Annotated in this window: 51 protein-coding genes and 1 pseudogene (1 of these 52 running past the window's edge); 30 read left to right on the top strand and 22 right to left on the bottom strand. The window is 73.7% G+C overall.

Annotated elements, in window-relative coordinates; genetic code table 11:
- From C6N75_RS03815 to C6N75_RS03825, 3 genes are all read right to left on the bottom strand, one after another.
- A partial coding sequence (locus tag C6N75_RS03815; RefSeq protein WP_105867402.1) for a carboxymuconolactone decarboxylase family protein occupies positions 1-836 on the bottom strand: 836 nt, incomplete at its 3' end.
- A gap of 122 nt (positions 837-958) precedes the next feature.
- Positions 959-2,623, bottom strand: a complete 1,665-nt coding sequence (locus C6N75_RS03820) for an FAD-dependent oxidoreductase (protein WP_105867403.1) — start codon at positions 2,621-2,623, stop codon at positions 959-961.
- Positions 2,620-3,198 (bottom strand): DUF5987 family protein, encoded by a 579-nt coding sequence (locus tag C6N75_RS03825; RefSeq protein WP_105867454.1) that lies wholly within the window; start codon positions 3,196-3,198, stop codon positions 2,620-2,622. The genes C6N75_RS03820 and C6N75_RS03825 overlap by 4 nt, the downstream gene beginning before the upstream one ends.
- A 348-nt stretch (positions 3,199-3,546) precedes the next feature.
- On the opposite strand from C6N75_RS03825, the gene C6N75_RS03830 reads away from it, so the two are divergent.
- Both C6N75_RS03830 and C6N75_RS03835 read left to right on the top strand, forming a co-directional pair.
- A complete protein-coding gene (locus C6N75_RS03830; protein WP_105867404.1) occupies positions 3,547-4,707 on the top strand; it encodes a ParB/RepB/Spo0J family partition protein in 1,161 nt (386 codons plus the stop codon).
- 20 nt (positions 4,708-4,727) lie between these two features.
- The gene (locus C6N75_RS03835) at positions 4,728-5,543 is read left to right on the top strand and encodes a helix-turn-helix domain-containing protein (RefSeq protein ID WP_105867405.1); all 816 of its coding nucleotides are present in this window, start codon (positions 4,728-4,730) and stop codon (positions 5,541-5,543) included.
- 112 nt (positions 5,544-5,655) lie between these two features.
- On the opposite strand, the gene C6N75_RS03840 is transcribed toward C6N75_RS03835, so the two are convergent.
- The 10 genes from C6N75_RS03840 to C6N75_RS03885 all read right to left on the bottom strand — a co-directional run bounded on the left by C6N75_RS03840 (position 5,656) and on the right by C6N75_RS03885 (position 20,195).
- Positions 5,656-7,053 (bottom strand): cytochrome P450, encoded by a 1,398-nt coding sequence (locus C6N75_RS03840; protein WP_105867406.1) that lies wholly within the window; start codon positions 7,051-7,053, stop codon positions 5,656-5,658.
- Positions 7,050-7,601 (bottom strand): flavin reductase family protein, encoded by a 552-nt coding sequence (locus C6N75_RS03845; RefSeq protein WP_105867407.1) that lies wholly within the window; start codon positions 7,599-7,601, stop codon positions 7,050-7,052. The genes C6N75_RS03840 and C6N75_RS03845 overlap by 4 nt, the downstream gene beginning before the upstream one ends.
- On the bottom strand, positions 7,598-8,056 hold the full coding sequence (locus C6N75_RS03850; protein ID WP_105867408.1) for an acyl-CoA thioesterase: 459 nt from the start codon (positions 8,054-8,056) through the stop codon (positions 7,598-7,600). Before C6N75_RS03850 ends, C6N75_RS03845 begins: the two co-directional genes overlap by 4 nt.
- A gap of 4 nt (positions 8,057-8,060) precedes the next feature.
- A complete protein-coding gene (locus tag C6N75_RS03855; RefSeq protein ID WP_105867409.1) occupies positions 8,061-13,916 on the bottom strand; it encodes a type I polyketide synthase in 5,856 nt (1,951 codons plus the stop codon).
- Entirely contained in the window at positions 13,913-15,010 is a 1,098-nt protein-coding gene (locus tag C6N75_RS03860; protein WP_105867410.1) for an enediyne biosynthesis protein, read from the bottom strand. The genes C6N75_RS03855 and C6N75_RS03860 overlap by 4 nt, the downstream gene beginning before the upstream one ends.
- 2 nt (positions 15,011-15,012) lie before the next feature.
- Positions 15,013-16,866, bottom strand: a complete 1,854-nt coding sequence (locus tag C6N75_RS03865; RefSeq protein WP_105867411.1) for a CRTAC1 family protein — start codon at positions 16,864-16,866, stop codon at positions 15,013-15,015.
- A 56-nt stretch (positions 16,867-16,922) separates the two neighbouring features.
- On the bottom strand, positions 16,923-17,918 hold the full coding sequence (locus tag C6N75_RS03870; RefSeq protein ID WP_105867412.1) for a DUF1702 family protein: 996 nt from the start codon (positions 17,916-17,918) through the stop codon (positions 16,923-16,925).
- Positions 17,919-18,009: 91 nt separating this feature from the next.
- Positions 18,010-18,987 (bottom strand): DUF1702 family protein, encoded by a 978-nt coding sequence (locus C6N75_RS03875; protein WP_105867413.1) that lies wholly within the window; start codon positions 18,985-18,987, stop codon positions 18,010-18,012.
- A gap of 175 nt (positions 18,988-19,162) precedes the next feature.
- On the bottom strand, positions 19,163-19,606 hold the full coding sequence (locus C6N75_RS03880) for a winged helix-turn-helix transcriptional regulator (RefSeq protein WP_105867414.1): 444 nt from the start codon (positions 19,604-19,606) through the stop codon (positions 19,163-19,165).
- A 97-nt stretch (positions 19,607-19,703) separates the two neighbouring features.
- Entirely contained in the window at positions 19,704-20,195 is a 492-nt protein-coding gene (locus C6N75_RS03885) for a hemerythrin domain-containing protein (RefSeq protein WP_258177215.1), read from the bottom strand.
- A gap of 185 nt (positions 20,196-20,380) precedes the next feature.
- Here C6N75_RS03885 and C6N75_RS03890 point away from each other — a divergent pair, with 185 nt between their 5' ends.
- The 3 genes from C6N75_RS03890 to C6N75_RS03900 all read left to right on the top strand — a co-directional run bounded on the left by C6N75_RS03890 (position 20,381) and on the right by C6N75_RS03900 (position 23,710).
- Complete coding sequence (locus tag C6N75_RS03890) at positions 20,381-21,373, top strand: NHL repeat-containing protein (RefSeq protein WP_105867416.1); 993 nt, start codon at positions 20,381-20,383, stop codon at positions 21,371-21,373.
- A gap of 166 nt (positions 21,374-21,539) precedes the next feature.
- The gene (locus C6N75_RS03895; RefSeq protein WP_105867417.1) at positions 21,540-22,700 is read left to right on the top strand and encodes an acyl-CoA dehydrogenase family protein; all 1,161 of its coding nucleotides are present in this window, start codon (positions 21,540-21,542) and stop codon (positions 22,698-22,700) included.
- Between the two features lie 20 nt (positions 22,701-22,720).
- Positions 22,721-23,710, top strand: coding sequence for an MBL fold metallo-hydrolase (locus tag C6N75_RS03900; RefSeq protein ID WP_105867455.1), 990 nt, complete (start codon positions 22,721-22,723; stop codon positions 23,708-23,710).
- A 138-nt stretch (positions 23,711-23,848) separates the two neighbouring features.
- Here C6N75_RS03900 and C6N75_RS32180 read toward each other — a convergent pair.
- Positions 23,849-24,673: pseudogene (locus C6N75_RS32180) on the bottom strand (aromatase/cyclase); the annotation flags it as partial.
- A 109-nt stretch (positions 24,674-24,782) separates the two neighbouring features.
- On the opposite strand from C6N75_RS32180, the gene C6N75_RS03910 reads away from it, so the two are divergent.
- Positions 24,783-25,232, top strand: a complete 450-nt coding sequence (locus C6N75_RS03910) for a nuclear transport factor 2 family protein (RefSeq protein ID WP_256104196.1) — start codon at positions 24,783-24,785, stop codon at positions 25,230-25,232.
- Between the two features lie 37 nt (positions 25,233-25,269).
- Here C6N75_RS03910 and C6N75_RS03915 read toward each other — a convergent pair whose 3' ends face one another.
- The 3 genes from C6N75_RS03915 to C6N75_RS03925 all read right to left on the bottom strand — a co-directional run bounded on the left by C6N75_RS03915 (position 25,270) and on the right by C6N75_RS03925 (position 28,139).
- The gene (locus tag C6N75_RS03915) at positions 25,270-26,313 is read right to left on the bottom strand and encodes an LLM class flavin-dependent oxidoreductase (protein ID WP_105867418.1); all 1,044 of its coding nucleotides are present in this window, start codon (positions 26,311-26,313) and stop codon (positions 25,270-25,272) included.
- A 66-nt stretch (positions 26,314-26,379) separates the two neighbouring features.
- Positions 26,380-27,117 (bottom strand): SDR family NAD(P)-dependent oxidoreductase, encoded by a 738-nt coding sequence (locus C6N75_RS03920; protein WP_105867419.1) that lies wholly within the window; start codon positions 27,115-27,117, stop codon positions 26,380-26,382.
- A complete protein-coding gene (locus C6N75_RS03925) occupies positions 27,114-28,139 on the bottom strand; it encodes an acyltransferase domain-containing protein (protein ID WP_105867420.1) in 1,026 nt (341 codons plus the stop codon). Before C6N75_RS03925 ends, C6N75_RS03920 begins: the two co-directional genes overlap by 4 nt.
- 107 nt (positions 28,140-28,246) lie before the next feature.
- Between C6N75_RS03925 and C6N75_RS03930 the strand changes: the two genes are divergently transcribed.
- The 11 genes from C6N75_RS03930 to C6N75_RS03980 all read left to right on the top strand — a co-directional run bounded on the left by C6N75_RS03930 (position 28,247) and on the right by C6N75_RS03980 (position 38,234).
- Positions 28,247-29,272 carry a ketoacyl-ACP synthase III family protein gene (locus C6N75_RS03930; RefSeq protein ID WP_105867421.1) on the top strand — a complete coding sequence of 342 codons (1,026 nt, stop codon included), beginning with the start codon at positions 28,247-28,249 and terminating at the stop codon, positions 29,270-29,272.
- 159 nt (positions 29,273-29,431) lie between these two features.
- Positions 29,432-29,692, top strand: coding sequence for an acyl carrier protein (locus C6N75_RS03935; protein ID WP_181160328.1), 261 nt, complete (start codon positions 29,432-29,434; stop codon positions 29,690-29,692).
- Positions 29,693-29,750: 58 nt separating this feature from the next.
- A complete protein-coding gene (locus C6N75_RS03940) occupies positions 29,751-31,019 on the top strand; it encodes a beta-ketoacyl-[acyl-carrier-protein] synthase family protein (protein WP_105867423.1) in 1,269 nt (422 codons plus the stop codon).
- On the top strand, positions 31,016-32,224 hold the full coding sequence (locus C6N75_RS03945; RefSeq protein ID WP_105867424.1) for a ketosynthase chain-length factor: 1,209 nt from the start codon (positions 31,016-31,018) through the stop codon (positions 32,222-32,224). Before C6N75_RS03940 ends, C6N75_RS03945 begins: the two co-directional genes overlap by 4 nt.
- A gap of 91 nt (positions 32,225-32,315) precedes the next feature.
- Positions 32,316-32,564 (top strand): acyl carrier protein, encoded by a 249-nt coding sequence (locus C6N75_RS03950; RefSeq protein WP_256104201.1) that lies wholly within the window; start codon positions 32,316-32,318, stop codon positions 32,562-32,564.
- Entirely contained in the window at positions 32,561-33,508 is a 948-nt protein-coding gene (locus C6N75_RS03955; protein WP_105867426.1) for an LnmK family bifunctional acyltransferase/decarboxylase, read from the top strand. Before C6N75_RS03950 ends, C6N75_RS03955 begins: the two co-directional genes overlap by 4 nt.
- Positions 33,505-33,750 carry an acyl carrier protein gene (locus C6N75_RS03960; protein WP_105867427.1) on the top strand — a complete coding sequence of 82 codons (246 nt, stop codon included), beginning with the start codon at positions 33,505-33,507 and terminating at the stop codon, positions 33,748-33,750. Before C6N75_RS03955 ends, C6N75_RS03960 begins: the two co-directional genes overlap by 4 nt.
- A complete protein-coding gene (locus C6N75_RS03965; protein WP_105867428.1) occupies positions 33,750-34,979 on the top strand; it encodes a hydroxymethylglutaryl-CoA synthase family protein in 1,230 nt (409 codons plus the stop codon). Before C6N75_RS03960 ends, C6N75_RS03965 begins: the two co-directional genes overlap by 1 nt.
- Entirely contained in the window at positions 34,970-35,710 is a 741-nt protein-coding gene (locus C6N75_RS03970) for an enoyl-CoA hydratase/isomerase family protein (protein ID WP_105867429.1), read from the top strand. Before C6N75_RS03965 ends, C6N75_RS03970 begins: the two co-directional genes overlap by 10 nt.
- On the top strand, positions 35,707-36,519 hold the full coding sequence (locus tag C6N75_RS03975) for a polyketide synthase (protein ID WP_105867430.1): 813 nt from the start codon (positions 35,707-35,709) through the stop codon (positions 36,517-36,519). The genes C6N75_RS03970 and C6N75_RS03975 overlap by 4 nt, the downstream gene beginning before the upstream one ends.
- Positions 36,516-38,234, top strand: coding sequence for a polyketide synthase (locus C6N75_RS03980; RefSeq protein ID WP_105867431.1), 1,719 nt, complete (start codon positions 36,516-36,518; stop codon positions 38,232-38,234). The genes C6N75_RS03975 and C6N75_RS03980 overlap by 4 nt, the downstream gene beginning before the upstream one ends.
- Positions 38,235-38,332: 98 nt before the next feature.
- Here C6N75_RS03980 and C6N75_RS03985 read toward each other — a convergent pair whose 3' ends face one another.
- On the bottom strand, positions 38,333-39,568 hold the full coding sequence (locus C6N75_RS03985; RefSeq protein ID WP_181160329.1) for a nucleotide disphospho-sugar-binding domain-containing protein: 1,236 nt from the start codon (positions 39,566-39,568) through the stop codon (positions 38,333-38,335).
- Positions 39,569-39,606: 38 nt separating this feature from the next.
- Positions 39,607-40,785, bottom strand: a complete 1,179-nt coding sequence (locus C6N75_RS03990) for a serine hydrolase domain-containing protein (protein ID WP_105867432.1) — start codon at positions 40,783-40,785, stop codon at positions 39,607-39,609.
- Positions 40,786-41,038: 253 nt separating this feature from the next.
- Here C6N75_RS03990 and C6N75_RS03995 point away from each other — a divergent pair, with 253 nt between their 5' ends.
- Genes C6N75_RS03995 through C6N75_RS04020 form a run of 6 tightly spaced genes read left to right on the top strand, consistent with a single transcriptional unit; the run spans position 41,039 to position 46,823 of the window.
- Positions 41,039-42,400: an NDP-hexose 2,3-dehydratase family protein gene (locus tag C6N75_RS03995; RefSeq protein ID WP_105867433.1), complete on the top strand. Its 1,362-nt coding sequence runs from the start codon at positions 41,039-41,041 to the stop codon at positions 42,398-42,400.
- Positions 42,397-43,521, top strand: a complete 1,125-nt coding sequence (locus C6N75_RS04000; protein WP_105867434.1) for a DegT/DnrJ/EryC1/StrS family aminotransferase — start codon at positions 42,397-42,399, stop codon at positions 43,519-43,521. The genes C6N75_RS03995 and C6N75_RS04000 overlap by 4 nt, the downstream gene beginning before the upstream one ends.
- Positions 43,522-43,543: 22 nt before the next feature.
- Positions 43,544-44,287, top strand: a complete 744-nt coding sequence (locus C6N75_RS04005) for a class I SAM-dependent DNA methyltransferase (protein WP_105867435.1) — start codon at positions 43,544-43,546, stop codon at positions 44,285-44,287.
- On the top strand, positions 44,284-44,889 hold the full coding sequence (locus C6N75_RS04010) for a dTDP-4-dehydrorhamnose 3,5-epimerase family protein (protein ID WP_105867436.1): 606 nt from the start codon (positions 44,284-44,286) through the stop codon (positions 44,887-44,889). The genes C6N75_RS04005 and C6N75_RS04010 overlap by 4 nt, the downstream gene beginning before the upstream one ends.
- Positions 44,876-45,850, top strand: a complete 975-nt coding sequence (locus C6N75_RS04015) for an NAD-dependent epimerase/dehydratase family protein (protein WP_105867437.1) — start codon at positions 44,876-44,878, stop codon at positions 45,848-45,850. Before C6N75_RS04010 ends, C6N75_RS04015 begins: the two co-directional genes overlap by 14 nt.
- 4 nt (positions 45,851-45,854) lie before the next feature.
- A complete protein-coding gene (locus C6N75_RS04020) occupies positions 45,855-46,823 on the top strand; it encodes a Gfo/Idh/MocA family protein (RefSeq protein WP_181160330.1) in 969 nt (322 codons plus the stop codon).
- A gap of 25 nt (positions 46,824-46,848) precedes the next feature.
- On the opposite strand, the gene C6N75_RS04025 is transcribed toward C6N75_RS04020, so the two are convergent.
- Both C6N75_RS04025 and C6N75_RS04030 read right to left on the bottom strand, forming a co-directional pair.
- A complete protein-coding gene (locus C6N75_RS04025; protein ID WP_105867439.1) occupies positions 46,849-48,045 on the bottom strand; it encodes a class I SAM-dependent methyltransferase in 1,197 nt (398 codons plus the stop codon).
- Between the two features lie 70 nt (positions 48,046-48,115).
- Positions 48,116-48,901 (bottom strand): FkbM family methyltransferase, encoded by a 786-nt coding sequence (locus C6N75_RS04030; RefSeq protein ID WP_105867440.1) that lies wholly within the window; start codon positions 48,899-48,901, stop codon positions 48,116-48,118.
- A 180-nt stretch (positions 48,902-49,081) separates the two neighbouring features.
- Between C6N75_RS04030 and fabG the strand changes: the two genes are divergently transcribed.
- From fabG to C6N75_RS04065, 7 genes are read left to right on the top strand one after another with little or no spacing between them, the layout of a single operon-like run.
- Positions 49,082-49,867 carry a 3-oxoacyl-ACP reductase FabG gene (gene fabG / locus C6N75_RS04035; protein WP_105867441.1) on the top strand — a complete coding sequence of 262 codons (786 nt, stop codon included), beginning with the start codon at positions 49,082-49,084 and terminating at the stop codon, positions 49,865-49,867.
- 21 nt (positions 49,868-49,888) lie between these two features.
- A complete protein-coding gene (locus C6N75_RS04040; RefSeq protein ID WP_105867442.1) occupies positions 49,889-51,052 on the top strand; it encodes a macrolide family glycosyltransferase in 1,164 nt (387 codons plus the stop codon).
- Positions 51,049-52,185, top strand: coding sequence for a nucleotide disphospho-sugar-binding domain-containing protein (locus C6N75_RS04045; RefSeq protein ID WP_105867443.1), 1,137 nt, complete (start codon positions 51,049-51,051; stop codon positions 52,183-52,185). The genes C6N75_RS04040 and C6N75_RS04045 overlap by 4 nt, the downstream gene beginning before the upstream one ends.
- Before the next feature lie 60 nt (positions 52,186-52,245).
- The gene (locus C6N75_RS04050; RefSeq protein ID WP_105867444.1) at positions 52,246-53,313 is read left to right on the top strand and encodes a glucose-1-phosphate thymidylyltransferase; all 1,068 of its coding nucleotides are present in this window, start codon (positions 52,246-52,248) and stop codon (positions 53,311-53,313) included.
- On the top strand, positions 53,310-54,296 hold the full coding sequence (gene rfbB, locus C6N75_RS04055; protein WP_105867445.1) for a dTDP-glucose 4,6-dehydratase: 987 nt from the start codon (positions 53,310-53,312) through the stop codon (positions 54,294-54,296). The genes C6N75_RS04050 and rfbB overlap by 4 nt, the downstream gene beginning before the upstream one ends.
- Positions 54,293-55,231: a dTDP-4-dehydrorhamnose reductase gene (gene rfbD / locus C6N75_RS04060; RefSeq protein ID WP_219852844.1), complete on the top strand. Its 939-nt coding sequence runs from the start codon at positions 54,293-54,295 to the stop codon at positions 55,229-55,231. Before rfbB ends, rfbD begins: the two co-directional genes overlap by 4 nt.
- Before the next feature lie 31 nt (positions 55,232-55,262).
- Positions 55,263-55,859 carry a dTDP-4-dehydrorhamnose 3,5-epimerase family protein gene (locus tag C6N75_RS04065; RefSeq protein ID WP_105867446.1) on the top strand — a complete coding sequence of 199 codons (597 nt, stop codon included), beginning with the start codon at positions 55,263-55,265 and terminating at the stop codon, positions 55,857-55,859.
- A gap of 89 nt (positions 55,860-55,948) precedes the next feature.
- Here the strand turns inward: C6N75_RS04065 and C6N75_RS04070 are convergent, their stop codons facing one another.
- Positions 55,949-56,525 carry the 3' portion of a nitroreductase/quinone reductase family protein gene (locus tag C6N75_RS04070; RefSeq protein ID WP_105867447.1) on the bottom strand. The gene runs 365 nt beyond the window's last position, so the window shows 577 of its 942 coding nt (coding positions 366-942); the start codon falls outside the window, past its right edge; the stop codon is at positions 55,949-55,951.

A 56,525-nucleotide genomic window follows, 5' to 3' on the forward strand; every position in this document is an offset into this window, starting at 1 on the left:
GGGTTGGTGGCCTGGTCGAGCCAGGCGCGGCTCGGGCCGGGCGGGGTGCCGTCGTGGACGGCGAGCCGGGCGTGCAGCAGGTCGCGGACCGGCTGCGGGATCCAGCGTTCGGCGGCGGCGTCGACGGAGGCGACGGCCCGGGCGAGGGCGTCGGCGACGGCCGGGGCGGGCGCGGCCCACTGGAGTGCGGCCGGCAGCGGGGCGGCGGGCAGCAGGCCGGCGGCGGCGCCGGGGGTGAGCGTGGCGCCGGTGTCGGGGCGCATGGCCCGGGCGACCATCCGCATCACCGGGGCGCGGCCGGCGGCCGGGGCGGCGCCGGGGACGGGCGAGTCGGGCAGGAAGAGCCGGACCATGCGGTTGAGGTAGTGGAAGGTGACGGCGGTGCCGAGGAGTTCGGGGGCGTCGGCGTCGTCGAAGGGCCGGGGCTGCCCGGTGGCGGCCGCGGTGCCGCTGCGGGCGGCCCACTCGGTGAGCGGCCCGTGCCCGCTGTCGCCGTGCTCCCCCTCGTCCGCAAGCGTGGCGAGCTTGGCCTCGTGGACCTCGACGCAGTAGGGGCAGTCGTTGGCCCGGGACACCGCGGTGGCCACGGCCTCCTTCGCGGCCCGGCTCACCCGCCCCTCGGCCAGCAGGGTCTCGCGGAGCAGCAGCCAGGAGGCGGCGAGCGCCTCGGGGGCCGGCGAGTGCAGTGCCAGCGGCGGGGCGACGACGCCGAACTCCCGCCGGGCCCGGTCGTAGACCTCGGCCACCAGGCCGGTCGCCTCGGTGTGCGGTACGGCGGTGATGTGCCGGATCTGCTTGAGGGAGCCCCTCAGCACGATTCTGACGAGCGGTCGCATCGCCGCCTCCTGTTCCGGTGTCGGTCTCGTGAAGCAACTGACGGGGATCGGTTTTGTGAAGCAACCGACCGGGGTTGGTTTCGTGAAGCAACTGACTGGTCGTGCGAAGGGCGCGGGGCGGCTCAGACGGTGGCGAGGCGCTTCCTCAGCAGGGGCAGCACGGCCTTGCGTCCGTTCTTGTAGCCGGTGGGCGCGGGCGCTCCGTAGCTGACCTGGACGCCTCGGGCCTGGGCGGCGGCCACGATGTGCGGCACGGCCCTCTCGGCGAGGGCGGCGATGGTCATCGCCGGGTTGACGGTCAGCGCGCCGGGGACGGCGGAGCCGTCGGTGACGAAGATGCCGGAGTGGCCGCGCAGTTCGTTGGTGTCGTCGAGCGCGGAGGTCGCCGGGTCGTCGCCCATCCGGCAGGAGGCCAGCGGGTGGACGGTGTAGGCGCCGACGAGGTCGTTGGTCCAGGGCATCACCTTGGCGAGGCCGTCCTTCTCCAGGATCTCCTTGACGTCGGCGTCGGCCTGGTTCCAGCCGTGCCAGGTGTTCTTGGTGGGGTGGTAGGAGAGGTTGCCGCGGCCGAGCATCTGCTGGGATATGCGGTGGGAGTTGCCGGTGGCCGGCGGGGGCCCGAAGACGCCTTCGTTGTCGTCCTCGGTCATGCAGAAGATGGTCAGCCAGGACTTCCAGTTCCTCAGGATCTCCTTCTTCTCCCGGCCGAACCAGGTCGGGCCGGTGGCGTCGGGCGCCTGGGCCAGGATGGTGCCGAGACCGGGCGGGAAGTAGAGCTGCTCCAGCGAGTAGCGGGAGTACTCGGGCAGCGAGCCGTCCAGCTTGTCCCAGCTCGCGACGGTGGGGCCCTTGCCGATGGCGTTGGCGCCGTAGGGGAGGTTGCCGTCGCCCCGGGTCAGGCCGAGGATCTCGGCGACCTTGTCCTCGTCGAGGATGGCGGTGTTGAGGCGTTCGCCGTTGCCGGAGAAGTAGCGGCCCACGGCGTGCGGCATGGTGCCGAGGTGGGACTCGCTGCGCTGGAGGATGACGGGGGTGGCGCCGGCGCCGGCCGCCATCACCACCAGCTTGGCCTCGATGACGCCGGAGCCGTTCTGCAACCGGTAGTCCTCGTCGTGGACGATGTTGTAGTGGACGCGGTAGTTCCCCTCGGGGGTGCGGGTCAGGTGCTGCACCTCGTGCAGCGGGCGGATCTCGGCTCCGTGGGCGAGGGCGGCGGGCAGGTAGTTGACGGTGAGGGACTGCTTCGCCTCGAAGCGGCAGCCGGCCATCATGAAGTTGCAGTTGGTGCAGCGGGAGTTGTCGATGGCGGCGGCCAGCGGGTTGGCGGTGCGCCCGGCGTGGTGGCAGGCCGCGCCCCACAGCCCGCCGGAGTAGGAGGCGTCGCTCCAGTCCTGCCGGCTGACCGAGAGGGACTCCTCGATCCGGTCGTACCAGGGGTCGAGGGTGTCGCGGCTGACCGAGCCCGGCCACATCCGGCGGCCGATGGAGCCGTGCCGGTCGAAGACGAACTTCGGGGCGCGGGGCATGGCGGCGAAGTAGACGACGCTGCCGCCGCCGACGCAGTTGCCGCCCAGCACGCTCATGCCGTCGCCGACGGTGAAGTCGAAGATGCGGGTGTAGGAGGAGCCGAGCTTGTAGTCGTGCTCGAACTCGTCGTTCTTGAGCCAGGGTCCGCGCTCCAGGACGGTGACCTTGGCGCCGCCGGCGGCCAGGTGGTACGCGGCGATCGCGCCGCCGAAGCCGCTGCCGATGACCAGGACGTCGGTCTGCTCGATGGTCTCGCTCATGCCGGGCTCCCGGTGGCGGTGGTGTCGGGGTGTGGTTTGGCGAGCTGGCGGCCGTAGCCGAAGTCCTGGAAGCGCCAGAGCCCGTCGGCGTCCGGGGCGGTGATGCCCATGGCGGTCAGGCCCGGGTGGCCGTCGGCCAGGGCGTCCGCGGTGTGCAGGTGGGCGGCGGAGTCGAAGGCCATGTTGCAGAAGAGGGAGAGCAGGACCCAGAAGTCCTTCTCCGGGTGGCCGGGCGTGGTCAGCTCGGTGATCAGCTTGACCCGGTCGTCGTAGTCGAGCGAGACGAACGGCGGGACGGCGGGGTCGAGCGCGATGCCGGCCTGCTCGGCGTAGGCCCGGGTGTGCTCGTTGACCAGGCGGGCCAGGTCCTCCAGGCCGTCGTGGATGCCCGTGGCGTCCCAGCGCAGCAGCTCCAGGGCGCCTGCGGCGACCGCGCCGCCGCCGGTGCTGACGCCGGCGACCGCCCGGTCACCGGGCCAGCGCTTCTCGCCGGGGACGATGGTGTCGGCCCAGGCCTCCAGGGTGAGCGTCTCCTGCTCCCCGATGTCGACTTTCCGTTCGGGGATTCTTCGCACGGCGGGCAACGGGGCCTCCGGTCGTATCGGTCGCGGGCTGCGAATGGGCTTCGGGCTTTCTCGGTCTCGGTGGTGGCTCTGTGCGGTGTGCAAGAAAGCTAGAAGCGGTGGGTCTTTTCAAACAACCGAGCTGGTGGGCGTTCACGCGAACACGGGTTCAGCGGGGCAACCAGGCGAAGTCGCGCCGTCTGCCTTTCCGGGCTCCAGAAAAAAAGAGGTCGTTCACTATGCTTCCACCGGACGCGTGTTCTCCGAGGTGACCGGGGCTCAAGGGGCCGGTCTTCCGAGCACGCGGGCACGTCCCGGTCTCGCCAGCACGTCTCGATCTCGCCAGGGGGAAGGGGAGAGGTGGACAGCGACGACAGATCCCTGACGCTCCCGGCCCACTTCACCCACCGGGTGCGGATCGAGGCGCTGCTGCCGGCCGACTCGCCCCGGCTGAACGGGGTCGACGACGCCCATGTGCAGCGGCTCGCCGACATCTATCCGGCGCTGCCGCCGGTGCTCGTGCACCGCTCCACCATGCGCGTCATCGACGGCATGCACCGCGTCGCCGCCGCCGCCGCCAACGGGCTCACCTCGGTCGAGGTGCACTTCTTCGACGGCGCGGACGAGGAGGCGTTCATCCGGGCGGTGGCGGCCAACACCGCGCACGGCCTGCCGCTGTCGGTCACCGACCGGAAGGCGGCCGCCGAGCGGATCCTGCGCTCCCGGCCGGAGCTGTCCGACCGGGCCGTGGCCACCTGCACCGGACTCGACCCGAAGACGGTCGCCGCGCTCCGGCCGCGTTCGACCGGGGAATCTCCCCAGTCGAACATCCGGCGCGGTACGGACGGCCGGGCGCATCCGCTGGACCGCACCGCCGAGCGGCTGCGGGCCGCGGAGCTGATGATCCGGCGCCCCGACCTGCCGCTGCGGGCCATCGTCAAGGAGACCGGCCTGTCCCTGGGCACGGCCCACGACGTACGCCAGCGGCTGCTGCGCGGGGAGGCGCCGGCGCCGCAGGGGCGGCGCGAGGCGGCCGCCCGGCGGGCCGCGGCGGCCGCCGCCGCGCGCCTGACCGGGGAGGACGCCCCGGCCGGCACCGAGGACGCCCCCCCGGGGGACCGTCCGGCGCCACCGGCGGCGGTCGGTCCGCGAGGCTCCGGCCCCGCGCCCGCCGGCACCCGGCCCGCGCCCCTGGCCGGCACGGGTCCCGGCGCCGGGGTGAGCCGGACGCGCGGCTCGCTGGAGACCCTGCGGCGGCTGGCCGCCGATCCCTCGCTGCGGCACTCCGACTCCGGCCGGCACTTCCTGCGCTGGCTGCACACCCACTTCGTGGTCGACGAGGCCTGGCGGCAGCAGGCCGACGCCGTACCGCCGCACTGCACCGACACCGTCGCGGAACTGGCCCTCCACTGCTCCAACGCCTGGAAGAGGTTCGCCGACGACCTCGCCCGGCGGCGGCTGACCGATACGGCACCCGCCCCGCCGCGCGGCCCGGCCCCCGAATCCCGGCACGGAGCATGATTCAACGACAGGGAGAAACGGTGACCACCACCGCCATCGAAGCCGCTGTTCTTCGAGTGATCGACGAAATGCATGCGAATCTCGGCCAGGAACTGACCATCGACGACATGGCCCGTACCGCCATGTTCAGCAAGTTCCATTTCACCCGGGTGTTCCGGGACGTCACGGGGGCCTCCCCCGGGCGTTTCCTGTCCGCGCTCAGACTCCAGGAGGCCAAGCGCCTCCTGCTGGAGACGGAATTCAGCGTCGCCGACATCAGCAGCCAGGTCGGATACAGCAGCGTCGGCACCTTCAGCTCGCGCTTCAAGTCCTGTGTCGGCGTCTCGCCGAGCATGTTCCGCGAACTGGACGGATTCGTGCCGGAGATCGCCGAGGGCACGGACCCGGCCGCGCCGGCCCCGCAGGAGGACGCCGCGCACGGCGCGCTGCGCGGCCGGGTGCACCTGCCCGAGGACCGGGCGGCCGGCCACTGCTTCGTCGGGCTGTTCGCCACGCCCGTCCCGCAGGGCCGGCCGGTGCGCTGCGCGGTGCTGGACGGGCCGGGCGCCTTCGAGCTGCGGGACGTGCCGGACGGCACCTGGCACGTGCTGGTGCACTCCGTCCCCTACGGCTACGAGCACCTGCCCTCCGGCACCGGCCGGCAGGACGTGGTCTCGGTCGGCAGCTACGGGCCGGTGACCGTGCACCAGGACACCCTGCTGATGCCCGCCGAGATCACCCTGCGCCCGCTGGACGTGCTGGACCCGCCGATCCTGATGGCCCTGCTGGACCTGCGGACCGGCGCGATGGAGCGCCAGTCCGGCGGCGGCCACCACTCCCGCCCGATCCCGGCGTAGGGCCGGGGGCCCGTCCGACGGCACGCCGAAGGGGCCGGCCACGGTGTGAACCGTGGCCGGCCCCTTCGGCGTGCGTCCCAGGCGGCGCCCAGACGGCACCGTCAGTCAGGGTCTAGGCGGCGCCCGCTCCGGCGGCGGCCGCGCGGGGGGCGGGGAGGCGGTCCGCCGGGCGGACGGTCATCGGGAGGCCGCCGCGCATGCGCAGGGACATCATGGGTTCGGCGATGCCCTGGTGGCCGGGCCGGACGGTGAGGTCCAGGTCGCGGGTGACCAGGGCGGTGACGAAGACGGCCTCCATCATGCCGAGGTTGCTGCCGACGCAGAAGCGGGGGCCCGCGCCGAAGGGGATGTAGGCGTAGCGGGGGCGGTTGGCCACGCGGGAGGGGTCGAAGCGGCCGGGGTCGAAGCGCTCGGGGTCGTCCCACAGGTCGGGGTGGCGGTGCAGGGTGTAGGGGCAGACGAGGACGTCGGCGCCGGCCTTCACCTCGTAGCCGCCGACCTCGTCGGGGCCCTGGGCGACGCGCGGGAGGATCCACACCGGCGGGTAGAGGCGCATGGCCTCCTGGACGACCTGGGTGGTGTACGTGAGGCGGTGCAGGTCCTCGGCCTCGGGCAGGCGGCCTTCGGTGAGGACGGAGCGGGCCTCCTCGCGGACGGTGTCGCGGACGTGCGGATGGCGGGCGAGGAGGAGGAGGGTCCAGCCGAGGGTGGAGGCGGTGGTCTCGTGGCCGGCGAGGAGGAGGGTGACCAGTTCCTCCTGGAGGAGGCGGCGGCCGGTGGCGGGGTCGGGGTGGGCGCGGGCGGCGATGATCATCCGGGCGAAGGCGTCGGTCGCGCCGTCGCCGGCGGTCATGCGGGCGGCCCGGTCGGAGACCAGCGCGTCGACGGTGTCGGTCAGCTCGCGGCGGGCGCGGCGGAAGCGCCGCTGGGTGGCGAGCGGCAGCCAGCTCGGCACCAGGCCCTGGCTGACCATGTCGAACATGGCCTGGTCCTGGACGGCCTCGAAGGCGTGGGCTATGCCGTCGTGGCCGGACAGGGACGTGTCCATGAGGGTGCGGCCGAGGACGCCGAGGGTGAGGCCGGTGACCTCCTGGAGGAGGTCGACCGGGCCCCGGCCGGCACCGCGGCGGAGGTGTTCGACCAGTCGGCCGGCCTCCTCGGCGACGGCGCCGGCCTGGGCGGCGATCCGGCCCGGCTTGAACGCGGGCTGGACGTTGCGGCGCTGGGCGCGCCACAGTTCGCCCTCGCTGGTGAGCAGGCCGTCGCCGAGGACCTTGCGGGACTCCACCAGGCCGATGCCCTTGTGGTAGTTGGCCGCGTTGTCGGCGAGGACGTGCTTGGCGTAGTCGGGCCGGTTGAAGACGTACAGCTTCTTGGGGCCCATGGAGACCAGGACCGCGTCGGAGAGGTCGGCGGCGTCCCGCATCATGGCGAGCCGGTCGACGGCCAGTTTGCGGAGCAGGCCGGGCAGCGCCCTCACGGGCGGGCCGGGCGGGCGGCGCGGGCTCATCGGCGTTCTCCCGACGGGAGGGGGGACAGGCCCTGGAAGGCGCCGCCGTGGAAGACCAGCGGCTCGCGGCCGGGCAGCTCCTCCAGGGCGAGCACCCGGCCGAGGTGGACGGTGTGGTCGCCGCCGTCGTACGCCCGCCAGCGGGCGCACTCGAAGTGGGCGGCGGCGCCGGCGATCAGCGGGGCGCCGGCGACCGGTCCGGGCAGCCAGTCGACGGCGTCGAACTGGGCGGCGCCGGGCGGGCGGGAGCGGGAGGCGAAGTGCCGGGCCACGTCCTCCTGCCCGGCCCCGAGGACGGAGACCGCGAAGGTCTCCGCCTCGGCGAGGACGCCGTTCATCACGGCGTCGTTGCCCACGCAGAACAGGATCAGCGCGGGGTCCAGGGAGACCGAGGTGAAGGAGTTGGCGGTCATGCCGCGGGGTGCGGCCCCGCCGACCGTCACCACGGTCACCCCGGTGGCGAAGGCGCCGAACGCCCGCCGCAGCCGCGCCGGGTCGCCGGTGACGGCGTCCCGGAGCGGTGCGGCGGCCAGCGTGCCGGTGCTCATGCCGCCCGCCCGGTCAGGACCCGGCCCTGGACGGCGTACGGCTCCAGGGCCCGGGCCAGCGCCTCGGGGATGCGGGAGGGCACGGTGTCGGTGTTGGGGCCGCGCATGCAGGCGATGCGCTGCCGGCCGCGCGCGACCAGGACTTCGACGCCGCCGGTCACCTTGACGTAGTCGAAGGTGAACTCCAGTTGTGTCTGGCCCAGTTCGGACAGCCGCATCCGGATGGACAGCTCGTCGAACGCGGTGATCTCGGCGAAGAACTCGCAGTCGACCTTGAGGGTGAACAGCTTGAGGTCGTCCTGCACCTCGGCGAGGACCGCCGGAGCCTTCTGGTAGAGGAACAGCTCGCGGCAACGGCCCTGCCAGCGCAGGTAGTTGACGTAGTAGACGTTGCCGACGAGGTTGGTCTCCTCGAAGCCGACGGTGTGCCGGTACTCGAAGTAGTCTTCCGCCATGGCCTTATGACCGTCCTTCCGCGAGGGGCGTGTCGTGCGTGAGGAACGCGAAGACGGCGGGCTCCAGGGCGTCGCGCAGCGCGGTGACGAAGGTCGCGATGCGCAGGTCCCCGGCGGCGAGCACCACCCAGGCGTCCTTGCGGCGCGGCAGCACCGTGAGCGGCGCGCCCGCCATGATGCCGGCCTTGCGCAGGCACTCCACCGCGCTCCACACCCGGGTGGCGGCGGTGTCGGGGGCCTCGCCGGTCTCCCGGGCGACCAGTTCCGCGACCGGCGCGTGGTCGCCGAGCAGCCCCTGCCACTCGTCGGCCGAGCGCATGCTGACGGCCTCGATGTCGCAGGCCACCTCGGTGGCGGAGACGGCGCTGAGGGTGACTCCCAGGCCGTGCGCCGCGGAGATCGACATGTGCCGGTCCGGGTCGAGTTCGGGCCGTCCGTCGGGGCGGTGCCGCACCGAGACCGGGGTGCCGAGCGCCCGGGCGGCCGCGTCGGCGGTGAAGCCGCGCCGCTGGGCGACGGAGCCGTCCGGGGCGTCGCCGTGCGGTTCGACGGCGACGGCGACCCGGGCGCCGGTGACGTCCTCCAGGGAGCGTTCCAGGTAGGGGCCGAGGAGGGGGGCGACCCAGGGGCCCGATCCGTCGGTCTTGCGTACGGCGTGCAGGGTGAGGCCGTCCCAGCGTTCGACGACGGTGCCGTCCTGGTCGCGCACGGCGATGTCGTAGACGTAGGTGTCGCCGTCCCTGCTGCGCTCCACCGCGGTGTAGCGCAGCAGGCCGGGCACGGTGTCGCCGGCGGCCAGCGGCCGGATGCGTTCGACGCCGGAGGGCAGCAGGGTGGCGTCGGGGACGCAGACCTGGTTGCCGTGCATCAGCGCGTCGCGCATGCCGGGGTCGGCCAGCAGGAGCCGGCCGGGCAGGTAGCCGGCGAACCAGCCCTCGGGGCGGCGCTCGACGGCGACCTCCGCGTCCACGTGGCGGGCGGCGGCCCGGTGGAAGCGGCGCAGCCGCTGGAAGCGGGCGCCCTGGAAGAGCACCCCGCCGTACAGGTCGGCGGCCGGGTCCAGCGGGACGACGGGGGTGTCCTCGGGCACCTGGAGCGGCGGGCCCTCGGGCACCGGCTCGTCGGTGAACAGCAGCCTGGCGCGGAAGTGCTCGGCGACGAAGCCGGTGTCCTCGGCGTGCACGGCGACGTCCACGGCGTCCGGGCCGGTGACGGTGGCGGCGATCCGGATGCGGGTGGAGCCGCCGGGCGGCACCACGATGGGCCGCAGGAACTTCGCCCCCTCGACGACCGGGGCGCCGCAGGTGCGTCCGGTGGCGGCGGCGGCGACCTGGGTCATGGCCTCCATGCCGATGACGGCGGGCAGCAGCAGGTTGCCGTCGAGCAGGTGGTCGGCCAGGTAGGGGTCGGTGCCGGCGTTCAGCTCGACCTCGGTGACCAGCTCCACGCCGTGGTAGCGCACCAGCGGGTTGCCGGTGAAGCGGAGCATGGGCAGGTCGGGCAGGTCGCGGCGGACGGTGTCGATGCCCTCGGTGCGGCCGCTGACGACGGTGACGACCGGGGCGTCCGGGTCCTCGATGAGGCGCAGCAGGATGTCCACGCCCTGGTCGGGGGAGACCGGGACGATGCCCTCGCGGGACAGCGTCTCGACCACCGACAGCTTCTCGCCCATGCCGACGCCGGACCACACCGACCACTCCACGCAGCGGGCGCGCAGGGCGGGGTGGGCGGCGGCGGTGGCCTCGGTGAGGTCGGCCAGCCACTCGTTGGCGGTGGCGTAGTGGGCCTCGCCGCGCAGTCCGGCCCGGCCGATGATGGAGCCGAAGGCGACCAGCAGCTTGAGGCTGCCGGGGCCGACGGCGTCCAGGACGGTGCGCAGTCCCTCCACCTTGGGGGCGAAGGTGCGGTCGAAGTCGTCCGGGGTGAGCGCGGTGAGCGCGCCCGGCTCGTTGCGGCCGGCGCCGTGCAGCAGGCCGGTGATCGGCCCGAGTTCGGCGGCCAGCTCGGCGACCGCGGCGGTGACCTGCTCGGGGGCGGTGACGTCGGCGCGGGCGTAGTGCAGCCGTACGCCGCCGGCCCGCATCCGCTCCAGGTTGTCGGCCAGTTCGCGGTCGGCGGCCGGGTCGGAGCGACCGAGGACGGCGAGCGCCGCGCCGGTGCGCTGGGCCACGGCCAGGGCGCATTCGGCGGAGATGCCCTTGCCGCCGCCGGTGACCAGCAGCACGTCGCCGTCGGTCAGCGGCGCCTCGGTGCGCGCCGGGGCGATGGGCAGGGCCCGCAGGGTGGGTACCCGGCGGGAGCCGTCGGCCGTGTAGTGGACCTCGGTGAACCGGGTGGTGGCGGCGACCTCGGCGACGACCCGTTCGACGACGTCGGCGGTGGCCGGGGTGTGCACGATGGTGGTCCTGAGGTGCGGGGCCTCCTGGTAGAGCGTCTTGGCGAGGCCGGCCGCGCCGCGCCCGTCCTGGACCAGGACGAAGCGGCGGGCCGGTCCGCCGGCCAGCGCGCTGTGCGCGGCGGCCAGCACCCGCTCGACCTCCTGCCGGGGGCAGTCCGGCGCGAGGACGGCGAGGACGCCGGACCCGGCGCCGGCGGCGGCCAGCGCGTCGCGCAGCCTCCCGGCGTACGGGTGGTCGCCGGCGGCGAACAGCTCCCAGTCGCCGTCGCCGTCCGCGGCGGCGGCCTGCGGCCGGGGAAGTTCGTCGAGGTCGACGGCGAACGGGCGGGCCCAGGGGGCGGCGCCGGCGACCACGGGGGCGGCCTGCGTCTCCTGCGCTCCCCCGGTGGTGACCAGGGTGTCCAGCGCCTCGGCCAGTTCGGCGAGGGTGGCGGTGGCGAAGTTGGTGGGCACCTTCGCCGCGGCGATCCCGAGGCGGGACGCCGCCTGGTTGACGATCTGGCCGACGGTGATGGAGCTCATGTGCAGGTCGTCCAGGAGACGGCTGCCGGGGTCCACCAGGTCGGCGGGCAACTCGGCGCGCACGGCCACCAGTTCGCGCAGTACGTCGAGCGCGCTGGCGTCCGTGCCGGCCTCGGCCGGGTCGGCGGCGGCCGGTGCGGGGGCGCTCTGCGCGGCGGGGGCCTCGGCGGACCGCCGGGCGGCGGCCTTGCGCGGCCGGTCGGCGGCCGGCGGGACGTCCCGGGGGGCCTGCTCGCAGGGGCTGGCGAAGAAGGAGAACTCCTGGCCGACCTCCAGCGGCCGGATCAGCCGGTCGCCGAAGAGCCGGTCCAGCGCGATGGGCGCGCCGGCGGTGAAGGCGGCGGCGGCGACCGTCAGCAGGCTGCGCAGCGACTCGTCGTCGGTGTCGAGCGAGACGACGGGGACGCCGGTGGTGGCGCCGGCGAGGGCGCCGAGCACCCGACCGGGGCCGACCTCGACGAACAGGTCGACGCCGCGGGCGGCCTCGGTGACGGCCTGGGTGAAGCGGACGGGGCCGGTGATCTGCTCGGCGAGCACGGCGGCCAGGTCGGCGTCGGGGCCGAGCGGCTGCCCGGTGACGGTGGAGACCACCGTGGCGGCCGGGGCGCCGAGGTCGGCGGTGGCCAGCCAGGCGCCGAAGTCGGCGGCGGAGGCGGCGACCAGCGGGGAGTGGAAGGCGTGCGAGACGCGCAGCCGGGTGCAGCGGATCTCGGCGCGCTCGGCCCTCCGGTGGACCTCCTCGATGTCGGCGACCGGTCCGGCGACGACGGTCTGCTCGGGGCTGTTGTAGCCGGAGACGACGGCGTCGAGTCCGGCGATCAGCTCCTCGGCCCGCTCGGGGGCGGCCCCCAGCGAGGCCATGGCGCCCGAGGCGCTGTGCTCGGCCATGGCGCGGCCGCGCACCCGGGCCGCCTGGAGGAGGGTGGCCTCGTCGAGGGCGCCGGCCCAGTGCAGGGCGGAGAGTTCGCCGAGGCTGTGGCCGACGGCGACGGACGCCTGGAGCCGCAGTGCGTCCAGGACCCGCAGGCCGGCGGCGGAGCCGGTGGCGATACGGGGCTGGGCGACGTCGGTGGCGACCATGTCGCCGGTGGTGGGCAGGCCGGACCGGGCGAAGACCTCGGCGGCCTCGGGGAAGCGGCGGGCGAGCGCGCCGCCGCCGGTGCCGTGGCCGGAGCCCTGACCGGGGAAGAGGAAGCCGATCCGGGCGCGGCCGGTGACCCGGCCGAGGAAGGCGCGGCCGTCGGCGGCGGTGTAGGCGCCGTCGCCGGCCGTCAGCCGGTCGGCGAGGTGGGTGAGCCGGCGTTCGGCGTCCTCGGGGGAGGTGGCGACGACGGCGGCGCGGTGCGGCAGGCCGCGCAGTTCGCGCTGGAGGGTGGCGGCGAGGTCGGCGACCTGGCCGTAGGAGACCTGCCCGGCGAACGCGGCGACCTCGGTGAGCCTGGTGCGCAGGGCTTCGGGGGTGGCGGCGTCGACGGTGAGCAGTTCGGCGTCCTGGAGGCCGCGGGCGAGGGCGGCGGAGCGCCCGCCCGCGGTGGTGCGGCGGCGCCCGGCGGGTTCGTCGAGGACGACGTGGGTGTTGATGCCGCCGAAGCCCATGGCGGTGATCCCGGCGCGGCGGGGCGCGTCGGTGGGCCAGGGTTCGGCGGTGCGCAGGGCGCGCAGGTTGGCCTGCTCGTCGGCGAGCAGCTCGTGGGGGTCGGTGGTGCCGATGGCCGGGGGCAGGGTGTGGTGGTCGACGGCCATGGCGGCCTTGATGAGTCCGGCGACGCCGGCGGCGGCCTTGGTGTGGCCGATCATGCCCTTGATGGAGGTGATGGCGGCGGCGGGGGCGTCGGGGTCGGCGTCGCGGCGGGCGCCCATCAGGGCGGTCAGCTCGGTGGCGTCGCCGACGGCGGTGCCGGTGCCGTGGCCCTCGAAGAGCCGGACGGTCTCGATGCCGAAGCCGGCCCGCTCGTAGGCGCGGCTGAGCGCGAGCTGGTAGCCGTCGACCTCGGGGCGGGTGATGCCGCCCTGGCCGTCGGAGGAGACGCCCCAGCCGGCGATGGTGGCGTAGACGCGGTGGCCGGCGGCGTGCGCGTCCTCCTCGCGCATCAGCACGATCATGCCGCAGCCCTCGCCGGGCCAGAAGCCGTTGGAGCCGCGGTCGTAGAGCTTCATCTCGCCCTTGGCGAGCGCGCCGGTCTTGGCGAAGCCGATGATCTCGAACGGGTCGATGGACAGGTCCACGCCGCCGGCCACGGCCACGTCGATGTCGCCGTTGGCCAGCGAGGTGCCGGCGGTGGTGACGGACAGCAGCGAGGAGGAGCAGGCGCCGTCGACGGTGTAGCCGCCGCCGCCGAGGTCGAAGTGGTTGCAGATGCGGCCGGCGATGGTGTTGGCGAGCCCGCCGGCCAGGGTGTCCTCGTCGATGGCGGGGAACGGCTCCTTGTAGGCCTCCTCCACCTCGTCGAGGAAGTCGGCCACCCGGGCGTCGTCCCAGTCCTGCTGGTTCTTCAGGGCGGCGGCCATCACCCGGCGCACGTAGGGCCAGCGCAGCCGCAGCACGTTGGCGCGGGAGAACTCGCCGGTGAGGGTGTTGCCGACGATGACGCCGGTACGCCGCCGGGGCAGGCCCTCGCCGGCCGGGAAGCCGGCGTCGGCGAGCGCGCGGCCCGCGGTGTCCAGGGCGAGCCAGTGGGTGAGGTCGGTGGAGCGGTAGGTGCTGCCGGCGATGCGGTGGGCGACGCGGTCGAAGCTGTAGCCCTCGATGACGGCGGCGTTGCGGGCGTAGAAGGTGTCGGGGACGGAGGGGTCGGCGTTCCAGTAGTCGTCCAGGTTCATCCGGACGTCGGGCAGGCGGCGGAACGCGCGCCGTCCGGCGACGGCGTTGTCCCACAGCTCGACTGGGCTGGCGGCGTCGGGGTAGCGGCAGGCCATCCCGACGATGGCGATCCTGGTCATGCGGCCACCGGGGTCTTTCGCGTGTCGGCCTCGGCAGACGCCGGGGCGGGGCAGGCGCAGGCGCCGGCCGGGCAGGTGCAGGCAGGGGTGTCGGCGGCGGGGGCGGAGCCCTCGGCCGGGGCGGCCTCGGCGGCCTTGGTCTCGGCGTCGGCGCGGGCGACGGCCTGGGTGACGGCGGCCAGCGCCAGGGCCTCCTCGGCGCGCTTCCTGGAGACGATGTCGGAGGTCCACAGGAAGGCGCCGCGGATGGCGCACACCAGGGCGGTGGCGAAGAACAGGCCGTAGGCGACGCTCATCGCGGTCAGTACGCCGTACAGCGCGGCGACTCCGCCGCCGAAGGCCATCTGGCCCCACTTGGAGGACGGCGTGGTGCCCGGGTCGGTGATCATGTAGTTGGTGAACAGCACGAACGCGACGCCGGTCATCATGGCCAGTCCGGCCGGGATGGAGGTGTCGAAGACCAGCCCGCGGACGACCGCCTGGAGGGCGAAGCCGCCGACCCAGGCGAGGATCAGCCACATGCGCTCGGTGAGCTTGGCGTTGAGCATGGTGCCGAGGCTGATGATGATCGCCGGGACCAGCCAGTCGAAGCCGCCGTCGAGGTACTCGGTGAACTGGTACGGCGGGGCGATGGACGCCCAGGGGAACAGCACCAGGATGACGGCGATGCCGAAGTTCGAGGGGTTCATGAAGTGCCGCATGCGGCCCTTGACCGGGGCGCGCAGCACCCACTTGGTGCCGACGGCGACGATGACGCCGAAGACCATGACCCACACCAGGTCGTTGACGTAGGACAGCATGTTCACCGCGAGGGCGGTGATGTGGGCCGGGAAGAGGAACTCCACCATGCCCTTGACGCCGCCGCCGGCGAAGCGCGGGGCGCGGCCCTCGCTGCGGGCGCCGAGGACCTCGAGCACGATCTCGGTGGCGTAGGCGGTGGCCAGCGCGATGAACGGCCAGGTCCAGGGCTGTTCGAAGCCGAGGACGGTGTAGCCGAAGATGTTGAGCACCGAGATGGAGATGGCGAACCGGCGCAGCGCGGTGGTGACCTTGGGATTGTGCCGCGGGCCGGCCGCGGTCGGGGTCGGGGACATGGTCACTTCTCCTTGGCCTCGGTGCCCAGCTCCAGGCTGTGCCAGCCGGGCTTGAGCTTGAGCTTCTGCTCGTGGACGTCGCCGGCGCGGTCGCGCCAGGTGATCATGGCGGGCAGTTCCTCGTCCCGGACGTCCTTGCCCAGGCCGATGTGGACGTCGGTGCTGCGCTTGCCGGAGTGGCCGCCTCCGCCGTCGAGGCGGGCGATCCGCTGGGTCCCGTCGGGCAGTTCGACGCAGACCTCGGCGCCGACGACCGGGGCGCCGTCCGGGTGGGTGAGCTTCAGGCCGACGTACGCGCCGGGGTTCTTCGCGGTGTTGTGGTAGAAGACCGGCTCGCCCCACTGGCGGGCGACGGCGAGGTCGAGGCGGCCGTCGCCGTCGACGTCGCCGGTGGCCAGGCCGCGGGTGGGGACGGGCTCGCCGAGGCCGAGCTTGACGGAGAGGTTGTGGTAGGCGCCGCTCTCGGGGTCCTTGGCGAAGAACCGCATGCGCTGGCTGCCGGCCAGGTCGTCGCCGTGCTTGACGTTGGGCCACCACAGCGGGTTGGCGGTCAGCGCGTCGTTGGCGGTGGCCAGCTCCTGGAGCTGCGGCCAGCGGTTGTTCTTGCCCTTGACGAAGCCGAGGGCCTGGGTGATCTCCAGGTCGCCGTTGTTGTCGAAGTCGCCCATCTTCACGTCCCAGCCCCAGCCGGACCAGGCCAGGCGCAGGTCGGAGGACTCGTCGCGGTAGGGCGCCACGCCCTGCTTGAAGCGGCCCTGCAACTCGGCCTTGGAGCCCGCCTCGTTGATGAAGGCGAAGTTGGACTCCTGGATGCCGAAGGAGGTGGTGATGTTGGAGACGAACATGTCGAACAGGCCGTCGTGGTTCAGGTCGCCGAAGTCGACGCCCATGCCCTTGAACGAGCTGCGGCCCAGCTCCTTGGACTTCGGGACGGTGCCGCTGTGCTCGGCCTTCACCTCGGAGAAACGTATCTTCCCGGGCTCGGAGACGTTGTGCAGCAGCGCGGAGGTGCCGAAGTCGTGCGCGAGGAACACCTCCGGCAGCCGGTCGCCGTCCAGGTCGGCGGCGGAGACGCCGAGCGACCAGCCGTTGTTCAGGCCCTGCGGGATGACGTCGTCGGTCTTCTCGTAGCCGTCCTTCGTCCAGCGGAAGAAGTGCCCGCCGCCGCCGTTCTGGGCGTGCGACAGGGAGTCGTTCATGGTGACGTCGCCGTCCTTGGACGGGTCGAGCACCGGGCTGTCCGGGAAGTAGTTGCCGATGTAGATGTCGTCGTGGCCGTCGCCGTCGAAGTCGGCGACCGCGGCCGTGTTGGAGTTCCACAGCGGGCCGGTGTAGCGCTTGCCGGACTTGCCGGGCAGCAGCTCGGTGGCGGTGAACGAGGCGCGGGTGAGCGGCGCGCCCTTCTCCCCCTTGTTGAGGAAGATCACCGGGGTGCGGCCCCAGTAGTAGACCAGGACGTCGGTCCTGCCGTCCTCGTCGTAGTCGCCCGGCATGCAGCCCATCGGCGCCATCGTCGTGCTGGCGCCGAGCGGCGCGGGGTCCAGGGCGAACGGCTTGTAGGCGTCTCCCCTGGTCGGCGCCGGGGTGATCACCGCCTGGTCGATCCGCGGGTCGTTGACGCACAGGTCGTTGGGCAGTCCGTCGCCGTCGAGGTCGTTGACGGCGATTCCGGCGCCCACCGAGGAGATCCACGCCTCGATGTGCTGGTACGCCTTGTTGACCTTGCGCACTTCCTTTTTCTCGTATCCGGCGGGCATCGCGATCGACATCGGCTCGAATGCGAAATCATCGGAGAGCCGGTTGATGTCGGCGGCGGACGACTCGGGAAGCCGGACGGCGTAGAAAGTGCCCACCATGAGGGCGAGGGCGACGATTCCCGGTGAATTCCTGCGGATGAAGTTCTTCGTGACCGTCACTGGTCGGCACCTTTCGAGGTGAGCGAGAGGGAGGCGAGTTGGGCCGCGACGTCCCGCCGCCAGGTCTCGTACGCCGGGGAGGCGCCCTGGCCGGCCAGCGCGGCCGGACCGGGCCGCAGCTCGCGGCAGACCTGGGAGGCCCGCCCGGCGGTGGTGCCGCACACGACCCGGGCGGCGAGGTGGGTGTGGTCGATGACGGTGTTCGCCCGGATGCGGGCCTCGACGGCGAACGCCGAGCCCTGCGCGAGGGCCCAGCGGTGCTCGCCGGCCGCCTCGACGAAGCCCGCCAGCTCCTCCTCGCCCACCCCGCCGGCGTAGGTGCAGGCCAGGCCCGCGCCCGCGTACAGGTCGGGGTGGCGGTCCGGCGCGTAGGAGCGGATCAGCCGGGTGACGACCTCGGGGTCGGTCCCGCCGACGAACCACAGCGCGCGGCCGATGCCCTGGTCGACGGCGCTGGCGGTGTAGTGGTTGTGCCCGCCCTTCCAGGAGAACGGGTGGCGGACCTCCGGGGTCCGCACATAGCTCGCGGTCTTGAAGTACGCCTGGTGGAAGCCGTAGCCGTCCAGCGCCAGCCAGCGCAGCAGCGGGTCGGTGGTGCGCAGGTCGGGCCAGAGGAGCTTGGGCAGCCGGGCCATCGCCCAGCCCACTCCGACGTAGATCATGTAGTCGTGCTGCCGGCCGCGCCCGGCCAGCAGCCCGTCCAGCCGGCCGCCGTGCCCCGGCAGCGAGTCGTGCACCGCGGCGCCCATGCCGGCGCCCTCGTAGGCGAAGCCCCGCATGTCCCTCGGGACGGTCTCCAGCATCTCCTCGGCCTCGGCCGGCGAGGAGGCTTCCACCGCGTAGGCGTATCCGCGGAGGAAGACCTCCCCGATGTGCTCCAGCCGCGCCTTTGCTTCCGCGTTCTTCACATGGAATCCGCGGACTTCCATGCTCGTCTCCGAAACAGGAGGCGTGAGCAGCCTCCGTCGAATTGCGCCAAACACACTGGACACGGCAGTTGACCGCCCCTCTCGAATCCCTGGAAATTCCCCAGCGAATCGAATCTAGCCAGCGGGCCCGCGGGGGCGTCTACTCCCGGGTTGCTCAAACGGCGACGGCGGCCAGTTGTTCGCGCACATTGCGCCGCCACACCTCGTACGCCGGTCCGGCGCCGATTTCCGCCCGGTCCGCCGCGGTGTCGTCCGCGAGCCTGGCCACCGCCGCGGTCTCCAGCCCGGTGAACGCGTGCACGGCCGCCGCGCTGTGCTCGGGCACGAAGCCGGCGTGGTGGCGGGCCTTGGCGGCGAAGACCGATCCCTGCGCCAGATGCCCCCGGTGCTCCCCGGCGTCCGCCGCGAGCGCGGCGAGGCCGGCGGGCGTGAAGCCGCCGGCGAAGGTGGCGGCCAGCCCGACCCCGCTCCACAGGTCCGCCTGCCGCCCCTCGGCGAACGCCCGTACGGCGGCGGTGACGTGGGCGGTGTGCCCGCCGTGGATGAACCACAGGGCGCGGCCCACGCCCTGGTCGAAGGCGCGGGCCCAGTACCCCGGGTCGCCGTCCCAGGCGTAGGGGGCGTCCCGGCGCTGCTCCCCCACCCACTTCGCGGTGTCGAAGTACGCCCGGTCGAAGCCGTAGCCGTCCACGCACAGCCAGCTCATCGCCGGGTAGAACTCCGGCTCGGTCAGGTCGGGGACGAGCTTCTTCCACAGCGGGCGGGGCAGCTTGGCCATGGCGAAGCCGATGCCGATGTAGTTCAGGAAGATGTGCGGCCGGCCGCCGCCGCGCAGCAGGTCGCGGGCGCGGTGGCCGCGCGGGCCCATGGTGTCGCGGATGGCGCAGGCCATGGTGGCGCCCTCGTAGGCGAAGCCGCGCTGCTCGGGGTCGACCAGCGCGAGCCGCGCCTCGGTGGTGGCCAGGTCCTTGTCCTCGATGCCCCACTCGAAGCCGGTGACCACGGCCCGGGGCACGGCCTCCAGCCTGCGGGCGCGCTCGCTCGGCTCCACGGCGAATCCCCGGCCGGCGAACGACACCTCGTGCAGCGACGGCGCCATGGCCAGTCTGCGCAGGGCTCCCAGTGCGGGCACGGCCTACCTCCTTGCGGTGCGGCCGCCCGGTCGGCGGCGGGCGGAGCCCATGGTGGGCGTCCGCGCCGGAAGCGGGCATCTTCGCCCGTGCGCAAGGGGTGCGAGGGGCGGGCCGGCCGCGCGGGCGCCGCCGTCCGTGCTCGACGCGGTCGGCGGGCCGGGCCGGCGGGGCGGCTCAGCGGATGCGGCGCACGTCGACTTCCTCGTCGTGCACGGTGCGGCCGCAGCTCGCGCAGCGCAGCTCGACGTGGACGGCGCCGTCGCAGCCGATGTGGTCGGCCCGCCGGGGCGGTCCCAGCTCCTGCGGCAGGTGGCGGTCGCCCCACTGCATCAGGGCGATGACGGCCCGGGTCAGGTCCCGCCCGGTGGGGGTGAGCCGGTACTCGTGGCGCACCGGCTTGTCCTGGTACGGCACCTTCTCCATGATGCCGTGCTCGACCAGCCGGCCCAGCCGGGCGGCCAGCACGTTGCGGGCGATGTCCAGGGTCTCCAGGAACCGGTCGAACCGGGTGGTGCCGAGCAGCGCGGAGCGGATGATCAGCAGCGTCCAGCGCTCGCCGATCACCTCCAGCGACCGGGCGAGGTTGCAGTCCTGGCCCTCGTAGGTGTGTCTCAGCATCCGCTCACTGTAGGGTCCCGCCGGTTGCGTGACGGCACCCGAGTTGGCGAAGCCGTGGCCGGTTTCCGGCCCCGCCCGCCCGGTCCGGCGGGAGCGGTCAGGCGGGCTCGTCGGTGAGCAGGAACGCCGGTGTGGTCCGGTCCCAGCTCGGCACCTTCAGCGCGTTGAGCGCGGAGACGATCCGCTTCTCCTCGTAGGTGAAGTGCGTCTCGATGAGCGCGCCGAGGCTGTCCAGCTCGCGCTGGAACTCGGTGGGGTCGGTGTCCCGGTCCAGTTCGCGCACGAGCGTCTCCAGGCGTTGCAGGGAGTCGTCCACGAGCTGGTGGTCGCGCCGCAGTTCGTCCAGCACCGGGCGCAGTTCCGGGAACTGCTCGGCGACCTTGCCGAACGCGAAGTCGTTCTCGCCGTTGTGGTGCCGGTCCAGTGCCGAGCAGAAGGTGAGGCAGTGGGTCCGCAGCTCGCGGACCTTGCTGCCTCCGGCGAGATAGGCGTCGACGTCCTCACGCAGCGCCGCGAGCTGCTCGCGGAGCCAGAGGTGCACCTCGATCAACTGGTTGCCGAACGCGGTCAGGCGTCCGTGGGAATTCACCAAGGCCGTTCCATGGTCCTGTCGGTCGTGCTGATGGTCTGCCAGTCGGGTCGTCCGGATTCTAGGCCGGTGGGCGGGGGCGGCGGTATCCGGCCGGTCTTTTCTCCGGGCCGTCTCGAGTCGTTCTCCGGCGCGTTCTGTGAGCCTCCGCAGCGATACCGACGACATCACGCACGGGGGCCGGCATGGAGCACAGGACACTCAGTCGCCGGGGGTTCCTCGGCCTCGGCGCGGCGCTCGGCGGCGCGGTGGCGCTCGACGCCGTCGGCGGCACGGCTCGGGCGGCGGCCGGGCCGCGGCGGGACCGGTGGCCCACCACCCTGCGCCTGCCGAACGGCTTCCACCCGGCCGGCATCGCCGTGGGCCGCGCGCCGTACGCCTACTTCGGGTCCCTGCTCGGCGGCGCCGTCCACCGCGTCAGCCTGGCCACCGGCGAGGGCACGGTCCTCCACCCGGGCCTCGGCGAGGGCCACAACGCGGTCGGACTCCAGGTGGACGCGCACGGGCGGCTCTTCGTCGCGGGCGGCTGGGGGCGGGTCGTCACCGTCCTGGACGGCGCGACGGGCGCGGTGCTGCGGACCTACCAGGTGGGCGCCGCCTCCACCGCGGTCAACCACGTGGTCGTCACCGCGCGGGCGGCGTGGTTCACCGACGCCTTCAACGGGCTGCTGTTCGGGGTGCCGTTCGGCCCTCGGGGCGAACTGCCGGCGCAGGACGCGGTCGTCACGCTGCCCCTGTCCGGCGACTGGGTCCAGGGGACGGCGGACCAGATCACGGCCACCGGCATCGCCGAGACCCCGGACCGGCGCGCCCTGCTCGTGGTGAACTCCTCCGCCGACGGGGGCACGCTCTACCGCGTCGACCCGGCCGACGGGACCGCGCGGCGGGTGGCACTGGGCGGGCTGAAGCTGCCGACCACGAACGGCATCGCCGTCCACGGGCGCACGCTGTACGCGCCGCGCCAGTACGACCTGGCGGTGGTGCGCCTGGACCGGGCCGGCGGGCGCGGCAGGCAGGTCGGCGAGGTGGCCGACCCCCGGTTCGACGTGCCGTGCGCGGTCGCGGTGTACCGCGACCGGCTGTATCTGCCGAATTCGCGATTCCCGCTCGACCCGACCCCGGACACGGAATACAACGCGATAGCGATACCGGTTCCCGGAAAAGGAATCCCATCCTGACGAGAGGCGCCACAGGGTCACTTGAACAGTGGTGGAGGCGACGGCTTCCCCCGTCGACGCCGACTGGGGCCACCCTATGATTCCGGTGATCGATTGACGTGGTTTCGCGAGTTCCGCGGGACGAACGGCGGCCGGATTCCCTTCCGGGCGCCGGAAGGGGGAATCGATGACAGGCTTGTCCGCCGTGCAGAGCACTGCCGTGCCCGCCGCCGCCCAGGCGGCGGCGGTGGCTGCGCGTCACGCCGCAGCGGCCGAACAGGCGTGGCGGCCGGCCCCCGAGGCCGTCGAGGCGGTGGTGGCCGCCGGCTTCGTCCGGCACTTCGTGCCGCCGGCCCACGGGGGCGAGGCGGGTTCCTTCAGCGCGCTGAGCCGCGCGGTCGCCGAGCTGGGCGAGTCCTGCCCCGCGACGGCCTGGTGCGCGTCGGTCACCGCCCACCTGGCGCGGATGGCCGCCTATCTGCCGGTGGAGGGCTGCCAGGAGATCTGGCGGGACGGTCCGGACGCGGTGGTGGTCGGCTCGCTGATCCCCGGCGGGCGCGCCGAACCGGCCCCCGGCGGCTGGCGGCTGACCGGGCGGTGGTCGTACGTGAGCGCGGTGGACCACTCGGACTGGGCGCTGCTGTGCGGCATGGTCCCGTCCGAGGAGGGGCCGCGGGCCCGGATGTTCGCGGTGGCGCGCGCGGACTACACGGTGGTCGACAGCTGGTCCGACATCGGCATGCGGGCGACCGGGAGCCATTCGCTGTTCGCGGAGGACGTCTTCGTGCCCGAGCGGCGCGTGATGGACCGCGGCGTCCTGCTGGACGGGCGCTCCGCCGGCTCCCCGGCGCCCTGCCACGGCGTTCCGCTGCGGGCGGTCAACGCGCTGTCCTTCGCCACGCCGGCGCTCGGGGCGGCCCGCGGTCTGCTGGGGCTGTGGCAGGAGGGCGTCGCGGCGAGACTGCGCAGGCCGTCGCCCGGGCCCGGTCCGGCGCGGGGGCTCTACGAGACGGTGCTGGCGCGCGCGGCGGGCGAGATCGACTCGGCTGAGCTGCTGCTGGACCGGGCGGCGCGGACCGCCGACCGGACGGACCCGCTGACCGCGCTGCTGGAGGCGCGCAACCTGCGGGACTGCGCGCTGGCGACGGACCTGCTGGTGAGCGCGGCGGACCGGCTCTTCCGGTCGGCGGGCACCAGTGCCCACTCGGTCGACGCGCCCCTTCAGCGCTACTGGCGCGACATCCACTCGATGGCCTCGCACGTCGTCCTCCAGTTCGACGCGGCGGCGGGCGCCTACGCGAGGGAAGTGTGGGAGCCATCCGAGACGACTCCGGCGCCGGCCGCATGACGAGCGACGAGGAGATGCCCATGTCATCAGCGAGTGCGGTCGACGGTTCACCGGCGCGTGCGGCCGGCGGGTCGTCGGCGCGTGCGGCCGCCGGCGAACCGGTGCTGCGGGAGGTGGCCGACGGCGTCTTCGCCTATGTGCAGCCCGACGGCGGCTGGTGTGTGAACAACGCCGGGCTGGTCGTCTCCGGCGGGGTGTCCGCGCTGGTCGACACCACCGCGACCGAGGCGCGTACGCGCCGGCTGCGCGAGCAGGTGCTCGCGCGGGGGCACGGCGCGCCCGCGATGCTGGTCAACACCCACTCCCACGGCGACCACACGTTCGGCAACTACCTCTTCCCCGAGGCGACGGTGTACGCGCACACCGAGGCGCGGCGGGAGATGGAGCAGGCCGGGCTGCACATGACGCAGCTGTGGCCGGAGGTGGTCTGGGGCGACATCGAGGTGGCCCTGCCGCAGGTGACGTACCAGGACCGGATGACGCTGCACGTGGGCGGTCTCGCGGTCGAGCTGCTGCACCCGGGCCCCGCGCACACCGTCAACGACACGGTGGTCTGGGTGCCGGAGCGCCGGACGCTGTTCACCGGGGACGTCGTGATGTCCGGGGTGACGCCGTTCTGCCCGCTGGGCTCGGTCTCCGGATCCCTCAAGGCCATCGAGCGGCTGCGGGGTCTGGAGCCGCTCGTGGTGGTGACCGGGCACGGACCGGTCGCGGGGCCCGAGGTCCTCGACGTCGCCGAGGACTACCTGCGCTGGGTGCAGGAGCTGGCCCGGCAGGGGCTGGCCGCGGGGCTCGCGCCGAAGGACGCGGCCCGGGAGGCCGACCTGGGGGCGTTCGCCGAGCTGCTCGAACCGGCCCGGCTGATCCCGAACCTGCACCGCGCCTACGCCGAGGAGCGCGACGCGGCGCACGGCGAGGCGCTGGACGTCGGCGCCATGATCCGGGAGATGGGCGCCGTCTTCCAGGAGATGGTCGCCTACAACGGCGGGCCGCTGGCCTGCCACGCGTGAACCGCCCCGGTGCTCGCCNNGGTGCTCGCCGGCCAGCCGCAGCGTGGCCAGGCTGTTGGCGCGCAGCAGTTCCGTGGTCCTCTCCCGGGCCTGCCGCAGCGTGGTGCCCGCGCCGAAGACCTCCTCGACGGCGGCCGGGTCCAGGGCGACCTCGTGGCGCGCCTCCACCTCGACTCCGCCGTCGGCCGGACGCAGCCGCCATTCGCCGCTGTGCGCGCGCAGCGGTCGCGGCACCGCCGTCTGCTTGTAGACGATGCGCTCGCCCTCGAAGCACAGCCGGATGGAGCGGGTGCTGTGGGCGCTGCCGTCCTTGCCGGTGGTCTCCATCGTCATCGTCTGGACCTCGGCCCCGGCGGTCAGCTCCGAGGCGGCGCAGGTGCGCAGGTCGAGCGCGGTCACATGCGGCAGCAGCCGCGGCCACCGGTCGGCGCGGTACAGGGAGTCGTAGACGGCCGGCGCCGGGGCGGCGATGTGGACCGTCTCGCCGAAGCCGAAGACCAGGTCGTCGAAGTCGTCGCCGTACTCGGCCCAGGACCGCACCGCGGCGGTCTCGGCGTCGCTGTTGCGGTCCAGGGCCTCGGTCGCCCACCGCTCCGTCTCCGGGGTGGGGTCGGTGAGCGCCCAGTGGTGCGCGAGGACCAGCTTCGTACCGCCGTCCACCCGCCAGTGCCCGCCCATGGAGGCCAGCGGGGGCCGGCTGTCCTCCTGCTCGAAGTCGACCCGCGGGGCGGCGGCGTCCAGCCGGCGCCGGGAGGTCCAGCTCCGCACGGTGTCCCCGGCGAGCGCCCACAGCCGGATCCGGTCCGCGCCGGGCTCCCGCTGGAGGACCTCGGCGTGCACGCACGGCGCGAACATCAGGGGCCAGCGCGTCACGTCGGAGATCAGCTCGAACGCGCGGGACGGCGGGGCGTGGAACGGGGTGTCGTGTTCCGCGTAGTGGCTTCGCGATTCGGTGGTGGTCATGGTCGCCGAGCCTGCCGGAGGGAACTCGAGGCGACCTCAAGGTCGGACCGAGCGGCCGGGGTCACAGTGGGCCGACTTCCCTGATCCCCTTTGACGCAGTGGAGACCGCGTGCCTATTCCGTCCGCTCCGCAGAACGGTTCCTTCACCGATCTCTACGTGGAGATCCAGCAGTTCTACGCCTGCCAGGTGCAGCACCTCGACGCGCTGCGCGCCGAGGAGTTCGCCGCGACCTTCGCCTCGGACGGCGTGTTCCACCACTCGGTGGACGCGCCGCCGGCGAAGGGGCCGGGGGAGATCGCCGCGGCGATCCGCGCCCACCAGGAGCACCGGTACGGCAGCGATCCCGCGCAGCGCCGGCACTGGTTCAACATGCTCCAGGTGATGCCGCAGGACGACGGGTCGATCGTCACCGAGTACTACGCGCTGGTGCTGGTCACCCGGCCGGGCGACCCGGTGGCGGTGACCGCGCCGGCCTGCTTCGTACGGGACGTCCTGGTGCGGGAGTCCGGGCGGCTGCTGAACCGCGAGCGCACGGTCGTCGCCGACCACACGCGGTGAGCGCCGGGGGCGGCCGCGGGCCGCCCCCCGGCGCGGCTCACGATCCGGCGCCGGACAGCTCCAGTGCCTCGGCCGCCTGCCGCAGGATGCGCAGGCGGCCGGCGGTGTCGGTGTCGTTGGCCGAGACCAGGACGCTGAGGGTGGTGACGCCCGCCTCGGCGAAGGCCGCCATCCGCTCGGCGATCCGCCCGAGCGGGCCGATCAGCGCGGTGGCGTCGATGAACTCCAGCGGGATCGCGGCCGCCGCGCCCGCGCGGTCGCCGGCCAGCAGGCGGTCCCGGAAGACCGCGATCTCCCGGTCGAAGCCCATCGTCCTGGCCAGCGCGCAGTAGAAGTTGTCCGCGGGGTCGCCGACCCCGAGCAGGAGCGCGTAGTGCGCACGGAGCCGGGCGGCGGCGGCCGCGAGGTCCTCCCCCGCCTCGGCGACCTGCACCGGCACGAACGGGACGACCTCGAAGCCGGTCAGGTCCCGGCCGGCGCGCTCGCGGCCGGTGCGGATTTCGGTCACCGACTTCGCCACCTGCTCGGGGGTGGTGAAGCCGCTCAGCCAGCCGTCCGCGATCTCGCCGGCGAGCTGGAGGCTCCTGGGGCCCACGCCGGCCAGGTAGAGCGGGATCTGCCGGCTGGGCCGCTCGGTGAACAGGTGCAGGGGCGCGCCCGGCCGGCCGTGCGCGGGCAGCGTGAAGTGGTCGCCGGTGTAGCGCACGGGACCGCCGTCCAGGGCCTGCCGGACGATGTCCACGTACTCGCGGGTGCGGCCGAGCGGGTGGTCGAACCGCACGCCGTACCAGCCGTCCGAGACATGCGGGTTGGACACTCCGAGGCCGAGCCGGAACCGCCCGCCGCTGAGCGCGTCCAGGGTGGCCGCGGTGAGGGCGGCGGTGCCGGGCGGACGGGCCGGGATCTGCATGATCCCCGAGGCCAGGCCGATGCGCTCGGTCTGGCCGGCGACCAGGCCGAGCACGGTCGCGGCGTCCGAGCGGAAGCCCTCGGAGGCCAGCGCGAGGTCGTAGCCGAGGCGTTCGGCCTCGCGTGCCAGCTCTCCGGCGCACTGGTAGACGAGGTTGACTCCGAGGCGCATGGGAAACCCTTCCTGGGTCGTGGGGAGGTGGTGGGCCGGGCCCTTGGGGGCGGCCGGGCGGCCGGTTCAGACCAGGTGCGCGCCGCCGTCGACGAGCAGCACCTGGCCGGTGGTGTAAGCGGCCCTGATCAGTGACTCGACGGCGTCGGCGACGTCGTCGGTCTGCCCCACCCGGCGCAGCGGGGTGAGCCGCCGGACCTGTTCGGCGATGGGCGTGAAGAAGTCCTTGCCCTGGGTCCAGGGCGTCTCGACCAGGCCGGGCGCGACGGCGTTGACGCGGATGTCCGGGCCGACGGTCTTCGCCAGCAGCCGGGTCATGTGCTCCAGCGCGGCCTTGCTGACCGCGTAGGGGATCGAGCTGCCGGCCGGGCGGGAGCCCGCGATGGAGGAGACGTTGACCACGACGCCGTCGCCGCCGCGGCGCAGGGCGGGGACGGCGGCGACCGTCGTCTGCCAGGTGCCGAAGACGTTGACCGCGAAGATCCGCTGCCATACGGCGAGGTCCGCGGCTTCCAGGTCGCCGTGCGGGATGGGCTGGGAGACCCCGGCGTTGTTGACGAGGATGTCGAGGCGGCCGAAGTGCTCCACGGCAGAGGCCACCAGCCGCCTGGCCTCGTCCTCGACGGCGATGTCGGCCTGGACGTACACCGCGTCGGGCAGGTCGGCGGCCAGCTTCTCGCCGGCCTCGGCGGACCGGGCGGAGTTGACCACGATCCGGATGCCCTGACCGGCGAGCCGTCGGGCCACCTGGGCTCCGATGCCGGACGACGATCCGGTGATCAGGGCGACGCGCTTCTCGCTCACAGCACTCCTCGGGTGTGGGCCGCCACCAGGGACAGCGTGGGTCGGGGGGCAGGAAGTCCTTCGTCCTGCAGGACCCGCAGGAAGCGCTGGACGGCGGCGCGCTCGGCCTCCGGCGGGCCGGGGCGGGCGGGCAGCAGGGCGGTCACCGCGCTGCGTCCGGCCTGGACTTCGGGATGGCGTCGGGCCGGTGTGGCCAGGCCCTGCCCCGGCCCGACGTCGGCCAGCAGGTAGCGGCCGGTGCGCAGCAGCTTGTCCAGGGTCGGCCAGAACAGGACGGGCGCGGCGGGCTGGTCGGCCCACATGGCGGGGTCGGGCGCCGTGACCGGCTCGGTGGTGAAGGCCGACCACAGAGGTATCCGCGGGCGGCCCAGGCGGAAGTCCGGCAGGGGTCGCGGATCGGTGAACAGCGGGGCCAGCACGGGGCTGTGGAACGCGGTGGTGGCGGCCACCCGGCGGACGGTGAACCCGGCCGCGCGCAGATCCCGCTCGGCGGCCTCCAGCGGGCCGTCGAGGCCCGCGAGGGCGATCTGCCGCGGGGCGTTCACCGCGCCCACGGCGACCTGCGGGTGCCGGGCCAGGACGGGCGCGAGGTCGTGTGCGGTCGCGGAGACGGTCAGCATGCCGCCCGGCGGGGTCGCCCGGAGCCGGGCGACGCGGTCGCGCATGAGCGTGACGGCGTCGCCGAGGTCGAACACCCCGGCCAGGGTGGCGGCGACCAGTTCGCCGACGCTGTGGCCGAGCAGCGCGGCCGGCCGGACGCCGCCGTCCAGCAGCATCCGCCCCAGGGCGTAGCCGGTGGTGAACAGCAGCGGCTGTGCCAGGGCCACGTCGTCGACGGGTGTCGAGGGCCGCTCGGACAGCCAGTCGGCGCGCATACGCTCGGCGTCGCCGAACCGCTCCAGCACGTCGTCGACGGTCTCGGTGAACACCGGGTCGTGACGGTAGAGCCCGGCTGCCATGCGGGCGTGCTGGACCCCCTGCCCCGGGAAGAGCAGCACCAGTTCGCGGCTGTCTGATCGCATGCGCCGAGGCTGGCCTGCCCGCTTCGAGGTTCGCTGGAGCGCAGCTCCAGCCGCGTTCCACACCGGACGATCAGCCTGGGCGGTCGGCGAACCCAAGGAGGACCGACGTGCGCTGGGAAGATGTCTATGTCCGTTCCTGTGCGATCTGGCTCCCACCGGTGATGCCGGCCGAGCAGGCGGTCGCCGACGGCCTGGTGGAGCCCGAGATCGTCCGGCGGGCCCAGGTCACCGGTGTGACGGTGGCGGACCGGTCGGCGCCGGACATGGCGGTGGAGGCCGCCCGGGAGGCGATGGCGCGGTCCGGCTGCGGGGCCGGGGACGTCTCGCTGCTGCTGCACGCCTCGTCGTACTACCAGGGACACGACATGTGGGCGCCGGCCTCCTACGTGCAGCGCCGGGCGGTGGGCGGCGACTTCCCGGCCATGGAACTGCGGCAGACCTCGAACGGCGGCATGGCGTCGCTGGAGATGGCGGCGGCCCATCTGGTGGGGACCGGCGGCACGGCGGCGCTGCTCACCACGGCGGACCGGTTCGCGCTGCCCGGCATCGACCGGTGGCGGTCGGACGAGGGCACGGTGCTCGCGGACGGTGCGACGGCGCTGGTGCTGGCCCGCGGTTCGGGGTTCGCGCGGCTGCGCTCCCTGGTGCTGCTGGGCGAGCCGGAGCTGGAGCGGCTGCACCGGGGTGACGACCCGTTCGCTCTCGCGCCGCTGTCGGCGCGCACCCCGCTGAGCGTGGGGGAGACCACCAAGGCGTATCTGGCCAGCCCGGAGGGGCAGCGGTCGGTGGTGCTCATGGCGGCCCGGCAGCGCGAGTCGGTGGCCCGCGCCCTGGCGGAGGCCGAGACGGACCTGGCAGGCGTCGACTGGTTCGTGCTGCCCCACTTCGGGCGGCGGCGGCTGGACGTCAACTACACCCGGCGGATGGGCATCGACCCCGCGCGCACCCTGTGGTCGTGGAGCCGGGGCGTGGGGCACCTGGGGGCCGGCGACCAGTTCGCCGGGCTCACCCGCCTCGTCGAGTCCGGCGCCGTACGCCCGGGTGAGCGCTGTCTGCTGCTCGGCGTGGGCGGCGGTTTCACCTGGTCGGCCGCGGTGGTCGAGATCCTCGACGTGCCCGACTGGCGCGGGTGAGGCCGGCCCGCCCGGAAGGGGGGTGCGGCAGGGGCGGCCGCCCCTGCCGCACCCCCCTTCCGCTTTCTTCCGCCGGAACTCGAGTGGATCTACAGCTGGGTTGAGCAGAGTCGAGACCGATCCACCGCGAGTGGCCTACAGGAACTGAAGGGGAATCCCATGACGATCGACGATCTCCGCAGGATTCTGACCGAGTGCGCCGGAATGGACGAGAGCGTGCATCTGGACGGCGAGACCCTCGACGCGTCCTTCACCGATCTCGGCTACGACTCGCTGGCGCTGATGGAGACCGCGAGCCGGATCAAGGAGGAGTTCGGCATCCGGATCTCCGACGAGGAGATCGCCACGGTCCAGACGCCCCGGCTGCTGCTCGCGGCCGTGGCCGAGGCGGCCCGGTCCCAGGTGGCGCAGGCGGCATGACCCGGCAGCGCACAGGCACCGCGCACGGCGGTGCGGTCTCAGGAAGGAGGGGACGGTCGTGGCACGACGCTCGGTGATCACGGGCATCGGGGTGGTGGCCCCCGGCGGGGACGGCGTCAAGGAGTTCTGGGACCTGCTGACCTCGGGGCGCACCGCGACCCGCAGGATCACCGCCTTCGACGCGGACGCCTTCCGTTCCCAGGTCGCGGCCGAGGTCGACTTCGACCCGGCGGCCCACGGTCTGAGCCACCGCGAGATCCGCCGGATGGACCGGGTCACGCAGTTCGCCGTCACCTGCACGCGCGAGGCGCTGGCCGACAGCGGACTGGACCTCTCCGCGGTGGATCCGGGCCGGCTCGGCGTGAGCGTCGGCAGCGCGGTCGGCGCGGCGACCAGCCTGGAGCGGGAGTACCTGGTGCTGTCCGACACCGGACGGGACTGGGTGGTCGACCACCGCTACGCCTCCCCGCACCTGTTCAACCACCTCACGCCGACCACGATCGCGACCGAGGTCGCGTGGGAGGCGGGCGCGGAGGGCCCGGTGGGGCTGGTGTCCACCGGCTGCACCTCCGGCATCGACTCCGTGGGCCACGCCCACAAGCTGATCTCCGAGGGCAGTGCCGACATCGTGCTGACCGGGGCGAGCGAGGCGGCGGTGTCCCCGCTGGCCGCGGCGTGCTTCGACGCCATCAAGGCGACCACCCCGCGCAACGACGACCCCGAGCACGCCGCCCGCCCCTTCGACCGCACCCGCAACGGCTTCGTGCTGGCCGAGGGCGCGGCCATGCTGGTCGTGGAGGACTACGAGCACGCCCGCCGGCGCGGTGCGCGGATCTACGCGGAGATCGGCGGCTACGCGACGCGCTGCAACGCCTACCACATGACCGGTCTGAAGGTGGACGGCCGGGAGATGGCCGCGGCGATCACCGCGGCGATGGACGAGGCGCGCCTGCCGGCCGACGCGATCGACTACGTCAACGCGCACGGTTCGGGCACCAAGCAGAACGACCGGCACGAGACGGGGGCGTTCAAGCGGGCGCTGGGCGACCACGCCTACCGGACGCCGGTCAGCTCCATCAAGTCCATGATCGGGCACTCGCTCGGCGCGATCGGCTCGATCGAGATCGCGGCCTGCGCGCTCGCCATCGAGCACGGGGTCGTGCCGCCGACGGCCAACCTGCACGAGAAGGACCCGGAGTGCGACCTGGACTACGTGCCGCTGGTCGCCCGTGACCACCGGGTCGACGCCGCGCTCACCGTGGGCAGCGGCTTCGGCGGATTCCAGAGCGCGATGGTCCTGCGCAAGTGGCGAGGAGGGGACGCATGAAGGCGGTCTTCACCGGGCTGGGCGTGATGGCGCCCATCGGGATCGGCGCGGAGGCCTACTGGTCGGCGACCCTGGAGCGGGTCAGCGGCATCACCGAGCTGGAGCGCTTCGACGCCTCCGGCTACCCGGCCCGTCTCGCCGGCCAGTTGCGCGACTTCAAGGCCGAGCAGTACCTGTCGAACCGGCTGCTGCCGCAGACCGACCGGGTCACCCGGCTGGCGCTGGTCGCGGCGGAGCAGGCGCTCGGGGACGCCGACGTGGACCCGGAGTCCTTCGACGACTTCGACATGAGCGTGATCGGCTCCAACGCCACGGGCGGGTTCGAGTTCACCCACCGCGAGATCCAGAAGCTGTGGACGCACGGCCCCGAGCGGGTCAGCGTGTACGAGTCCTTCGCCTGGTTCAACGCGGCCAACACCGGCCAGATCTCCATCCGGCACGGCATGCGCGGCCCGGGCAGCGTGCTGGTGGCCGAGCAGGCCGGCGGCCTGGACGCGGTCGCCCACGCCCGGCGGGTGCTGCGCGAGGGGGTCCCGCTGGCCGTCACCGGCGGCGTCGAGTCCTCCTACGACCCGTGGGGCTGGGTGTCGCACCTGGCCACCGGCCGGATCAGCACGGTGCCGGACCCGCGGCGGGCCTACCTGCCGTTCGACGAGGCGGCGGCCGGCTACGTACCCGGCGAGGGCGGCGCCTACCTGATCCTCGAAGAGGAGCAGGCGGCCCGCCGGCGGGGCGCCGCCCAGGTCTACGGCGAGCTGGCCGGGCACGCCTCCACCTTCGACCCGCGGCCGGGATCGGGGCGCCCGCCGGGGCTGGCCCGGGCCATCCGGCTGGCCCTGGCCGACGCGGGGCTCCAGCCCGGCGAGATCGACGTGGTCTTCGCGGACGCCGCCGGACTCCCGGAGCTGGACCGGGCCGAGGCCGACGCGCTGGCGGAGGTGTTCGGCCCGCACGGCGTCCCGGTCAGCGCGCCCAAGACCCTGGTCGGCCGGCTCTACGCCGGCGGCGGACCGCTCGACCTGGTGTGCGCCCTGCTGTCGCTGCGCGACGGCGTCATCCCGGCCACCGCGCATGTGCGGGACGTCCCCGCGGACTACCGGATCGACCTCGTGCGGGGCGAGCACCGCAGCGCCCGGCTGCGTACCGCGCTGGTGCTGGCGCGCGGGAACGGCGGGTACAACTCGGCGCTGGTCGTGCGTCGATAGCCCGGCCCGAGCACTGCTCGAGTCGACCGTGGGAAACCAGGCATAGCACGTCCACCAGAGACAACGTGAGGGAAGAACCGTGGCTGTTTCCTTGACTGATTCCTCGATCCGGGAGGAGCTGCGAGCGCACCTCGCGGACGTCCTGTACCTGGACACCTCCGAGATCCACGACGAGGCGACCTTCGCCGACCTCAGCCTGGACTCGGTGCTGGGCGTCGAGCTCGTGGCGGTCATCAACACCAGGTACGGGCTGGACGAGAGCGTCGAGGCGGTCTTCGAGCACCCCACGGTGGAGAAGCTCGCCGACTACATCCGCGACCGGGTGGCCTCGCGGACATGACAGCGCCGGTGATCCTGCGGGCGCCGGTGCTCCTGGACGGCAGTCGCCTGAACCGGCGCGTCACGGTCTCCCCGCACATGTGCGGCGGCAGCTCGTCGATCTTCGCGCAACTGGGCGACTGGACCTGGGAGACGGTCTCCGCCGCCTGCGGCACGAACGTCTACGACGCGCGCACCGCGGACGGGCTGCCCGCCTACCTGTCGTTCTACTACTTCCATGTGCGGGGCAGCACCGAGACGCACCCGCACGGGCTGACCTTCGGCGACGAACTGAGCGTCACCTCACGGGTGTTCGACTTCGGCGGCGAGTCCGTGCTCACCCTGCACCGGCTCACCAGGGCCGACGCCGCGCCCGAGGCGCTGGACCCGGTGGAGTTCTACGAGCGGCCGCGCGCCGACAGCCTCTACGTGCAGAACTTCAACCGCTGGATCTCCCGGGGCCGGCCGGACAGCAACGAGGCGCTGGTGCGCTCCTCGCCGCCGGACTTCCGCCACGACCACCTGCCGGTGCTGCCGGAGCGGTACTCCCCGCGCGCGATCGCCTCCCGGGCGCGCAAGAACGCCTCGTTCCATCCCGACGGCATCCCCGGATACGTCGTCGGGGAGGAGCTGACCTGCGACTACGACCTGGACGTCGTGCACGACTTCAACGGGGTGGGCCTGCTGTACTTCGCCTCGTACTTCTCCATCATCGACACCGCGCTGCTGCGCCTGTGGCGTGAACTGGGCCGCGGCGACCGGGAGTTCCTGGCCCGGCGGATCCTGGACCACAAGCTCGGCTACTTCGGCAACGCCGACTTCGGCGCCCGGCTCAGCATCGGCGTGCGGCTCTGGCGCCGCGCCGGCGTGCCCGGGGACGAGATCGCCGACGTGACCGTGCGGGAGGCCCGCTCGGGACGGCTGCTCGCGGTGAGCGCGATCCACCTTCTCAGGGAGCAGGCATGAGCCCTCGCAGCCAGACCGAGCTGACGGTGCGCGCGGTGATCGGGGAGATCCTGCCGGACCTCCCCGCCGCCGACGTCACCCTGGACAAGAACCTGCGCGACCTCGGCGCGGACTCGGTCGACCGGGTGGAGATCATCTCCCTGCTCACCCACCGGCTGGGCAGCAGGGAGCCGATCTCCAGCTTCGCCGACATCCCGGACCTCGCGGCGCTGATCGACCATCTGAGCAGAGGGAGCCAGTGATGCGCCCCATCGGCATCGAAGGGCTGAACGCCTACTGCGGGCTCGCCTATGTGCCCGTGCGCGACCTGTTCGAGGGCCGCGGCCTGGACCCGGACCGCGTCGGCAACCTCATGGCGGACCACCGCTCGGTGCTGCTGCCGTGGGAGGACCCGGTCACCAACGCGGTCAACGCCGCCAAGCCCCTGGTGGACGCGCTCGGCGAGGACGCGGCGCGGATCGAGCTGCTGGTCACCTCCACCGAGTCGGGGGTCGACTTCAGCAAGTCGGTCGCCTCCTACGCCCACCGGTACCTCGGGCTGTCCTCGCGCTGCCGGATCATGGAGGTCAAGGCGGCCTGCTACGGCACCACCGGGATGCTCCAGCTCGCCGCCGGATACCTGGCGGGGCAGGCGGCCCCCGGCGCGAAGGCGCTGGTGATCGGCACCGACATCAGCCCGATGGACGAGCGCGCCCGGTACGCCGAGCCCACCATGGGCAACGGCGCGGTCGCGGTGCTGGTGTCCGACCAGCCGCGGGTGCTGTCGCTGGACGGCCCCTCGGGCCTGCACTCCTTCGAGGTCATGGACACCGCCCGGCCCGCCCCGGACCTGGACTTCGTCAACCCCGACCGGTCGCTGCTGAGCTATCTGGAGTGCCTGACGGCCAGCTACCGGGACTACCTGCGGCAGGCCCCGGAGACGGACTTCACCACCTCCTTCGACCACCTGGTGATGCACACGCCGTTCCCCGGCATGGTGAAGGCGGGGCACCGCAAGCTGATGCGCGACATCGCGCCGGCGGCGCCGGCCGTCGTCGAGGCCGACTTCGCCCGCCGGGTCGTGCCGTCGCTGACCTACGCGCGCACCGTCGGCAACCTGTGCTCCGGGTCGATCTACCTGGCCCTGGCGAGCCTGGTCGACCACGGGTCGGACGTCGAGGGCGCGCGGGTGGGGCTGTACTCCTACGGCTCCGGCTGCGCCTCGGAGTTCTTCAGCGGAACCGTCCCGTCCGGCGCCCGCGATGCGCTGGCCGCGATGGGCATCGGCGAGCGGGTGCGCGCCCGGCGCGAGCTGACCTTCGCGGAGTACGAGAAGCTGCTGCCGGCGGCGGTCTCCTGCCTGGTGCCGCAGCAGTACCGGAGCGTCGACCTGTCCGACTGCGACGCGTTCCTGGAGCCGCTGCGCTCGCACGGGCCGGCGCTGGTGCTGACCGGCGTCGAGGACTTCCACCGGGTGTACGCATGGCGCTGAGCCGCACGGCCGCCGACTGGTCGCGGCCGCCCGTCGTCCGCGTCACCCTCACCGGCGAGGCGACGCGCAACCGGCTGGACGAGGAGACGCTCGCGGAGCTGACCGCCGTGCTGGACGAGGCGGAGGCCGCGCCCGGCGTCCAGGTGCTCGTCCTGGGCGCCGTCGGGGACGCCTTCTGCGCCGGCTGGGCGCTGGACTCCCTGGAGTCGGCGTGGCGGGAGCGCATCGCCGCGGTCGGCGAGCTGCTCACCAGGCTGCGGACGTCGCCGCTGATCACCATCGCGTACGTGGACGGGGCGGCGCTGGGCGGCGGGGTCGGGCTGGCGGCCGCCTGCGACCAGGTCGTCGTCTCGGAGCGCGCCTCGTTCCGGATGACCGAGGTGCTGCTGGGGCTGGTCCCGGCGGCGATCCTCCCGGTGGTCGCCCGCCGGGTGGGCGGCCACCGCGCCTACGGCTGGGCGCTGACCGCGCGGGAGCTGTCCGGCGCGCAGGCCGTGGAGGCCGGTCTGGCGGACCGCCAGGGCGGCCGGGACGGGCTGCGCCGGGTCCTGATCGCCCTGCGGGCCGCCGACCCGGCGGCGCTGGTGGCCCTCAAGCGCTACCACGCCGAACTGGCCCCCGCCCCGGCCCGGTACGAGGAACGGGTCGCCGAGGTCCTCGGCCCGCGGCTCGCGGATCCGCGGACGCACCGCAGACTGGCCGACTTCCGGGAACAGGGGTTGATCGCGTGAGCGCCACCGAAGCAGTCGGCTACGAGGTCGAGGGGCCGCTGGCCACCGTACGGCTCGCCGACGCGGCCGGACACAACCGGCTGTCCGACGACCTGCGCACGGCGATGATCGGCGCGCTGCGCGAGGCGGCGGCCGATCCGCGGGTGCGGGTCGTCGTCCTGGAGGGCCTGCCCGAGATCTTCTGCGCGGGCGGGTCCGTCGAGCAGATGCTCAGGCCCCACGAGCGGCGCATCGTGCCGGTGTGGGAGTTCCTGCGCGCGGTGGTCGACTGCCCGCTGCCGGTGGTCGCCGCCGCTCAGGGCCACGCGCTGGGCGGCGGGTTCCTGCTCGCGCTCTACTGCGACGTCGTGGTCCTGAGCGACCGGTCCCGCTACGCCGCCAACTTCCTCGCCTACGGCTTCACTCCCGTCCTGGGCGCCACCCATCTGCTGCCCGCCAAGCTGGGGGCCGCGCTGGGCGCCGAGATGCTGTACACGGCCCGCAGCTACCGCGGCCGGGAGCTGGCCGACCGGGGCGCCGGCGTGACGGTGACGGCGCACGACAAGGTGTGCGCGGAGGCGCAGCGCACCGCGCTGCGGATCGCCCAGGCGCCGAGGGACGCCCTGGAGAGGCTGAAGGCGCACCTGCGCGCGGAGGCCCTGGAGCGGGCGGAGGCGGCGCTGGCCCGGGAGATCCCGGACCACGAGGCCACCATCGGCTCCGCCGAGGCCCGCCGCCGCATCCGCACCCTGCACGGCGAGCGGATCGGCGCTGCCCGGGTCCGTACCGACGCCTCACCCGTCCCCTCCCGAGTCGGTGGTCCCCGATGACAGACGATGACGACCTCATACCGATCGCGATCATCGGCATGTCCTGCCGCGCGGCGGGCGTCGAGACGCCGGCCGCGCTGTGGGACATGCTGGACAAGGGCGAGCGGCGCTTCTCGCCGGTCCCCGAGGACCGCTGGCACGGGCTGGACCCGGGGATCGACCTGCCCACCCCGCCGGCCGCCTCGCTGCTGGAGCGGATCGACACCTTCGACGCCCGCTTCTTCGGCATCGCCCCCCGGATGGCGGCGTGGCTGGACCCGCAGGCCCGGATGATGCTGGAGCTGGCCCAGCACGCCGTGGAGAACGCCGGCATCGATCCGGACGGCCTGAGCGGCGAGCCGGTCGCGGTGTTCGTGGGCCAGTTCATGTCCGACTACCGCGAGCGGATCAACGCCCGCGGGCTGGCCGACAGCGCCGCCTTCCCGGGCGGGATGACGGCCTTCAGCGCCAACCGGGTCTCCTACCAGTTCGGCTGGACCGGCCCGAGCATGGTGATCGACTCGGCGTGCTCGTCGAGCCTGAGCGCCCTGGGCCTCGCGGTCCAGGGGCTCCAGCACGGCGCGTACCCGATGGCGCTGGTCGGCAGCCCGAGCGTGATCAGCAACGGCTTCTACGCGAACACCGCCTACCGCGGCGGGGCCCTGTCCCCGACCGGCGACTCGGTGCCGTTCGGATCGGGCCGCAACGGCTACGTCCGGGGCGAGGGCGGCGCGTGCGTGCTGCTCAAGAGGCTGGACCGGGCGATCGCCGACGGCGACCCGGTGCACGCGGTCATCCGGGCGGTCGGCAGCGCGCACAACGGGCGGGGCGGCGGGCTGACCGGCACCGACACCGGTTCGCAGGTGGAGCTGCTGCGGCGGACCGCGGCAGCCGCCGGCCGGTCGGTCGGCGACATCGGCTATCTGGAGGCGCACGGCTCGGGCACGCCCAGCGGTGACGCGGTCGAGGTGGCGGCGCTCGCCGAGGCCCTCACCGGACCGGACGGGCGTACGGCGACGCCGGCCGGCCCGGGCGGGAAGGTCTGGGTCGGCTCGCTGAAGGCCAGCATCGGCCACCTCGAAGCCGCGGCCGGGCTGATGGGCCTGGTCAAGGCCGCGCTGGTGCTGCGGCACGGCCGGATCCCGCGCGTGGCGGGTCTGACCGAGGCCGATCCGGAGCTGCCCATCGCGGGCACCGACGTCGCCGTCGCGGTGGACGACGTGGTCTGGCAGCGCGGCGACGTGCCGCGGCTCGCCGGAGTCAACTCCTTCGGCCTCGGCGGCGGGATCTGCCACGTACTGCTGGAGGAGGCCCCGGTGGTCCGGGAGGCCGGGCGGCGCCGCCCGTACGTGCTGCCGCTGTCCGGTCAGGACGAGGAGTGCCTGGCGGAGCTGGCCGGCCGGCTGCTCGTGGAGCTGGACGGGCCCGAGCCGCCGGATCTGGCCGCGGTGGCCCGGTCCCTCCAGGGCGGTCGCCGGGCGCGGGAGCGGCGGGCGGTCGTCGTCGCCGAGGACCTGGACGCCTTCCGCGCCGGCCTGTACGAGCTGCGGGCGGGCCGGGTCCCGGACGGTGGCGAGGACCCGGTGGCGCGGGCGTGGCTGCGCGGTGAGGACGTGGACTGGGAAGCGCTGTGGGAGCCGGGCGAGTCCCGGGCCCGCGCGCATCTGCCGGGCTCGCCGTTCCGCCGGCGGTCGCACTGGTTCGACCGCCGGCCGCCGAGCCCGTCCGCCGGCTGACCAGGCGTCGCGTGCCCGGACCCGGGACGCCGACCCGTACGACCGGAAAGGCGGCCCGTCCCCCGTGCGAGGGGGGCGGGCCGCCTTCCGGTGTCTGCTCAGGCGCCGACGCTTCCGCGTGACGCCAGGTCCGCGGCGATCCGGTCGAACACCGCGGCGGGGCTGGGCTGGCCGGCGATCTCCGCCCGCACCTCGGCCGCCGCGGCCGCGAACACCGGCTCGGTGAGGAGCCGTTCCACCGCCGTGCGGACGGTCTCGACGTCCACCTGGTCGGGCTCGACGGACAGGCCGACCTTGCGGTCCACCACCCGCCGGGCGCACAGCGCGTTGTCCGCGCCGCCCGGGACGATCAGCTGGGGCACTCCGTGGTGCAGCGCGGCGGCGGTGGTGCCCGAACCGCCGTGGTGCACGACCAGCGAGCAGTCCCGCAGGATCCCGGAGAGCGGCACGAAGCCGGCCGGGTGCAGGTTGTCCGGGAGCGCGCCGAACTGGCTCAGGTCCGTCTCGCCGTCGGCCAGCATCACCTCGGCGTCCAGCCCGGCCAGCGCCTCGATCAGCGCGCCGAGCCCGCCGCCGCCGGGAAGGAGCGGCGCGACGGTGCCCAGGGTGAGGCAGATCCGCGGCCGGTCCGGGCGGCGCATGGCCCAGCTCGGCAGCACCGCGCCGCCGTTGAAGGGGACGTAGCGCATGGGGCGCCACGGCACCCCGTCGGAGACGTCCGGCCGCTCCCCCTCCAGGCCGCCCATGCTGGGCGCGCGGGGGTCGATGCGGGCGACCAGGTCGGGCTCGGCCTTCCGCAGTCCGAGCCGTTCGCGCAGCGCCGTCACCACCGGGGCGTCGTCGGGCACGACGCCGGTGCGGGCGTTGTGCTCGCGGCCGTCGCGGAACTCCTCGTCCCGCATGGACCACGACACCCGGTTGCCGACCTCCAGCGCGGGCACGCCCAGCGCGATCGCGGCCAGCCGGCCCGCCATGTGGTCCGAGCAGTAGACGACCAGGTCGGCGCCGAACTCGCGGCCCGCGGTGACGGTGCCCTCGGTCATGGCCAGCGTGAACAGCTCGAACGGCCGTACCTCGCGGACCAGTTCCCAGTAGCCGGGCGGGGTGCCGCCGGTGGCCTGCGCGGTGCCGGCGGCGCCCGCGACCAGGTCCGAGCCGATGTCCCGGGCCGGGAACACGTCGGCGACCGACAGGCCCGACGCGGCGCCGACCTCCTTCATGTGGGCCGTGGTGGCGAGCAGCACCTCGTGCCCGGCGGCGCGGGCGGCCCACGCGAGCGGGACGAGCGGGAGCATCAGTCCGTATCCCGGTGCGGCGGTGAACAGGACGCGCATGTCGGAGCCTTTCGGTGGGGGTGCGGGCGGGCGTCCGGTCACCGGACGCCGATGCTGCGGTAGGCGGCCTCGACGAGGCGGCGGGCGCGGTCGTCGATGCGGCCGATCACCTGGGTGCCGGCGTTCTGGACGTAGGCGAAGGCGAGGTCGTGGTCCGGGTCGGCGAAGGCGAAGTTGCCGTTGGCGCCGCCGAGGCCGAAGGCGCCGCCCAGCCCGGAGGCGGCGGGGAACATCGGCCCGTCGGGCAGCATGACGCCCAGCCCCCAGGTGCTGGGCAGCAGCGTCGTGCGGCAGGTGCCGGTGGAGTGGACGGTGCGGATCTGCTCGGTGGTGCGGGGCGTGGTCAGCCGGAAGCCGTCGATCTCGCCGATGAACGAGGCGTGGAAGCGGGCGAGCGACCGGGCGCTGGCCAGCCCGTCGTACGAGGGGTTCTCGACGACCGGGTCGGGCAGCAGGTCCAGCGACATGCTGCCGAGCACGGCCCGGTGGGTCAGCGAGGCGGGGTCGCCCAGCGCGACCAGCATGGCCATCCCGTCGCCCGGGTCGGCGCCCGCCATCAGCTCCTCGGCCTTGGACTCCAGCATGGTCGCCAGGTGGGCGGCGCCCGGGTCCTTCAGGCCGATGTGGCAGTCCAGGCCCAGCGGGGCGGCGATCTCCTCGGCGAAGAACACGCCGACGGTACGGCCGGTGCGGCGGCGCACCAGTTCGCTGACCAGATGGCCGAAGGTGGTCGCGTGGTAGCCGTGCGCGGTGTCCGGTTCCCATTCGGGGCGGGCGGCGGCGAGGGCCTCGGCGATGGGGTGGTGCGCGCGCAGGTGCTCCTCGGTGATGGGGGCGTGGTCGAGGCAGACCACCCCGGAGCGGTGGCCGAGCACCATGCGCAGGGTGATGCCCGCCTTGCCGTTCGACGCGAACTCGGGCCAGTACGCGGCCACCGGGGTGTCGAGGTCCAGCAGGCCCCGGTCGACCAGCAGCAGGGCCGCGCCGGCGACCAGCGCCTTGGTGGGGGACGCCAGGATGGCCAGGGTGTCGGCCCGCCAGGGGTCGGTGCGGGCCTCGTCGGCGAAGCCGCCCCACACGTCCACCACCGGCCGGCCGCGGTGGTAGACGCAGACGCCGGCCCCGACCTCGGCGCCGGAGGCGAAGTTCCGGCGGAACGCCTCGGCCACGTCGGCGAAGGCGGGATCCGCCGTCCCCTCCTGCGGGAAATCACTCACAGCGTCCGAACCTCCGTGTCGCGGAAAACCGACTCGCCCCTGTCGCCTACTGGCTTATCAGGAGCTTGTGGCCGGGACGCTCGTCGCCCGCTCGAATTCCGCTCAGGCCCCGCTCGCACTACGAAGGGGTACGGCGCGGGGAGGGCAGACCGGACGCGTCGCATCTGGCAGGGTCCTTCCCATGCGGACCCGCCGGCAGGTCAGATGCCCGGAAACCTACGGGAAGCCGATTTCCGTCGCCGGAGGTGACCGAATGTTCTCCGCGATAGCGGATTTCCATGTCTGGTACCGGAATCGGTGCCAGGCCCAGCAGTTCCGCGCGACGAAGATCCCGTTGGAGGAACTCGACGGCTGGGCGGCGGACCCCGACTCGGGGAACCTCGTGCACCGCTCGGGGCGGTTCTTCGCGGTGGAGGGCCTTGATGTGTCCCGCTCCGGGCGGGAGGTGGCCGCCTGGCAGCAGCCGATCATCGTCCAGCCGGAGCAGGGTGTGCTGGGCATCCTGGTGAAGGAGTTCGACGGCGTCCCGCACTGCCTGCTGCAACTCAAGATGGAGCCGGGGAACGTCAACGGATTCCAGTTGTCCCCGACCGTGCAGGCGACCCGCAGCAATTTCACCGGGGTGCACGGCGGAAAGCGGGTCCCCTATCTCGACTACTTCACCGCGCCGCGCGGCGGACGGACCCTTTCCGACGTGCTCCAGTCGGAACAGGCGTCCTGGTTCCTCGCCAAACGCAACCGGAACATGATCGTTCAGGTCGAGGACGACGTACCGGTGCTGGACGACTTCTGCTGGCTGGATCACGCGCAGATATCCGAGCTGCTGCGGGAACCCAATCTGGTCAACATGGACACCCGCACCGTCCTGGCCGGGCTGGCGTCGCGGCGCCACCACGGCGCCGGGGCGCCCGCGGGGGACGGCTTCGCCGCCGCCCTGGCGCGGTCCTGGTCGCCGGGGGGCCGTGCGCTGCACTCCACCGTGGAGCTGCTGAGCTGGTTCACCGAGGCCAAGGGGCGCTGCACGCTGACCCGGCGCGGCATCCCGCTGTCCAAGGTGGACGGCTGGTCGTGGGCCGGCGGCGAGATCACCCACGACCGGGGCCAGCACTTCGCGGTCATCGGGGTGGACGTCGAGGCCAGCAGCCGTGAGGTGTCCGCCTGGCAGCAGCCGATGTTCGAGCCGGCGAGCCAGGGCGTCGTCGCCTTCCTCAGCCGGCGGATCGACGGCGTGCCGCACCTGCTGGTGCAGGCCCGGATCGAGACCGGCGCCCTGGACGGCGTGGAGATGGCGCCGACCGTGCAGTGCCAGCCGGACAACTACCGCCTCCTGCCCGACGGACGGCGGCCGCTGTTCCTGGACGAGGTCCTCGGCGCACCGCCCGGCCGGGTCCGCTTCGACAGCGTCCACTCGGAGGAAGGGGGGCGCTTCTACCACGCGCAGAACCGCTACCTGCTGGTGGAGGCCGCCGACGACTTCCCCCTCGACGTCCCGGAGAACTACGCGTGGGTCACCCCGCACCAGCTCGCCGGGTTCGTGCGCTACGGCAGCCACCTCAACGTCGAGGCCAGGAGCCTGCTGACATTTCTCGGTTTCCACAAGGAGGACGACAGGTGACCACCCACGTCTGGGACTACCTCGCGGAGTACGCGGCGGAGAAGGCGGACATCCTCGATGCGGTGCAGCAGGTCTTCGGCTCCGGCCGACTGGTGCTCGGCGAGAGCGTGCGGGGGTTCGAGGCCGAGTTCGCGGCCTATCTCGGCGCGCCGCACTGCGTCGGCGTGGACAACGGCACCAACGCCGTGAAGCTGGCCCTGGAGGCGGTCGGCGTGGGGCGGGGCGACGAGGTGATCACCGTCTCCAACACGGCCGCCCCCACCGTGGTGGCGATCGACGGGACCGGGGCGACCCCGGTGTTCGTCGACGTCCGGGCCGACGACCACCTCATGGACACCGGGCTGGTCGCCGCGGCGATCACCCCGCGCACCAAGGCGATCGTCCCCGTCCACCTGTACGGGCAGTGCGTGGACATGGCGCCCCTGGAGCGGCTCGCCGCACGGCACGGCCTGGCGGTCGTGGAGGACTGCGCGCAGGCCCACGGGGCCCGCCACCACGGCCGGCTCGCCGGGACGATGGGCCGGGCGGCCGCCTTCTCCTTCTACCCGACCAAGGTCCTCGGCGCCTACGGGGACGGCGGCGCGGTGGTCACCGGCGACCCGGACACCGACCGTGCGCTGCGGCGGCTGCGCTACTACGGCATGGAGGAGGTCTACTACGTCGAGCAGACCCCCGGCCACAACAGCCGCCTGGACGAGGTGCAGGCCGAGATCCTGCGCCGCAAGCTGGGCCGGCTGGACGCCTACGTCGCGCGGCGGCGGGAGATCGCCGACCGCTACGCCGAGGGTCTGGCGGACCTGTGCGGGCCCGGCGGCCTGGCCCTGCCCGCGGTGAGCGCCGGCAACGAGCACGTCTACTACGTCTACGTGGTCCGCCACCCCCGCCGGGACGAGATCATCACGGCGCTCCGGGAGCGCTTCGACATCGCGCTGAACATCAGCTACCCGTGGCCGGTGCACACGATGCGCGGCTTCGCGCACCTCGGCGTCGAGCGGGGCTCGCTGCCGGTCACCGAGGCGCTGGCGGAGCAGATCTTCTCCCTGCCGATGTACCCGTCCCTGTCCGAAGGGCTCCAGGACAAGGTCATCGCCGCCCTGCGCGACACCCTGCGCACCCTGTGAACACCCCAGCGAGGAGGACCCGATGACGACGGGTACGGACACCCTGATCTACCGGCGCGCCGACGTCTACCACGACTTCTACCAGGGCCGCGGCAAGGACTACCGGGGCGAGGCGCGAGCGGTGCTGGCCCTCGTCCGCGAGCGCGCGCCGCGGGCCATGTCGCTGCTCGACGTGGCCTGCGGCACCGGGGCGCACCTGCGCGAGCTGAGCGGCTCCTTCGAGGAGGCGGCCGGCGTCGACCTCTCCCCCGAGATGCTGGCCGTCGCCGCCCGGAACAACCCCGCACTGCCCCTGCACCAGGGGGACATGCGCGACTTCCGGCTGGGGCGCCGCTTCTCCGCGGTCACCTGCATGTTCAGCTCCATCGGCTATCTGGAGACGGCGGCCGACCTGCGGCAGGCGGTGCGCAACCTCGCCGGCCACGTCGAGCCCGGCGGGGTGCTGGTGGTGGAGCCGTGGTGGTTCCCCGACACCTTCCTCACCGGCTGGGTGGGGGCCGACGTGGTGAGCGTGGAGGGCCGGACCATCTCCCGGGTCTCGCACTCGGTGCGCGAGGGCTCCGCGAGCCGGATGGAGGTCCACTACACGGTGGCCGCGCCGGAGACGGGCATCGAGCACTTCACCGACACGCACGTGATGTCGCTGTTCGACCGGGAGACCTACGAGGCCGCGTTCCGCGAGGCGGGTCTGGAGCCGCACTACACCAGGGACGACCCCGCAGGCCCCGGCGTGTTCGTCGCGGTGCGCGAGGGCGCCCCGGCATGAAGGCGCGCGAGCTGAGTATCCCGGGCGCCTACGCGTTCACCCCCGAGGTGTTCCACGACGCGCGCGGCGCGTTCACCTCGCCGTTCCACGAGGACGCCTTCGCCGAGGCGCTCGGCCGGCCGCTGTTCCCGGTGGCGCAGGCCAGCACCAGCCGGTCGCGGCGCGGTGTGGTGCGCGGTGTCCACTTCACGGCGCTGCCGGGCTCGATGGCCAAGTACGTGCACTGCGCGGGCGGCCGCGCGCTGGACGTCGTGGTCGACGTCCGGGCGGGGTCGCCGGCGTTCGGCCGCTGGGAGGCGGTGGAGCTGGCCGCCGACGAGGCGACCGCGCTGTACCTGCCGGCCGGGGTGGGGCACCTCTTCGTGGCGCTGGAGGACGACACGACCATGGTGTACCTGCTGTCGGCGGCGTACCGGGCGGAGAAGGAGCGCGCGGTGCACCCGCTGGACCCGGGGCTGTCCCTGGAGCTGCCGGCCGGTCTGGAGCTCTCGATGTCCGAGCGCGACCGTACGGCGCCGACGCTGGCCGACGCGCTGGCCCGGGGGCTGCTGCCGGAGTACGGCGCCTGCCTGGCGGAGGAGACCGGTGATGGCCGCCGCTGACCGACCGCTCGTCGTCGTGCTCGGGGCCTCGGGGTTCCTGGGCTCCGCCGTGGTCCGGGCGCTGGCGGCGGGGCCGGCGCGGGTGCGCGCGGTCGCCCGCCGGGAGCCGGACGTGCCGGACGGCGTCGAGGTCCACGTGACGGACCTGGCCCGGCCGGGCAGCGTGGCGGAGGCGGTGGCCGGCTGCGACGCGGTGCTGCCCTTCGCCGCGCACATCCGCGGCCCCTCGGGCTGGCGGATCCAGGAGGGCGACGAGACGGCCGAGCGCCTCCACGTCGGCCTGGTCCGCGAGCTGGTCGACGCCCTGCGGGACCGCACCGGCGGCCCGCCGCCGGTGGTGGTGTTCCCCGGCAGCAACACCCAGGTCGGCAGGGTCGCCGCGGAGCGTGTCGACGGCAGCGAGGAGGACCGCCCGGAGGGCGTGTACGACCGGCAGAAGCACACCGCGGAGAAGCTGCTGACGGCGGCGACCGAGGCCGGGCACGTGCGGGCGAGCAGTCTGCGGCTGCCGCCGGTGTTCGGCCCGTCCCCCGCCGGTGCGGCCGACGACCGGGGCGTGGTGTCCACCATGGTCCGCCGGGCGCTGGCCGGCGAACCGCTCACCATGTGGCACGACGGGACCGTGCGCCGCGACCTGCTGTACGTCGAGGACGCGGCCCGCGCCTTCGTCACCGCCCTGGACCACGCCGGCGAACTGGCCGGCCGCCACTGGCTGCTGGGGACCGGCCGGGCGCCGTCCCTGGGCGACGTGTTCCGCGCGGTCGCCGCCGCCGTCGCCCGGCACACCGGGAAGGAGCCGGTGCCGGTGGTCTCGGTGCCCCCGCCCCCGCACGTCGAGGTCTCCGACCTGCGCAGCGTGGAGGTCGACCCGTCGGCGTTCGCGGCGGTCACGGGCTGGAGCTGCCGGGTGCCGCTGGACGAGGCGCTGGCGCGCACGGTGGCCGCGTCGGCCGAGAGATGAGCCGATGGCCCGGTTGAGAATCGCCGTCATGGGGTGCGCGGACATCGCGGCGCGCCGCGTGCTGCCCGCCATCGCCCGCTCCGACAAGCTCGAACTGGTCGCGCTGGCCAGCCGGGACGCGGAGAAGGCCAAGGCCACGGCGCGCCCCTACGGGTGCCGTCCGGTGCACGGGTACCGGGGGCTGCTGGAGGATCCGGACGTGGAGGCGGTCTACCTGCCGCTGCCCTGCGCCCTGCACGCGCACTGGGTGGAGGCGGCCCTGCGGGCGGGCAAGCACGTGCTCGCGGAGAAGCCCCTGACCCCCGAGCCGGAGCGGACGGCGGCGCTGTTCGCCCTGGCGGAGGAGCGCGGGCTGGCGCTGATGGAGAACATCATGTTCCTCCACCACCCCTCGCACGCGACCGTCTCCGGTCTGCTGGCGCAGGGGCTGATCGGCGAACCGCGCGCGTTCCGCGCCGAGTTCACGGTGCCCCGGCGGCCGGCGGGGGACATCCGCTACCAGTCGGCGCTGGGCGGCGGGGCGCTGCTGGACACCGGGGTCTATCCGGTGCGGGCGGCCGTCCACCTGGTCGGCGCGGAGCTGACGACGGTGGCGGCCACCTTGCTGCGCGGTCCCGGCTTCGAGGTCGACACCGGCGGCGCGGCGGTGCTGCGCTCGCCGCAGGGGGTGATCGTGCAGATCGCCTTCGGCCTGGACCACGGCTACCGCTCGGCGTACGAGCTGACCGGCACGCACGGCCGGATCAGTCTGGACCAGGCGTTCACGCCGCCGGCCGGCCACCGGCCGGTGCTGCGTCTGGAGCGGCCGTCGGGCACCGAGGAGCGGCGGCTGCCCGCGCACGACCAGGTCGTCGCGACGCTGGAGTCCTTCGCGCGGGCGGCGGCCGCGGGCAGGTCGCCCGACGTGCGTGCGAGCCTGCGCCTGTCGGCGCTGCTGCACGCCATCCGCGAGCGCGCCGGGGGCCCGTCCTGAGCGGACGGGCCCCGCGGGCCGCGGGTCACTCCCCGCTGTCGGCCCTCAGGCCGTCGCCGCCCCACTCGACGGCCGTCATCTCGTCGTACGTCATCCGGGTGCGGGGGATCCAGGACGGGCTGGGGCCCTCCTGGTTCACGCCCTTGTCGAAGATCGCGAGGCTGCGGTAGAAGTGCGCGCCGGTGAGGGTGCGCGCGGTCTCGTCCGGCTCGACGCCGCCGGCCTCGTGGTCCTCGTGGGCGAGCCCGTCCACCAGCTTCTTCAGGTAGCCCATGCTGGTGGCCGGGTCGTCGCGGCGTACGGAGCTGCCGCCGTACCCCTCCCAGTAGGAGGTCTGGAGGTCCTCCACGACGTACAGCCCGCCGGGGCGCACCAGGGCGAACATGGCGCGGAAGGCGGCGACGACGTCCGGGCAGTAGTGGCTGCCGTCGTCGATGACGATGTCGATCGGCCCGATCTCCTCGCCCAGGGAGGCGAGGAAGGCGGGGTCGGAGAGGTCGCCTCGGACGGTGTGGATCCGCGGTTCGCGCAGCGCCGCCTTGTCGAAGATGTCGACGCCGTGGATGACGGCGCGCGGGAAGTACCGCTTCCACATGCGCAGCGACGCGCCGCCGGCCGCCGGGTCGCCGTATCCGCCGATGCCCAGCTCGACGATGGTCAGCGGGCGGTCCCGCAGCGGGGCGAAGTGCCGCTCGTAGTGCGGCGTGTAGTAGTGCAGGCCCCACTTGTCGGACCCGTTGCGCAGCGACAGCTCCGAGAGGTCGGCCCGGTGGTCGGTGGTGCCGCGGACCAGCCGCTGCACGACGTGGAAGACGTGCATGGAGGAGCTGAGCGCCTCGATGTCCTCGATGTCGTTCCACCGGATGCGCAGGTTCTGGCAGCCCGGCGCGCGCCAGTTGCCGTAGACGGCGCGCAGCAGTTCGAGCAGGCCGACCTCGATGGTGGCGTGGGCGGCCGCGGGGGCGCCCGGGTGGTGCTCGGCGGTCTTGCCCGCGACGGCGTGGTGGACGACGGCGCCGCCGTCGAAGGCGAGCTCGAAGGCGACGGTGATCGGCGTCTGGTCCAGCCCCGGCACCTCGTCGAGGTCGGCCCGGTCGACGAGTTCGCCCACCAGCAGGGCCGCGGTCCGCTCGGCCCCGACCTCGCGTACGGCCTGCTCGGCGTCACCCTCCGCAGCGAGGATGAGCGCCCGGACATCGTGATGCGCGCGATTGGCTGTCATGTCGGCCGATGCTGGTGGGCGCGGCTATAGCCCGCCTGGAGGGGCCGTGGACGGCGGCCCGCCGGCCCGCTCAGTCGCGCCGGGCCAGCACGATGTACACGCTGCCGCCCTTGAAGACCTCCTGCTGCTGGTACTCGACCTGGAAGCCCTTGTCCTTGAGCAGGTCCACGGCGCGGGCGAGCCCGTCGTCGACGTCGTGCACCTCGACGGCGATGTTGCGGATCCTGGGCCAGTTCTCGTCGCCGACGCCGGCCAGCACGGCGAGTTCGGACCGCTCCACGTCGATCTTGAGGAGGTCCACCGTCTCGACGCCGTGCTCGGCGATCAGTTCGGCGACCGTGGTCACCGGCACGGTGTAGCGCTCGACCTCGGCCCGGAAGTTCTCCCAGTAGGCGGCCTGTTCCGCCGCGTCGACGCCGAGGTTGGTGAGCACGGCCTCGATGTTGCGCTGGTCGTCGCCCTCGTCCTCCTGGAGCGTCGCCATCGTCTCGTCGGCCGGGTAGAAGGTGAACTCGGCGGTGCCGGGCCGGTCGGCGACGGCCTTGTTGACGGCGATGCCGCCCGGCAGGTGGTCGGCGAAGTTCCGCGCCAGGCAGGCGTACGTGGCGCGGGCCGGCTCGCAGGCGATGACCCGCACGCCGGGCACCCGGTCGGAGACGAAGAGCGAGCTGAGGCCGAGGTGGGCGCCGATGTCGATGACCGTGTCGCCCGCCCGCAGGTGCTGGAGGTCGGTCAGGTAGATGCTCTCGGAGACCTCGTGCCAGACGATCTTGGTGGTCTCCGCGTTCAGCCCGCTGATCACACGGCCGTCCGGCAGCGTGTGGTTCTCGGCGGGGTCCGGGATGCTCTCCGTCATGGCGGACTCGGCTCCTTCACTCGAATGCACTCGGTACGGCCTCGCCGACCGAGCCTGCGGCCCGGTGCTCGCGGATGGCTCGACCGGGCCTCGCGACCGGCCTCCACACAGGATCCAGCGCCCTTCGAGCAGCGGTGAACATCCTCGGCTGGGTTGACCGATGCGAAGCGGGAGGGTGGCATGTCCGAGCCGACCAAGCGGGTGGCCCTGGTGACCGGCGGTACCAGCGGGATCGGGCTGGAGGTCGCCTCCAGACTCGCCGCGGGCGGGGCCGCCGTCTGGGTCTGCGGCCGCCAGGCGGACGCGGTGAGCGCCACCGTGAAGGAGCTGCGGGACCAGGGCTGGGAGGCGGACGGCTCGACGTGCGACGTGTCCCGGCCCGAGGAGCTGAAGCGGCTCGTCGCCGACGTGGTGGCCCGCTACGGCCGGGTGGACATCCTGGTCAACAACGCCGGGCGGAGCGGCGGCGGCCCCACCGCCGGCATCACCGACGAGCTGTGGCACGACGTCCTGGCGACCAACCTCACCAGTGTCTTCCTGCTGACCAGGGAGGTGCTGACCGCCGGCGGGATGCTGGCGGCCGGACGCGGCCGGATCGTCAGCATCGCGTCGACCGGCGGGAAGCAGGGCGTGGTGTTCGCCGCCCCGTACTCGGCGTCCAAGCACGGCGTCGTGGGCTTCACCAAGGCGCTCGGCCTGGAGCTGGCGCGCACCGGCATCACCGTGAACGCGGTGTGCCCCGGGTTCGTCGAGACGCCGATGGCCGCCAAGGTCCGCGAGGGGTACGCCGAGGTGTGGGGCGTGTCGGTGGACGAGGCCCGCGACCGCATCACCACCAAGGTGCCGATGGGCCGGTACGTGCAGTCCCGGGAGGTGGCCGCCATGGTCGAGTACCTGGTGGGCGAGGACGCCGCCGCGGTCACGGCCCAGGCGCTCAACGTCTGCGGCGGCCTCGGAAACTACTGACCGAAGGAGGAGGAGAGGGCCGTGCATCTGGCTTTCCTCACCCCGAACGCCTACGGGCACGTCACGCCCGCGCTGCCGCTGGTGCGCGAACTCGTACGGCGCGGTCACCGGGTCAGCTTCGCCGTCGGGCCCGATCTGGAGCACCTGGTGCGGCAGACCGGCGCGGAGCCGGTGGTGCTGCCGACGGCCCTTCAGAACCCGCCGATGTTCGAGCACTTCACCACCGAGGACCTCACCGAGGTGCTGCGGCTCGGGCTCGCCGAGCGGCGCACGTCGATGCCGGTGCTGATGGACTTCTACCGCGACGACCGGCCCGACGTGGTGTGCACGGACCAACTGGACTACCACGGCCAACTGCTCGCCGAGGCGCTCTCGACGCCGTACGCCTACCTCGTGCCCACCATGGCCACCGACGAGGAGGACTCGCTCACCGACCTGCTGATGTCGGAGCCGCTGGACTTCACCCACCCCCCGCTGGTGCGGGCGCAGGCGGAGTGCCGCGACTTCTTCGCGGAGTACGGCGTGCACAAGGAGCTGAACGCCGCGGAGCCGGCCGAGCTGAACCTGGTCTTCGTGCCGGAGGAGTTCCAGCCGGGCGCGGACCGCTTCGGCGACGCCTTCCACTTCATCGGTCCCGGCATCGGCGACCGGAGCCAGGAGGGGGAGTACCGGCCGAAGGTCCCAGGCTCCCGGCTGCTGTACATCGCGCTGGGCACCATCTGGAACGACCGGCCGGAGTTCTTCCACCACTGCATGGACGCGTTCGCCGGCACCGACTGGCAGGTGGTGATGGCCGTCGGCGGGAAGGTGGACCTGTCGGGCCGGACGCCGCCGCCGAACTTCGACGTCCACCGGCACCTGCCGCAGCTCGCGGTGCTGCGGCAGGCCGACGTGTTCCTCACCCACAACGGCATGGGCTCCACGATGGGCGCGGTGTACTGCGGGGTGCCGATGGTCTCCGCCGCCCAGGTCCCGGAGCAGATGGCCAACGCCCGGCGGGTGGAGGAGCTGGGGCTCGGCCGCCGGCTCGCCGACACCTCCGCCGAGGGGATCTTCGAGACGGTACGGGCGGTGGCCGACGACGCCGCCATCCGGCGCGAGGTGGCGGCGCTGTGCCGCCGCGTGAACAGCAAGGCCGACGGCGCGGCACTCGGCGCCGACCTCCTGGAGGCGTTCGTGCGATGAAGATGCTCTTCCTGACCGGCGGCAGCCCGGCGACGGTGTTCGCGCCGGCCCCGCTCGCCACCGCGGCCCGGTTGGCGGGCCACGAGGTCCTGGTCGCCTCGCCCGACGAGATGGTCCCCTTCACGTCCGCCGTGGGCCTGCCCACCGTCCCCGTCACGGCCGGCACCATGCGCGGGTTCATGTTCGCCGACCGCGACGGCCGCGCGCTGGACCTCCCGGCGGATCCCGGCGAGCGCCTGCGCTTCAACGGCCGCGGCTTCGGCAGGTTCGCCGCGGCGAGCCTGCCCGCGCTGCGCGCCCTGGCCGCGGACTGGGCCCCCGACCTGGTGGTCGGCGGGTCGCTCTGCTACGCGGCTCCGCTGCTGGCCGCCGAGGTCGGCGTGCCGTTCGTCCGGCACACCTGGGACCTCGGCGAGCCGCCGGGCATCGACGAGGGCGCGGCCGACGAGCTGGCCCCCGAGCTGTCGGCGCTGGGCCTGGACGGGCTGCCCGGGACCGATCTGTGGGTCGACATCTGCCCGCCGAGCCTGCGCGCCGCCGACGCGCCGGGGCCCCGGCAGTCCATGCGCTTCGTCCCGTACAACGAGCAGCGTGCGCTCCAGCCGTGGATGTACCGCGCGCCCGACCGGCCGCGGGTATGCGTCACCGCCGGCAGCCGGGTCTCGCACGAGGACGAACTCGCCTACCTCCAGGACCTGCTGGACAGCGTCGCCGACCTGGACGTGGAGCTGGTGGTCGCCGCGCCGGAGGCGGTCGCGAGGGGCCTCAAGGCCGACCCGGACCGGGTGCGGGCCGGCTGGATCCCGCTGGACGTGCTGCTGACCACCTGCCGGCTGATCGTCCACCACGGCGGCGGGCAGACCTCGCTCACCGCGCTGAACGCGGGGGTGCCGCAGTTGCTGATCCCCAACATCCCGAAGATGCTGCCGCCCTGCGAGCGGATCTCCGCCCGGGGCGCGGCGCTCACCCTGCCGGCGGACCGGCAGTCCCCGGCCGAGCTGCGCGCCGCCGCCGAGGAGATCCTCGGCGCCCCGTCCTACCTGGCCCGGGCCCGCGCGGTCCGCGCGGAGATCGCCCGGCAACCCGGCCCCGCCGAGGTGGTGGCCCGGCTGGAGGACCTCGCCCGTGGATAGCCGGGCCACCGAGCCGTCCGCACCGTCCGTGCGCGACGCCGTCATCAGCGGAGGAAACCCATGAAGGCGCTGGTCTTGGCAGGCGGGACCGGTACCCGCCTGCGCCCCATCACCCACACGTCCGCCAAGCAACTGGTGCCGGTGGCCAACAAACCGGTCCTCTTCTACGGCCTGGAGGCGATCGCGGAGGCCGGCATCACCGAGGTCGGCGTCGTCGTCGGGGAGACCGCGGACGAGATCCGCGCCGCCGTGGGCGACGGCTCCCGGTTCGGCCTCGACGTCACCTACATCCCGCAGGCCGCTCCGCTCGGGCTCGCGCACGCCGTGCTCATCGCCCGGGACTTCCTCGGCGACGACGACTTCGTGATGTACCTCGGCGACAACTTCATCGTCGGCGGGATCTCCGGCCTGGTGGCCGACTTCCGGGCCGAGCGCCCCGACGCGAGCATCCTGCTGACCCGGGTGCCCGACCCCGGCTCGTTCGGGGTGGCGGAGTTGGACGCCGACGGACGGGTCGTCTCGCTGACCGAGAAGCCGGAGTTCCCCAAGAGCGACCTCGCCCTGGTGGGCGTCTACCTGTTCACCCCGGCCGTGCACGAGGCGGTGCGCGCCATCACGCCGTCGCACCGCGGCGAGCTGGAGATCACGCACGCCATCCAGTGGCTGATCGACCAGCGCCGGGACGTCCGGCCGACCACCGTCTCGGGCTACTGGAAGGACACCGGCAACGTCACCGACATGCTGGAGGTCAACCGGTCGGTGCTGGAGGGCATCGAGTCCGGCGTGGAGGGGACGGTCGACGCCGGCACCGAGATCATCGGCCGGGTCCGGATCGAGAAGGGCGCCCGGATCAGCGGCAGCCGCATCGTCGGCCCCGCGGTCATCGGGGCCTCCACGGTGGTCAGCAACTCCTACGTCGGCCCGTTCACCTCCGTCTCGGAGGGCTGCCGCATCGAGGACAGCGAGATCGAGTACTCCATCGTGCTGCGCGACTCCGCGCTGGAGGGCGTCGGCCGGGTCACCGCCTCGCTCATCGGAAGGGGCGTGCGCGTCCGGCCCGCCCCCCGCAACTCCTCCGCCCACCGGCTGGTGCTCGGCGACCACAGCGAGGTGCAGGTCCCGTCATGACGACGCGCATCCTGGTGACCGGCGGCGCCGGCTTCATCGGCTCCCACTACGTCCGTACGCTGCTGGGCCCCGAGGGGCCCGGTGACGTCTCGGTGACCGTGCTGGACAAGCTCACCTACGCGGGGAACACCGCCAACCTGGACGCGGTGCGCGGGCAGGCGGCGTTCGGCTTCGTGCGCGGCGACATCTGCAACGCGCGGCTCGTCGAGAGGCTGATGGCCGACCACGACCAGGTGGTGCACTTCGCGGCCGAGTCCCATGTGGACCGCTCCATCGACGGCGGCGCGGAGTTCGTCCGCACCAACGTGCTGGGCACCCACACCCTGGTCGACGCCGCCCACCGGGCCGGCGCCCGGACCTTCGTGCACATCTCGACCGACGAGGTGTACGGGTCGATCGCCGAGGGCTCGTGGACCGAGGAGGAGCCGCTGCGGCCCAACTCGCCGTACTCGTCCTCGAAGGCGGCGAGCGACCTGGTCGCGCTGTCCTACCACCGTACGCACGGGCTGGACGTCCGGGTGACCCGCTGCTCCAACAACTACGGCCACCACCACTTCCCCGAGAAGCTGATCCCGCGCTTCGTCACCAACCTGCTGGACGGCAGGAAGCTGCCGCTGTACGGCGACGGGGGCAACGTCCGGGACTGGCTCCACGTGGACGACCACGTCCGGGCGATCGAGCTGGTGCGCACCCGGGGCCGCGCGGGCGAGGTCTACAACATCGGCGGCGGCACCGAGCTGGCCAACAAGGAGCTGACCGCCCTGATCCTGGACGCCTGCGGGGCCCGGTGGGAGACCAGCGTGACGTACGTGGAGGACCGCAAGGGCCACGACCAGCGGTACTCCGTCGACTGGACCAAGATCCGCGACGAGCTGGGCTACCGGCCCCGCGTGCCGCTCGCCCAGGGCCTGGCCGAGACCGTGCGGTGGTACCGGGAGCAGCGGGTGTGGTGGGAGCCGCTGCTGGAGCGGGCCGCCCTGTGACGCCCGCCGACGGGCCGGTCTGGCTCGTGACCGGGGCCGACGGGATGCTGGCCCGCGACCTCCTGCCCCGGCTGGGGCGGGCCGGCGTCCGCACGGTGGCGGTCGGCCGCTCCGCCCTGGACGTCACCGACCCCCGCGCCGTGCGCGAGGTCCTGCGGGCCCACCGCCCGGCCCTGGTGGTCAACTGCGCGGCGTGGACGGCGGTGGACGAGGCGGAGGAGAAGGAGGCCGAGGCCCACGCCGTCAACGCGAGGGGCCCCCGCCTGCTGGCCGAGGAGTGCGGCGCCCTGGACGCCGTACTGCTGCACGTCTCGACGGACTACGTCTTCGGCGGCGACGCCGCACAGCCGTACCCCGAGGACGCTCCGCCCGCGCCGCGGACCGCCTACGGCCGCGGCAAGCTGGCCGGGGAGCGCGCCGTCCTCCAGGCGCTTCCGCGCACCGGCCACGTCGTCCGCACCGCGTGGCTGTTCGGGGAGCACGGGCGCAGCTTCGTGCGCACCATGATCGCCCTGGCGCGCGGCGCCGGCCCCGTCGAGGTCGTGGACGACCAGCGGGGCCAGCCCACCTGGACGGGGGACCTCGCCGACCACCTGCTCCTGCTGGGGCGCGCCGCGCTCGCCGGGAGCGCCCCGCCCGGGATCTACCACGGCACCAGCGGCGGCGACGCCACCTGGTTCGAGCTGGCCGCGGAGGTCTTCGCCCTCCTCGGCGCGGACGTCTCGCGGGTGCGCCCCGTCCCCAGTGACCGCTTCCCGCGTCCCGCGGCCCGGCCGGCGTACAGCGTGCTGGGGCACGACCGCTGGCGCGAGGCCGGCATCGAGCCGATGCGCCACTGGCGCGAGGCGCTGGCCGGGGCGTGGCCGGAGATGTGCCGCGCCGCCGCGCCGGCCGCTCCGTCCCGACCGTCGCCCGCCGCGCACGCGCCGTCCTGACCGCCACCGCACTACCGAGGTGCCCACACCCATGCGACCGCTGTCCATCGAGGGCTCGTGGATCCACGAGCCCACCGTCTTCCCCGACGAGCGGGGAAGCGTCCACGAGCTGCTCCAGGGCCGCACCCTGCGGGGCGCCCTGGGCCAGGACCTGAGGCTCGCCCAGGCGAACTGCTCCATCTCCCGGCGCGGCACCCTGCGCGGCATCCACTTCGCGGACGTGCCGCCGGGCCAGGCGAAGTACGTGGCCTGCGTCCGGGGCGCGGTGCTGGACGTCATCGTCGACATCCGGGTCGGTTCGCCGACCTTCGGCCGGTGGGAGGGCGTGCGCCTGGACGACCGGACGCACCGCGCGGTGTACCTCTCCGAGGGCCTGGGGCACGCCTTCCTCGCCCTGAGCGACGACACCACGGTCGTCTACCTGTGCTCGGAGGGCTACAACCCGGGCCGCGAACACGGGATCCACCCGCTCGATCCGGACCTCGCCATCGACTGGCCGGACGACGTGCCGTTCCTGATGTCGCCGAAGGACGAGAAGGCGCCGACCCTCCAGGCGGCCCGGCGCGACGGACTCCTGCCCGCGTACGAGCGCTGTGTGGCGTTCCGCCGGGAGCTGCGCGAGGGCTGACCGCGCCCCTTCCCCCGGCGGCCGCGAGCCGCCCCGAACGGCAGGGGAGCACGGGCGGAACTCCCGCCCGTGCTCCCCTGCCGTCGTGTTCAGCCGCGCTCGGGCGCGGGGCCCATGGCGTTCAGCGCGGTGACGAGTTGGCGTTCCTCCTCGTCGAAGTGCGCTTCGAGCCGGCTCGCGAGGTCTTCCACCTCCGCGCGCAGCCTCACCGGATCGTCCCGGTCGGGAGCGAACTCCTCGACCAGCGCCTTGATCCGGTTCTGGAGTTCGACGACCGTCTTGTGCTCCTCGGCGAACCGGTCCAGCACCGGCGCGAGGGCCGGGAAGCGGTCGCGGAGCACCGGGAAGGCGCCGATGTCCTCGCCGGCGTGGTGGATGTGCAGCGCGTGGCAGAAGTCCAGGCAGTGCGACCGCAGTCGGGCGAGCACACCGCCGTCCCCGGTGTCCGCCGCCGCGGCGACGTCGCCGGCCCGGCCCTCCACCACGTCGTCGATCCGCCGGCGCAGGTCCTTCAGTTCGCCGCGCAGCCAGTCGTGCACCTCGACCAGTTCGTCACCGAGGTGCTTGACGCGGTCGGGTGCGAGGTCGACCGGGTGCAGGACGACGACCGGGATGACGCGGTCGGTGTTCTTCTGGTACTCGCCGTAGCCGGGCTCCTGCGCGACG

Source organism: Streptomyces solincola, from assembly GCF_002982015.1.
Taxonomy (GTDB): Bacteria; Actinomycetota; Actinomycetes; order Streptomycetales; family Streptomycetaceae; genus Streptomyces; species Streptomyces solincola.

Excerpts from the sequence above, each read along its gene's own strand:
- C6N75_RS03820 (WP_105867403.1), bottom strand. The coding sequence starts at position 2,623 with ATGAGCGAGACCATCGAGCAGACCGACGTCCTGGTCATCGGCAGCGGC.
- C6N75_RS03840 (WP_105867406.1), bottom strand. The coding sequence starts at position 7,053 with ATGAGCCCGCGCCGCCCGCCCGGCCCGCCCGTGAGGGCGCTGCCCGGC.
- C6N75_RS03845 (WP_105867407.1), bottom strand. The coding sequence starts at position 7,601 with ATGAGCACCGGCACGCTGGCCGCCGCACCGCTCCGGGACGCCGTCACC.
- C6N75_RS03850 (WP_105867408.1), bottom strand. The coding sequence starts at position 8,056 with ATGGCGGAAGACTACTTCGAGTACCGGCACACCGTCGGCTTCGAGGAG.
- C6N75_RS03855 (WP_105867409.1), bottom strand. The coding sequence starts at position 13,916 with ATGACCAGGATCGCCATCGTCGGGATGGCCTGCCGCTACCCCGACGCC.
- C6N75_RS03860 (WP_105867410.1), bottom strand. The coding sequence starts at position 15,010 with ATGTCCCCGACCCCGACCGCGGCCGGCCCGCGGCACAATCCCAAGGTC.
- C6N75_RS03865 (WP_105867411.1), bottom strand. The coding sequence starts at position 16,866 with ATGGTGGGCACTTTCTACGCCGTCCGGCTTCCCGAGTCGTCCGCCGCC.
- C6N75_RS03880 (WP_105867414.1), bottom strand. The coding sequence starts at position 19,606 with ATGCTGAGACACACCTACGAGGGCCAGGACTGCAACCTCGCCCGGTCG.
- C6N75_RS03890 (WP_105867416.1), top strand. The coding sequence starts at position 20,381 with ATGGAGCACAGGACACTCAGTCGCCGGGGGTTCCTCGGCCTCGGCGCG.
- C6N75_RS03895 (WP_105867417.1), top strand. The coding sequence starts at position 21,540 with ATGACAGGCTTGTCCGCCGTGCAGAGCACTGCCGTGCCCGCCGCCGCC.
- C6N75_RS03900 (WP_105867455.1), top strand. The coding sequence starts at position 22,721 with ATGTCATCAGCGAGTGCGGTCGACGGTTCACCGGCGCGTGCGGCCGGC.
- C6N75_RS03915 (WP_105867418.1), bottom strand. The coding sequence starts at position 26,313 with ATGCGCCTCGGAGTCAACCTCGTCTACCAGTGCGCCGGAGAGCTGGCA.
- C6N75_RS03925 (WP_105867420.1), bottom strand. The coding sequence starts at position 28,139 with ATGCGATCAGACAGCCGCGAACTGGTGCTGCTCTTCCCGGGGCAGGGG.
- C6N75_RS03935 (WP_181160328.1), top strand. The coding sequence starts at position 29,432 with ATGACGATCGACGATCTCCGCAGGATTCTGACCGAGTGCGCCGGAATG.
- C6N75_RS03945 (WP_105867424.1), top strand. The coding sequence starts at position 31,016 with ATGAAGGCGGTCTTCACCGGGCTGGGCGTGATGGCGCCCATCGGGATC.
- C6N75_RS03955 (WP_105867426.1), top strand. The coding sequence starts at position 32,561 with ATGACAGCGCCGGTGATCCTGCGGGCGCCGGTGCTCCTGGACGGCAGT.
- C6N75_RS03960 (WP_105867427.1), top strand. The coding sequence starts at position 33,505 with ATGAGCCCTCGCAGCCAGACCGAGCTGACGGTGCGCGCGGTGATCGGG.
- C6N75_RS03965 (WP_105867428.1), top strand. The coding sequence starts at position 33,750 with ATGCGCCCCATCGGCATCGAAGGGCTGAACGCCTACTGCGGGCTCGCC.
- C6N75_RS03970 (WP_105867429.1), top strand. The coding sequence starts at position 34,970 with ATGGCGCTGAGCCGCACGGCCGCCGACTGGTCGCGGCCGCCCGTCGTC.
- C6N75_RS03980 (WP_105867431.1), top strand. The coding sequence starts at position 36,516 with ATGACAGACGATGACGACCTCATACCGATCGCGATCATCGGCATGTCC.
- C6N75_RS03985 (WP_181160329.1), bottom strand. The coding sequence starts at position 39,568 with ATGCGCGTCCTGTTCACCGCCGCACCGGGATACGGACTGATGCTCCCG.
- C6N75_RS03995 (WP_105867433.1), top strand. The coding sequence starts at position 41,039 with ATGTTCTCCGCGATAGCGGATTTCCATGTCTGGTACCGGAATCGGTGC.
- C6N75_RS04005 (WP_105867435.1), top strand. The coding sequence starts at position 43,544 with ATGACGACGGGTACGGACACCCTGATCTACCGGCGCGCCGACGTCTAC.
- C6N75_RS04010 (WP_105867436.1), top strand. The coding sequence starts at position 44,284 with ATGAAGGCGCGCGAGCTGAGTATCCCGGGCGCCTACGCGTTCACCCCC.
- C6N75_RS04015 (WP_105867437.1), top strand. The coding sequence starts at position 44,876 with ATGGCCGCCGCTGACCGACCGCTCGTCGTCGTGCTCGGGGCCTCGGGG.
- C6N75_RS04020 (WP_181160330.1), top strand. The coding sequence starts at position 45,855 with ATGGCCCGGTTGAGAATCGCCGTCATGGGGTGCGCGGACATCGCGGCG.
- C6N75_RS04025 (WP_105867439.1), bottom strand. The coding sequence starts at position 48,045 with ATGACAGCCAATCGCGCGCATCACGATGTCCGGGCGCTCATCCTCGCT.
- C6N75_RS04030 (WP_105867440.1), bottom strand. The coding sequence starts at position 48,901 with ATGACGGAGAGCATCCCGGACCCCGCCGAGAACCACACGCTGCCGGAC.
- fabG (WP_105867441.1), top strand. The coding sequence starts at position 49,082 with ATGTCCGAGCCGACCAAGCGGGTGGCCCTGGTGACCGGCGGTACCAGC.
- C6N75_RS04045 (WP_105867443.1), top strand. The coding sequence starts at position 51,049 with ATGAAGATGCTCTTCCTGACCGGCGGCAGCCCGGCGACGGTGTTCGCG.
- C6N75_RS04050 (WP_105867444.1), top strand. The coding sequence starts at position 52,246 with ATGAAGGCGCTGGTCTTGGCAGGCGGGACCGGTACCCGCCTGCGCCCC.
- rfbB (WP_105867445.1), top strand. The coding sequence starts at position 53,310 with ATGACGACGCGCATCCTGGTGACCGGCGGCGCCGGCTTCATCGGCTCC.
- C6N75_RS04065 (WP_105867446.1), top strand. The coding sequence starts at position 55,263 with ATGCGACCGCTGTCCATCGAGGGCTCGTGGATCCACGAGCCCACCGTC.